The 56,727-nt window shown below is 62.3% G+C and carries 62 protein-coding genes and 1 pseudogene (1 of these 63 only partly in view); 54 read left to right on the top strand and 9 right to left on the bottom strand.

Annotation, left to right across the window (positions count from 1 at the left end):
- The first annotated feature begins 242 nt into the window (after positions 1–242).
- The 12 genes from AC27E8_RS12395 to AC27E8_RS12450 all read left to right on the top strand — a co-directional run bounded on the left by AC27E8_RS12395 (position 243) and on the right by AC27E8_RS12450 (position 11,462).
- Positions 243–1,223, top strand: a complete 981-nt coding sequence (locus tag AC27E8_RS12395) for a restriction endonuclease (protein ID WP_487099694.1) — start codon at positions 243–245, stop codon at positions 1,221–1,223.
- A gap of 484 nt (positions 1,224–1,707) precedes the next feature.
- Entirely contained in the window at positions 1,708–2,637 is a 930-nt protein-coding gene (locus AC27E8_RS12400; protein WP_487099695.1) for a DUF4850 domain-containing protein, read from the top strand.
- A gap of 61 nt (positions 2,638–2,698) precedes the next feature.
- Positions 2,699–4,135, top strand: a complete 1,437-nt coding sequence (locus AC27E8_RS12405) for a hypothetical protein (RefSeq protein WP_487099696.1) — start codon at positions 2,699–2,701, stop codon at positions 4,133–4,135.
- A gap of 109 nt (positions 4,136–4,244) precedes the next feature.
- Positions 4,245–5,576 (top strand): hypothetical protein, encoded by a 1,332-nt coding sequence (locus tag AC27E8_RS12410; RefSeq protein ID WP_487099698.1) that lies wholly within the window; start codon positions 4,245–4,247, stop codon positions 5,574–5,576.
- Positions 5,577–5,758: 182 nt separating this feature from the next.
- The gene (locus tag AC27E8_RS12415; protein WP_067849979.1) at positions 5,759–6,178 is read left to right on the top strand and encodes a GntR family transcriptional regulator; all 420 of its coding nucleotides are present in this window, start codon (positions 5,759–5,761) and stop codon (positions 6,176–6,178) included.
- The gene (locus tag AC27E8_RS12420) at positions 6,156–6,857 is read left to right on the top strand and encodes an ABC transporter ATP-binding protein (protein WP_487099700.1); all 702 of its coding nucleotides are present in this window, start codon (positions 6,156–6,158) and stop codon (positions 6,855–6,857) included. Before AC27E8_RS12415 ends, AC27E8_RS12420 begins: the two co-directional genes overlap by 23 nt.
- Positions 6,854–8,383: a hypothetical protein gene (locus tag AC27E8_RS12425; protein WP_487099701.1), complete on the top strand. Its 1,530-nt coding sequence runs from the start codon at positions 6,854–6,856 to the stop codon at positions 8,381–8,383. The genes AC27E8_RS12420 and AC27E8_RS12425 overlap by 4 nt, the downstream gene beginning before the upstream one ends.
- A 137-nt stretch (positions 8,384–8,520) precedes the next feature.
- Positions 8,521–8,907 carry a rhodanese-like domain-containing protein gene (locus AC27E8_RS12430; protein WP_487099702.1) on the top strand — a complete coding sequence of 129 codons (387 nt, stop codon included), beginning with the start codon at positions 8,521–8,523 and terminating at the stop codon, positions 8,905–8,907.
- Positions 8,908–8,943: 36 nt separating this feature from the next.
- A complete protein-coding gene (trxA, locus tag AC27E8_RS12435; protein ID WP_487099703.1) occupies positions 8,944–9,285 on the top strand; it encodes a thioredoxin in 342 nt (113 codons plus the stop codon).
- Positions 9,282–9,680, top strand: a complete 399-nt coding sequence (locus AC27E8_RS12440; protein ID WP_487099704.1) for a DUF302 domain-containing protein — start codon at positions 9,282–9,284, stop codon at positions 9,678–9,680. The genes trxA and AC27E8_RS12440 overlap by 4 nt, the downstream gene beginning before the upstream one ends.
- 91 nt (positions 9,681–9,771) lie before the next feature.
- Positions 9,772–10,527, top strand: coding sequence for a DUF3891 family protein (locus AC27E8_RS12445; protein WP_487099705.1), 756 nt, complete (start codon positions 9,772–9,774; stop codon positions 10,525–10,527).
- A 44-nt stretch (positions 10,528–10,571) separates the two neighbouring features.
- Entirely contained in the window at positions 10,572–11,462 is an 891-nt protein-coding gene (locus AC27E8_RS12450) for a 3-hydroxyacyl-CoA dehydrogenase (RefSeq protein ID WP_487099706.1), read from the top strand.
- Positions 11,463–11,506: 44 nt separating this feature from the next.
- Here AC27E8_RS12450 and wrbA read toward each other — a convergent pair whose 3' ends face one another.
- Positions 11,507–12,127 (bottom strand): NAD(P)H:quinone oxidoreductase type IV, encoded by a 621-nt coding sequence (gene wrbA, locus AC27E8_RS12455; protein ID WP_487099707.1) that lies wholly within the window; start codon positions 12,125–12,127, stop codon positions 11,507–11,509.
- Between the two features lie 128 nt (positions 12,128–12,255).
- Here wrbA and AC27E8_RS12460 point away from each other — a divergent pair, with 128 nt between their 5' ends.
- A complete protein-coding gene (locus AC27E8_RS12460) occupies positions 12,256–12,954 on the top strand; it encodes a GntR family transcriptional regulator (protein ID WP_487099708.1) in 699 nt (232 codons plus the stop codon).
- Positions 12,955–13,059: 105 nt separating this feature from the next.
- Here AC27E8_RS12460 and AC27E8_RS12465 read toward each other — a convergent pair whose 3' ends face one another.
- From AC27E8_RS12465 to AC27E8_RS12485, 5 genes are all read right to left on the bottom strand, one after another.
- The gene (locus AC27E8_RS12465; RefSeq protein WP_487099709.1) at positions 13,060–13,644 is read right to left on the bottom strand and encodes an acetate uptake transporter; all 585 of its coding nucleotides are present in this window, start codon (positions 13,642–13,644) and stop codon (positions 13,060–13,062) included.
- 128 nt (positions 13,645–13,772) lie between these two features.
- Entirely contained in the window at positions 13,773–15,722 is a 1,950-nt protein-coding gene (gene acs, locus AC27E8_RS12470) for an acetate--CoA ligase (RefSeq protein WP_487099710.1), read from the bottom strand.
- A 256-nt stretch (positions 15,723–15,978) separates the two neighbouring features.
- A complete protein-coding gene (locus AC27E8_RS12475; RefSeq protein ID WP_012810625.1) occupies positions 15,979–16,275 on the bottom strand; it encodes a DUF1292 domain-containing protein in 297 nt (98 codons plus the stop codon).
- A gap of 96 nt (positions 16,276–16,371) precedes the next feature.
- Positions 16,372–16,725, bottom strand: a complete 354-nt coding sequence (locus AC27E8_RS12480) for a YlbF/YmcA family competence regulator (protein ID WP_014464010.1) — start codon at positions 16,723–16,725, stop codon at positions 16,372–16,374.
- A gap of 50 nt (positions 16,726–16,775) precedes the next feature.
- Complete coding sequence (locus tag AC27E8_RS12485) at positions 16,776–17,264, bottom strand: IDEAL domain-containing protein (RefSeq protein WP_012810627.1); 489 nt, start codon at positions 17,262–17,264, stop codon at positions 16,776–16,778.
- Positions 17,265–17,538: 274 nt separating this feature from the next.
- Here AC27E8_RS12485 and AC27E8_RS12490 point away from each other — a divergent pair, with 274 nt between their 5' ends.
- On the top strand, positions 17,539–17,739 hold the full coding sequence (locus AC27E8_RS12490; RefSeq protein ID WP_012810628.1) for a hypothetical protein: 201 nt from the start codon (positions 17,539–17,541) through the stop codon (positions 17,737–17,739).
- Between the two features lie 82 nt (positions 17,740–17,821).
- Here AC27E8_RS12490 and AC27E8_RS12495 read toward each other — a convergent pair whose 3' ends face one another.
- The gene (locus AC27E8_RS12495; protein WP_487099711.1) at positions 17,822–18,232 is read right to left on the bottom strand and encodes a YgaP family membrane protein; all 411 of its coding nucleotides are present in this window, start codon (positions 18,230–18,232) and stop codon (positions 17,822–17,824) included.
- A gap of 173 nt (positions 18,233–18,405) precedes the next feature.
- Here AC27E8_RS12495 and clpP point away from each other — a divergent pair, with 173 nt between their 5' ends.
- The 6 genes from clpP (at position 18,406) to AC27E8_RS12525 (ending at position 23,855) form a co-directional block, all read left to right on the top strand.
- Complete coding sequence (clpP, locus tag AC27E8_RS12500; protein ID WP_008339574.1) at positions 18,406–18,984, top strand: ATP-dependent Clp endopeptidase proteolytic subunit ClpP; 579 nt, start codon at positions 18,406–18,408, stop codon at positions 18,982–18,984.
- 65 nt (positions 18,985–19,049) lie between these two features.
- On the top strand, positions 19,050–20,201 hold the full coding sequence (locus AC27E8_RS12505) for a cysteine desulfurase family protein (protein WP_487111495.1): 1,152 nt from the start codon (positions 19,050–19,052) through the stop codon (positions 20,199–20,201).
- 12 nt (positions 20,202–20,213) lie between these two features.
- Positions 20,214–21,416, top strand: coding sequence for a tRNA uracil 4-sulfurtransferase ThiI (gene thiI / locus AC27E8_RS12510; protein ID WP_487099585.1), 1,203 nt, complete (start codon positions 20,214–20,216; stop codon positions 21,414–21,416).
- Positions 21,417–21,441: 25 nt separating this feature from the next.
- Positions 21,442–21,687 carry a hypothetical protein gene (locus AC27E8_RS12515; RefSeq protein ID WP_487099586.1) on the top strand — a complete coding sequence of 82 codons (246 nt, stop codon included), beginning with the start codon at positions 21,442–21,444 and terminating at the stop codon, positions 21,685–21,687.
- Positions 21,688–21,829: 142 nt separating this feature from the next.
- Positions 21,830–22,465, top strand: a complete 636-nt coding sequence (locus AC27E8_RS12520; protein ID WP_008339582.1) for an RsfA family transcriptional regulator — start codon at positions 21,830–21,832, stop codon at positions 22,463–22,465.
- A gap of 100 nt (positions 22,466–22,565) precedes the next feature.
- Positions 22,566–23,855 (top strand): Ger(x)C family spore germination protein, encoded by a 1,290-nt coding sequence (locus AC27E8_RS12525; protein ID WP_487099587.1) that lies wholly within the window; start codon positions 22,566–22,568, stop codon positions 23,853–23,855.
- On the opposite strand, the gene ymfI is transcribed toward AC27E8_RS12525, so the two are convergent.
- Positions 23,827–24,576 carry an elongation factor P 5-aminopentanone reductase gene (ymfI, locus tag AC27E8_RS12530; RefSeq protein WP_487099588.1) on the bottom strand — a complete coding sequence of 250 codons (750 nt, stop codon included), beginning with the start codon at positions 24,574–24,576 and terminating at the stop codon, positions 23,827–23,829. The genes AC27E8_RS12525 and ymfI overlap by 29 nt on opposite strands.
- 94 nt (positions 24,577–24,670) lie before the next feature.
- Between ymfI and bshC the strand changes: the two genes are divergently transcribed.
- From bshC to AC27E8_RS12690, 32 genes and pseudogenes are all read left to right on the top strand, one after another.
- Positions 24,671–26,308 (top strand): bacillithiol biosynthesis cysteine-adding enzyme BshC, encoded by a 1,638-nt coding sequence (bshC, locus tag AC27E8_RS12535; RefSeq protein WP_487099589.1) that lies wholly within the window; start codon positions 24,671–24,673, stop codon positions 26,306–26,308.
- A 175-nt stretch (positions 26,309–26,483) separates the two neighbouring features.
- A complete protein-coding gene (gene mraZ / locus AC27E8_RS12540) occupies positions 26,484–26,915 on the top strand; it encodes a division/cell wall cluster transcriptional repressor MraZ (RefSeq protein WP_487099590.1) in 432 nt (143 codons plus the stop codon).
- A gap of 18 nt (positions 26,916–26,933) precedes the next feature.
- A complete protein-coding gene (rsmH, locus tag AC27E8_RS12545) occupies positions 26,934–27,884 on the top strand; it encodes a 16S rRNA (cytosine(1402)-N(4))-methyltransferase RsmH (protein ID WP_487099591.1) in 951 nt (316 codons plus the stop codon).
- Between the two features lie 5 nt (positions 27,885–27,889).
- Complete coding sequence (locus AC27E8_RS12550) at positions 27,890–28,273, top strand: septum formation initiator family protein (RefSeq protein ID WP_487099592.1); 384 nt, start codon at positions 27,890–27,892, stop codon at positions 28,271–28,273.
- Between the two features lie 4 nt (positions 28,274–28,277).
- Positions 28,278–30,470 carry a penicillin-binding transpeptidase domain-containing protein gene (locus AC27E8_RS12555; protein WP_487099593.1) on the top strand — a complete coding sequence of 731 codons (2,193 nt, stop codon included), beginning with the start codon at positions 28,278–28,280 and terminating at the stop codon, positions 30,468–30,470.
- 85 nt (positions 30,471–30,555) lie between these two features.
- Positions 30,556–32,532 (top strand): stage V sporulation protein D, encoded by a 1,977-nt coding sequence (locus AC27E8_RS12560; protein WP_487099594.1) that lies wholly within the window; start codon positions 30,556–30,558, stop codon positions 32,530–32,532.
- Positions 32,533–32,593: 61 nt separating this feature from the next.
- On the top strand, positions 32,594–34,090 hold the full coding sequence (locus AC27E8_RS12565; RefSeq protein ID WP_487099595.1) for a UDP-N-acetylmuramoyl-L-alanyl-D-glutamate--2,6-diaminopimelate ligase: 1,497 nt from the start codon (positions 32,594–32,596) through the stop codon (positions 34,088–34,090).
- A 12-nt stretch (positions 34,091–34,102) separates the two neighbouring features.
- Positions 34,103–35,068: a phospho-N-acetylmuramoyl-pentapeptide-transferase gene (gene mraY / locus AC27E8_RS12570; protein WP_487099596.1), complete on the top strand. Its 966-nt coding sequence runs from the start codon at positions 34,103–34,105 to the stop codon at positions 35,066–35,068.
- A gap of 13 nt (positions 35,069–35,081) precedes the next feature.
- Positions 35,082–36,458, top strand: coding sequence for a UDP-N-acetylmuramoyl-L-alanine--D-glutamate ligase (gene murD, locus AC27E8_RS12575; RefSeq protein ID WP_487099598.1), 1,377 nt, complete (start codon positions 35,082–35,084; stop codon positions 36,456–36,458).
- A 78-nt stretch (positions 36,459–36,536) separates the two neighbouring features.
- The gene (gene spoVE, locus AC27E8_RS12580) at positions 36,537–37,652 is read left to right on the top strand and encodes a stage V sporulation protein E (RefSeq protein ID WP_487099689.1); all 1,116 of its coding nucleotides are present in this window, start codon (positions 36,537–36,539) and stop codon (positions 37,650–37,652) included.
- Positions 37,649–38,755: an undecaprenyldiphospho-muramoylpentapeptide beta-N-acetylglucosaminyltransferase gene (gene murG / locus AC27E8_RS12585; RefSeq protein WP_487099599.1), complete on the top strand. Its 1,107-nt coding sequence runs from the start codon at positions 37,649–37,651 to the stop codon at positions 38,753–38,755. The genes spoVE and murG overlap by 4 nt, the downstream gene beginning before the upstream one ends.
- Before the next feature lie 85 nt (positions 38,756–38,840).
- A complete protein-coding gene (gene murB, locus AC27E8_RS12590; protein ID WP_487099600.1) occupies positions 38,841–39,791 on the top strand; it encodes a UDP-N-acetylmuramate dehydrogenase in 951 nt (316 codons plus the stop codon).
- Positions 39,772–40,086, top strand: coding sequence for a UDP-N-acetylglucosamine 1-carboxyvinyltransferase (locus tag AC27E8_RS12595; RefSeq protein ID WP_487099601.1), 315 nt, complete (start codon positions 39,772–39,774; stop codon positions 40,084–40,086). Before murB ends, AC27E8_RS12595 begins: the two co-directional genes overlap by 20 nt.
- A 112-nt stretch (positions 40,087–40,198) precedes the next feature.
- Positions 40,199–41,188 (top strand): YpdA family putative bacillithiol disulfide reductase, encoded by a 990-nt coding sequence (locus AC27E8_RS12600; RefSeq protein ID WP_487099603.1) that lies wholly within the window; start codon positions 40,199–40,201, stop codon positions 41,186–41,188.
- A 59-nt stretch (positions 41,189–41,247) separates the two neighbouring features.
- A complete protein-coding gene (locus tag AC27E8_RS12605; protein WP_487099605.1) occupies positions 41,248–41,406 on the top strand; it encodes a hypothetical protein in 159 nt (52 codons plus the stop codon).
- Positions 41,403–42,860 (top strand): recombinase family protein, encoded by a 1,458-nt coding sequence (locus tag AC27E8_RS12610; protein ID WP_487099607.1) that lies wholly within the window; start codon positions 41,403–41,405, stop codon positions 42,858–42,860. The genes AC27E8_RS12605 and AC27E8_RS12610 overlap by 4 nt, the downstream gene beginning before the upstream one ends.
- A gap of 18 nt (positions 42,861–42,878) precedes the next feature.
- Positions 42,879–43,868: pseudogene (murA, locus tag AC27E8_RS12615) on the top strand (UDP-N-acetylglucosamine 1-carboxyvinyltransferase); the annotation flags it as partial.
- Positions 43,869–43,907: 39 nt separating this feature from the next.
- Complete coding sequence (locus AC27E8_RS12620) at positions 43,908–44,738, top strand: cell division protein FtsQ/DivIB (protein ID WP_487099609.1); 831 nt, start codon at positions 43,908–43,910, stop codon at positions 44,736–44,738.
- Positions 44,739–44,752: 14 nt separating this feature from the next.
- Positions 44,753–45,457 carry a DUF881 domain-containing protein gene (locus AC27E8_RS12625; protein WP_487099611.1) on the top strand — a complete coding sequence of 235 codons (705 nt, stop codon included), beginning with the start codon at positions 44,753–44,755 and terminating at the stop codon, positions 45,455–45,457.
- 5 nt (positions 45,458–45,462) lie between these two features.
- Complete coding sequence (locus tag AC27E8_RS12630; protein WP_487099613.1) at positions 45,463–46,203, top strand: DUF881 domain-containing protein; 741 nt, start codon at positions 45,463–45,465, stop codon at positions 46,201–46,203.
- Positions 46,203–46,580 carry a small basic family protein gene (locus AC27E8_RS12635; protein ID WP_008339613.1) on the top strand — a complete coding sequence of 126 codons (378 nt, stop codon included), beginning with the start codon at positions 46,203–46,205 and terminating at the stop codon, positions 46,578–46,580. Before AC27E8_RS12630 ends, AC27E8_RS12635 begins: the two co-directional genes overlap by 1 nt.
- Positions 46,581–46,695: 115 nt before the next feature.
- Positions 46,696–47,931, top strand: coding sequence for a cell division protein FtsA (gene ftsA, locus AC27E8_RS12640; RefSeq protein WP_012810653.1), 1,236 nt, complete (start codon positions 46,696–46,698; stop codon positions 47,929–47,931).
- 87 nt (positions 47,932–48,018) lie between these two features.
- Entirely contained in the window at positions 48,019–49,161 is a 1,143-nt protein-coding gene (gene ftsZ / locus AC27E8_RS12645) for a cell division protein FtsZ (RefSeq protein WP_041695095.1), read from the top strand.
- Between the two features lie 289 nt (positions 49,162–49,450).
- Complete coding sequence (locus AC27E8_RS12650; RefSeq protein WP_487099616.1) at positions 49,451–50,470, top strand: sigma-E processing peptidase SpoIIGA; 1,020 nt, start codon at positions 49,451–49,453, stop codon at positions 50,468–50,470.
- Positions 50,367–51,116 (top strand): RNA polymerase sporulation sigma factor SigE, encoded by a 750-nt coding sequence (gene sigE / locus AC27E8_RS12655; RefSeq protein WP_049784339.1) that lies wholly within the window; start codon positions 50,367–50,369, stop codon positions 51,114–51,116. Before AC27E8_RS12650 ends, sigE begins: the two co-directional genes overlap by 104 nt.
- Positions 51,117–51,275: 159 nt before the next feature.
- A complete protein-coding gene (gene sigG / locus AC27E8_RS12660) occupies positions 51,276–52,055 on the top strand; it encodes an RNA polymerase sporulation sigma factor SigG (RefSeq protein WP_008339624.1) in 780 nt (259 codons plus the stop codon).
- A 54-nt stretch (positions 52,056–52,109) separates the two neighbouring features.
- Positions 52,110–52,406 (top strand): YlmC/YmxH family sporulation protein, encoded by a 297-nt coding sequence (locus tag AC27E8_RS12665; RefSeq protein WP_014464044.1) that lies wholly within the window; start codon positions 52,110–52,112, stop codon positions 52,404–52,406.
- A 47-nt stretch (positions 52,407–52,453) separates the two neighbouring features.
- Entirely contained in the window at positions 52,454–53,242 is a 789-nt protein-coding gene (pgeF, locus tag AC27E8_RS12670; RefSeq protein ID WP_487099619.1) for a peptidoglycan editing factor PgeF, read from the top strand.
- A gap of 3 nt (positions 53,243–53,245) precedes the next feature.
- Entirely contained in the window at positions 53,246–53,935 is a 690-nt protein-coding gene (locus tag AC27E8_RS12675) for a YggS family pyridoxal phosphate-dependent enzyme (RefSeq protein ID WP_487099621.1), read from the top strand.
- A gap of 12 nt (positions 53,936–53,947) precedes the next feature.
- Entirely contained in the window at positions 53,948–54,229 is a 282-nt protein-coding gene (locus tag AC27E8_RS12680; protein WP_487099623.1) for a YggT family protein, read from the top strand.
- A 13-nt stretch (positions 54,230–54,242) separates the two neighbouring features.
- Positions 54,243–55,010 (top strand): YlmH/Sll1252 family protein, encoded by a 768-nt coding sequence (locus AC27E8_RS12685; RefSeq protein ID WP_487099625.1) that lies wholly within the window; start codon positions 54,243–54,245, stop codon positions 55,008–55,010.
- Positions 55,011–55,119: 109 nt separating this feature from the next.
- Complete coding sequence (locus tag AC27E8_RS12690) at positions 55,120–55,626, top strand: DivIVA domain-containing protein (RefSeq protein ID WP_014464049.1); 507 nt, start codon at positions 55,120–55,122, stop codon at positions 55,624–55,626.
- Between the two features lie 48 nt (positions 55,627–55,674).
- On the opposite strand, the gene AC27E8_RS12695 is transcribed toward AC27E8_RS12690, so the two are convergent.
- Positions 55,675–55,869, bottom strand: coding sequence for a hypothetical protein (locus AC27E8_RS12695; RefSeq protein ID WP_487099626.1), 195 nt, complete (start codon positions 55,867–55,869; stop codon positions 55,675–55,677).
- A gap of 154 nt (positions 55,870–56,023) precedes the next feature.
- Here AC27E8_RS12695 and AC27E8_RS12700 point away from each other — a divergent pair, with 154 nt between their 5' ends.
- On the top strand, positions 56,024–56,338 hold the full coding sequence (locus AC27E8_RS12700) for a DUF5665 domain-containing protein (protein WP_014464050.1): 315 nt from the start codon (positions 56,024–56,026) through the stop codon (positions 56,336–56,338).
- Between the two features lie 12 nt (positions 56,339–56,350).
- On the top strand, positions 56,351–56,727 hold the 5' portion of the coding sequence (locus AC27E8_RS12705) for a TraR/DksA C4-type zinc finger protein (RefSeq protein WP_487099628.1). 265 nt of this gene lie beyond the right edge of the window; the window shows 377 of its 642 coding nt (coding positions 1–377); it begins with the start codon at positions 56,351–56,353; the stop codon falls past the right edge of the window.

The raw sequence follows: 56,727 nt of genomic DNA on the forward strand, positions 1-56,727 counted from the left end.
GTCAAGGGCGTCCAAGAGGGACGAGCGAAGCGCCCCTTGACGGAGCGTGACGGAGGTCGATAAAGTTCGCCAAGGGTCAAAGCCGACAATGTCACACATGAGACACGCACGGCGAAATTCCACCACTTGACGGGACACTACCGAGACATTTGGGTTTTCCAAGTATTTTATGATAGTAAAACGGTGAACAGCGAGACGTGGCACTCCCCGGTCGTATGTGAAGCTTGAGCGAGGACCATCCGTTGGCTGAGGTCTGGAATTTGCCGGTCTCGGTTGAACCAAGGGCTCTGATGGAAAGGAAGATTCCGGTGGCAATCCCCGATTATCAAAGTCTGATGCTCCCATTATTGAAATTGGCATCCGACGGCCAGGAACATCGGCTCAGCGAAGTGATGGAAGCCTTGGCAACCCAATTTGCCTTAACCAAAGAAGAGCGGCAGGAACGGTTGCCCAGAGGCACACAGTCACGATTTGATAACCGTGTAGGCTGGGCGAGGACTTATCTGGGGAAAGCAGGCTTGCTGGAGCGTACGGGTCGTGGCAAGTTCCGAATCACTCAGCGCGGTTTGAAGGTGCTGCAGGAAAATCCGAGTGATATAAATGTTCGATATCTTCGTCAGTTTCCGGAGTTCATCGAGTTTCAGAGCAGAACGATAGCACCGGACGTTGACGGTGTCGAACCCGTCGAGGAGCGCCATGAACGTACACCTGAAGAAGTATTGGAATCCAGTTATCTGGAATTGCGCAGATCGCTCGTGGATGAGTTGTTGGAACGGATCAAGCGATGCTCCCCCAAATTTTTTGAGCGGCTCGTTGTAGAATTGATTGTGGCCATGGGGTACGGAGGATCCGTGGAGGATGCGGGACGGGCCATCGGTCAATCGGGTGACGACGGAGTGGACGGAATCATCAAGGAAGACCGGCTTGGCCTAGACGTGATCTATCTTCAGGCGAAACGATGGGAGGGCACAGTCGGTCGTCCTGTCGTGCAAGCGTTCGCTGGCAGCCTGGAGGGACACCGAACGCGCAAAGGTATACTCATTACCACTTCTCGGTTTTCACCGGACGCGAGAGAGTACGTCACGAGAATCGAAAAGAAAATTGTGCTCATTGATGGCGAGCAACTAGCCAATCTGATGATTGACTTTGATGTTGGTGTCACCGAAGCGGCGAGATATGTGGTTAAGCGAATAGACCACGACTACTTTGAAGAAGATCCTTAAAGAATTGAGCGTTGGGACCACAGTCATTTGGGTGCAAAACGCACCTGCCGAAATCCCAGTCAGGATAAGGCTTTTCGGACCTAAGTACGATTGGCGATAGTTCGCAATATTGGGCAATCGTAATGAGCAGGTCGTCGGTTCGAATCCGACAGGTGGCTCCATGGGTTTCCTCGCGAGCAGGGCAGCTGACCCTCTTGGGTCAACTGCTCTGCTTGGCTTTGTGTGCCAAGTGGGCTTGGGTCTTCCAAAGTCGTGATCGCAAGCATTCATGCGGCATTCCTCTATCTTTCCACATCTGTGTCGCCCCATCTTCATCGCCGCGGAAACGACTCGTAACGTCGTCCACCGCACATCGTCCTCGGTTTCCATGGGCGTTGTTTCCTCGGGCGAGAGGATTTCTCGTGGCGTTGTCGAACCTTCTCTTATCTTCGGCGATTTTGGCGGACGCGCGAACGAACGCGTCCGCGCACGGGAGACGTTCCATGTGAATCGGCTACCACCTTCGAAGATCCCATCCGCGTGGAAACGCGCGCGGATGGCCGGCGTGCGACGCAATGCGCGCTTATTCGCGCTCGTGGGTGCGCTCGCCACCTCCCTCGCGGGATGCGGCGGTCCTCCGCAGTCATCCGTGGAGCACGTCGCGAACGCATCCAAGCCCGAGACTACGGCGCATCCGACGCATGCGGCGGAGCCCAAAAAATCATCCGCACCGGCCAACGCCACGGCCCAAGAGACCGGGAGGTCTTCGCAACCGGCGTCCGCTGCCCATGAGAGCCTCCTGAACGACGAAAATTCGGTGCTCTTCATCGGGCGCGACGGACAGCAGGTGCGCATCCCCGTCGTGCCCATTGTGAATGCGCAGTACGGGATCACGCCCACGCAGCCGCTCCTGCCGTATCCGCCGGGAGGATTTCGCCCGGTTCACTTCACCATCCCTTCGGACCAAACGGCAGACCTGTGCGTGTACTTCCTGAATGACGGCATGAATGACGGCGGGGTGGAACTGCTGGGACCGCGCGGCTGGTGGGTCACCCGCGCTGGCGTTGGCGCCGATGGGTCCGAGGCCATCGACCTCGAGAGCGAGGACGGCACGGGCGCGCTCACGTTCTTCATCGACACGGCTATGGGCAGCATCGACGAGGACGTCATGGCGTACTTCCCGAACTGGCAGCAGCTCTTGCCGCAGGACGCCCAGAACTTTGGCCCTGTGACGTCGCCGACCTTTGCCGCCCGCGTTCTTCTGAACCCCAATGTCCTAGCGTATGAGCTAGCAGACGGCACGAATGGCCTTGCCATCTTTGTGCATGGTCCGAACGTCAACTGGGCCTTCATCCAGGAGGAGATTCGGGGCGTCCCGCACGCCCTGGAGACCACCATCCTCAACTACGAGTTGTCCGTCGCGCATGCGTCTTAATTCGCTTCCCGCGCCAGCTCCTTTGCGGACATCCCGGCGCGTCGGCATGGAGGGTTGCTCCATGAAAAAGGTCGTAAGCACCGCCTCATGCGTAATGGCACTAAGCGCGCTCCTCGCGGGGTGCGGTTCATCTCCTGATGGCGAGCTGAGCGGGGCGGCGAGTGTCCAACATCGCGCCGTAAGCTTCACTGCGCAGCCAGCACCCGCGTCGACATCCAAATCCGCGCAAGCAGGTGACGCGGCGCAAACCGCAACCGCCGCCTCGGAATCGCAGCCCGCGAGAACTGGGGCCGCCGAGGTTTCGCCCGCGCCTGCCGTCGGCTGGTACGCGGTGCCCATCGGCCAGGTTTACGGCGATCTCGCCGTGATCGCGGGCATCGAGCCGGAGGGCGCACGCCTGCGCATCACGGTGCGCGTAGAAGTCCGCAACCGCGAGGGGTGGATCGCGAGTCACCGCTGGGCCGCCGCGTGGTTCACGCTGACCACCGGAGCGCTCCAACCCGCGGGCAGCCTGCCAGCGCAAACGCAGCGCACGTATGCGGGGCCCGTTCATCTCGAGTTCTCGAGCGGCTTCCCGAGCGGATTCGTGCCCGTGCCGGTGACGGTCCAGGTGGGCGGGAAGCCCGCGGCGAAGTGGCCTTCGAGCATTCCAACCTTTGGCTCGCTCGTCAATCCTGAGTCGCTGCCGCCGGGATCGTGGGACAATGTCATTCTAGGCCAGGTCGGGAACTGGATTTGGGTGGCGCTGAAGGGGCCGGAAGATCCGCCGTTTTCCCCGCACGCGTGGCCTATCACGTGGGGATTCCGCACGTGGGATCGGCTCGTCGCGTTTGACGTCGTGACAGGCCAGGCAGTCGAGTACGCCATTCCTCGGAGCTACGGTTACGGCAGTTGGGTGGATATGGTGACGCCGAACGACGTGTTGCCCTCGTTCGCCCGCGTGGGAAATCGCGTCTATGTCGCGATGGGCGAATGGGTGGGGTGCTTTCCGGCTGTGCCGGAAGCGGCAGGCGCACCGACGGTGGTGCGCGCCGCGAGCCCGATACGCGTGGCGGCGAGCGGTTCGTACGTGGCGCAGGAGGGCCGCGTCGCCCTGGCGGACCTTGCGGCGGATGAGCGGCAGGCGGCGGAATTCCTCGCGAGCTACTGGGATACGGAGATGGGGGCGCATGTGCCTGGCGTACCGCCGCTTTCGGCGTATCAGACCGGCAAAATGCGCGCGTGGAACCAGGAGCTGGCCATCCTCAATCACGGTGATCTGCCGCCCGATTTGCTCTGGAGCCTATGCTTCCCGTTCCCGGCCGGATCGCAAAGCGACGCGGAGCGCCAACAAATGGGCCGCGCCATCCTGAACATGCTGCAGAGCCGCCTGCAGGCGGACGCGTACGGCGTGCTGGCTCTGACGCCGAAGCAGGTCGTGGCGCAGTTTCACGGCAATCCTCCCATCGCGCTTCCCGGTTACGTGATCCGAAATCACCTGTACGTGCCGGCGTCTTAAACCGCGCTTGTGATCCGGAAGCTTCATGCGCGCGTGTGGACCAGGGGCCTGAGCCTTCGGCTGGAGACTGACTGGACGGTCGATCCGCCGCTGAATTGGAGGTCTCGGCGTGGGACGAACGAGTTGGACGATGGGCGTTGTCTTGGCGTGTGTCCTCTCTGTGTCGGGGTGTGGAACCGCGCCTTCGGAAACGACATCCATCTCGACGACGCCGTCGACGGGGCAGGAGGGTCAGGGGACGTCCGTCAGCCATGGTGAGATGGGATGGTACTTTGTGCCCATTGCGTCGATGTACGGCGACATGGCCGTGATCGCGGGGATTCGCCCGGGCAAGGGTCGGCTGAAACTGTGGATTCGGGACGATCGCTTCCAGGGCGAGGGCGTCACCTTTGCGAAGACGTGGGACGTGGCCTGGTTCACACCGGCCACCGGTGTGTTGACGCGCGCCGGCACGATGCCTTCGCGCGCCCAATCCCGCTACGATGGATCGGTACAGCTGGTCTTCCCCTACCAATGGCCGACGGGCGGGCATCCCGTGAAGGTCTCGGTGCGAATGGGCACCCGACCGGGACCCCCGTGGCCAGCGGCCATTCCCATGTATGGATCGGACATGACGCCAGCGTCTTTCGCACCAGGGGCGTGGGACAATCTTATTCTGGGCCAGGTGGGGGACTGGGTCTGGGTGGCTCTCAAGGGTCCCGAGTCGCCGCCACTCCCAGGGGGCACGTTCGCGACGCTGTGGGGTTATCGCACGTGGGACCGCCTCGTCGCGTTCAATACGAAAACGGGTCAGGCCGTCCAGTACGCCATTCCACGCAGCTACTCCATCGGATCGTTTGTCGAGATGGTCACCCCGAATCTCACGGTGCCCTCCTTTGCGGTCCAGGGCGACAGGGTGGATGTGGGGGTGGGTGAGTGGATCGGATCTTTTCCGGCCAAGCCCTCCATCCCCGCCTATGCGGATGTCCTCCGCATTCAGGCTCCCATCATTCAAGGGCCCGATTCGGCGTACGTTGCGTCCACTGGCCAAGCAGCGCTCGACGCGCTCAACCTGGATGTGGAGTTGGCAGCGCAGTCACTCGCCAGCTACTGGGACAGTTTGGTGGGCGTGAGCGTGCCGGGTGTACCGCCCTTTTCCGAGTATCGGACCGGCAAGCGATTTGCGTGGAACCTGTATCCGACCCTCGTGAATCACGGCAGCTTGCCCCCCGATCTGCTCTGGTCGCTCATGTTTCCCTATCCGGCAAAGAGCTGGGCGCACGCTGAGCGCAACGCGCTCGCAAAAGAAGTGGCGGCCATCATGCAGTCGCCGCTCGAATGGGATGCCGAAAACATGGGCGCCATCTCGGCACGGGACGTGATCGCCCGGTTTCACCACCATCCGCCCATGGCGCTGCCTGGGTATGTCGTCCGCGGAGATGCCTACTGGCCGAAGGGGTGACGCCCATTCGCCTTGTTCGCGCGAACAGGTCTGGCCGAGGTTCGGCTCGAAGCAGCTTGCGACGTGGCATGGCAGGGCCCCGGCCTTCGGCCGCCTTGTCGCAGGTCGCGGGGGATTGCGTTCTAAGTGTATCATGTGATTTAATACACTTAACACATTCGAGGCTGCGAGGGGGGACCGCCATGACGTTGGATCCGCCTTGGCAACCTCCCGCGTGGGAGCTCGATCCGTCGCAGCCGCTGTATGAGCAGATTGCGCATCGCATCCGGGTCGAAATCGCCGCCTCGCGCCTGCCAGGCGGGACGCGCCTGCCCTCTGTGCGCGATCTTGCCGCCAGTCTACGCGTGACGCCCAACACTGTCATGCGCGCGTACGCCGAGCTGGAGCAGGACGGGCTGCTCGAGACGTTTCGCGGCCAGGGCACATTCGTGGCGCGCAGTTCGGGGGTTGAGGCGCGGGCCCAGGCGCGCATTGCGCGGCAGGCGTTGGAACACGTGCGGCGCGTCGCGGCCGATCTCGGCATGCGCGTGGAAGATTTGCTTCGGCTGGGCGCCGAAGCGGGGGGAGGAGAGGACGACGATGCAGGCAGCCATCGAGTGTGACGGCGTGGGGTTCACGTTTGCCAGGCGCCCCATTCTTCGCGACGTGACCGTGCGCATCCCGGTCGGCGAAATGGTGGGACTTCTTGGGCCAAACGGCGCGGCGGGCAAGACGACGCTCTTGCGCATCCTTGCGGGCGTCCTAGCACCCGAAGCGGGCCGCATCCGGGTGCTCGGCGAGCCGCCCGGCTGGCGAACACTGCGGCACACCGCGCTCTTGCCCGAGCGGGGACATCTCCCCGGCTGGCTGACCATCGGCGAGTGGATCATCCATGCTCGCCGGCTCTATCCCGACTGGAGCGAGGAACGCGAGCGCCGCCTCGTGGACGATCTCGCCCTGCGCCTCGACCGCCCCATCGCCCGCCTCTCGCGCGGCGAGGGAGTGCGCGTAGGGCTCCTCACGTGCCTCGCGCGCGAGGCGCCCGTCGTGCTCCTCGACGAGCCATTCACGGGCATCGACCTGTTGTCGCGGGAGACCATCGCGTCCGCCATCGTCCGGGAGTGCGGTGACGGGAGCCGCACGGTCATCGTCGCCACGCACGACGTCCGCGAGTTTGAGCCGCTCTTCGATCGCGTCCTTTTCCTGAAAGACGGCTCCATTGCAGCGGACGAGACGGCCGAAGCCATCCGTGCGCGCGGCCTGTCGGTCGCCTCGCGCTACCGGGAGGTGTTTTCGCCGTGACGCACGTGGATCGATGGCTCGCCCTGTGGCGGTTCGAGTGGTCCAGGGAAAGGGGAGTCCAGCGTCCATGGAAGCGGCGACTCGTGTGGATCCTCGCCGCGGCGGGGGTATCGCTGGCCGCGGGCCTGACCATCTCGGCGAGCACCTCTGCTTCGCCGAACCGCGTCGGACTCGCGTCGTTCACCATCTGGCTCCTCTTCGGTTCTTTTTCTCTCGTGCGCGCTGGGTCGGGAGACGGACTCGGTGCGACGGCGATGCTTCCGTATTCGCGCTTCACGGTGGTGTGCGTTCGCGCCGCGGTGGCGTACGCGCGGCTTTGCGGCTGGTGCCTTCTTGGCGCAGCCCTCTCCGCCGCCATCAATGCCGCGAATGGGCTGATGCGCAATCCTCAGGTTCTCGGTACTTTGCTTTCACTCCTCGCAGCGGCAGCCCTGATATGCATGGGTCTCGCCTGTGTCTCGGCGGTTCTCTCCGCGCTGCGAAGCTCGGCCTATCGCTGGATGGGAACGTTAGGCGACATGATTGGGTCGGGCTTGATCATCTTCCTATGCGACGACGTGGTCAGGCGCGGTCCCCTGTCCGAAACGCACGAGAGTTGGCTGGTGTTTGGGGCGGTCTACGCGGCGTATGGCGTGGTCGCGGCCGCCGTTGGCATGCGTTGCCTCGTCCGCGGCATGTGGCTCCTTACAGCAGGGGACGAGGTGGAGCGCGTCCGCCCTGAAAAAGGGGAATCGTCGCGGCGCTTCATGCACCGGTTCGACGCCAATTCGAGCGCCCGCGGTTCGCGCCCGCAGGTCAAATCCATCAGCGCGAATCTCGTCCGCACCGTCATGTTCATCTTTCGGATGGGACTTGGGCGCGTGCTGTGGCCGGGCGGTGCCAGACCGGCTTGGAGGGCCGCAGTGGTTCTCCTCTTCGGCCCAGTCATCGTGTTTGTGGCGCTGGTGGCACTGGGTTGGACGTCTCGCGATGCTCATCTCCTGTTCGCCCGTCTCGAGGGCGGGATGCTCGGCGGCGCGTGGCTGTGGACGATGTTTTGCGGCTTCGCGGTGGCGAGTCTTCTCGAACACCTCGGCGACTGGATGCGGGGCTGGCCCGTGCGCAAGGACGGCGTGATCGCCGGATTTGCACTGGCGGAAAGCCTCGGCACTTGGCTGTGGCTCGCCGCGGGTGTGCTGGGCGGCGTGGTGCTTTGGGTTCATCTGGAAGTTGGCCGCCCGACTGGGGGCGCGGATCTGCGCGAGGTGCTTCTGGCGGGGCTCGTCAGCGTCCTCGTGGGCACATGGAACACCGTTTGGTCGGCGGCCTGGACGGTTAGCTCCGAGCGAGGCGATAGGTTCGCCTGGTTTTCGCTCGAGATCTTCTTGGCGGGCGTGTGGTTCGTCGAAGGCGGACGCGTCGTGTCCTGGCTCGACACCGCTGGTTGGCCGAAGGTCGCGGGGACGGCCGTGGCGTTTCTCGCCGTCGCGGCCATGGCACTTGCGCCTCGTCTCCACGCCGCCGCGCGGCGCCTGATTTCCCCTTAGAGGCGAGGCGCACATACTCGTGCCATCATGGCAAGGCGGCCGATGTGCTCCATGCGGCCGCTTGTCGTCTTGCATGTGTTGTCGTATACTATACCCAGTAAGGTATAAAGGTGAGCCTACAAGGAGTGGGATAGTCGATGTCGTGGATTTGGGTGATTGCGGTCGCGGTCCTCGCAGGTCTGTGGGTTTGGCGGTCGTTGCCGGCCAAGGGCGTTCGGCCGATCTCGGCAGAGGAGTTAAAAAATCTCCTGAGAGACAAAAGGTCAGGCGCGCAGCTCGTCGATGTGCGGGAGCCCTCGGAATTTCGGGGCGGTCACATTCAGGGATTCAAGAACATTCCACTCGGCGAGTTGCCGAATCGCAGCGGAGAATTGGACAAGGATAAGCCCGTGATCGTCATGTGCCGCTCCGGTGCGCGGAGCGCTCGCGCGGCCAAGTGGCTCGCACGCCACGGTTTTCGAGACGTGCGCAATCTCACGGGCGGGATCATGGCCTGGAATGCGGCGAAGCGGCGCTCGTCCTGACGAAGCAGCCGTTTCGGGAAAGGCGGGGATGTTGCCATGGCCACGTTGACACTGTCTGAGGCGTCCTTCACCGCGCTCCTTCGCGACGCCGCGAAACCCGTCCTCGTGGACTTCTGGGCGCCGTGGTGCGCACCATGTCGGCTCATGGTGCCCGTGATTGAGGCGGTGGCTCGCCAGTTCGAAGGAGCGTTGATTGTGGGCAAGCTGAACGTGGACGATCATCCGCGCGTCGCGCAGGCGTACGGGGTGATGAGCATCCCGACGCTGATAGGATTTCGCGAGGGACTGCCGGTGATGCGGCTTCAGGGGCTGGCGCCGAAACACGCTGTGCTTCAAGCTCTGGAGTCCGTATGGAACGACGGGAGGGATGGAGAATGACCGAAACCTGGGCTCGCGTTTATGATTCGCCGCATTCGGTGGACGAGACGGTCGAGCGGGTCACCGCGGCGCTGAAGGAGCGGCAGTTCGGCGTTCTGTGGCAAATGGACGTACCTGAGACACTTCGCGCCAAGGGCATGCCGTTTTCGACCCCGTACCGAATTCTCGAGGTGTGTAACCCCCAGGCCGCAAACGAGGTCTTGTCGCAAAACCTTCAGGTCGGGTATTTTCTCCCCTGCAAAGTCGTGGTGTACCAGGACGGTGAACGCACGAAGGTGGCGTTTCCAAGGCCGACGTCGCTCATCGGCTGGATTGGCGATCCCGCCCTGGATCCCGTTGCAGCGCGCGTCGAGGGTGCGCTGGAAAGCGCCATCGCTGAGGCTGTGAATTCGTGACACCGCGGCAGGAAAGTGAGCCGCTCTGGCGAAGCGATTCAACATCGCTTCCCAGAAGCGGCATTTTGTTAGGCGATGGAGGCGGTCGGACGTGATCGTCGTGGACGAGGGAGACGCGTTTCGGATGGTTGCGCAGTACGATCACAGCCTGCACGCGGGCGAAATGGGCGCGTGGTTGCGGGATGAAGCGTTTTCGACCCTCGATCGGCGGACCTCGGTCCTCACGGGTGTCGCGGAGCACGACTTGGCCTGGCAGGGGATGGACAAGGTGCCCATGTGGAATGACGCCGGCAGGAAGCCGTACACGTTTCTCGATCTACCTGATTCTTGGAAACTGGCTCATTATCACTGCGGGGTCGACGAACTCGAGGCTCGAGATCCGTACGCTGGTCTCCTCGCAAGTCGGCATTACACGGCCTTCTTCGAGCATGCCACGGATTCGGACGCGCTGACGTTCCTCGCGCGGGAGCGGTCGCGCCAATCACGCCTCATGGCGGATCTCGGCGTAGCGGAGCAAGATGTGAACCGCGATGTGCGCGTGGTCCAGTTTCTCGATAAACTATCCTTTTACGTGTGCCTGAGCGATCCGCGTTCCGGCCAGGGCCCTGATGTCCCATGGCTTCAGCGTCCCTTCCCAGAGCTGGAGCTGGCCGTGGGCGAACCCGTTGAGGTTCATTGGCAGGGGCCCGGCCGAGTCGGGTTGAAACCGTTTCCTTTTCGTGCCGCGTTCGCGTGCGACGTCCCGGTGCGACGAGTGGACAAACGCCGCATCGCGGCGGTCGGGATCGCCACGGCCTATCAGGAGGCACCTGTCGAGCGAGAGCGCGTGACCATGGCGCCCGCGTAAGGGAGACGGCAGGCGCCAGCCAAGGGAAGGGAAGGGTGGAGAAGATGCCATTTCGGAACATCACGGTCGCGGGCGGCGGCGTGCTGGGGAGCCAAATCGCGTACCAAACGGCGTTTCACGGTTTTCCGGTCGTCATCTACGACGTTTCGGACGAGGCCCTCGCCAAGGTGCGGGAACGCCTCGAGAAACTGAAACCGAACTACATGCGGGATTTGGGCGCGTCGAAGGAGCAGGTCGATGCGGCGATGGACAGGATACGCCTGACGGCCGATCTCGCCGACGCCGTGCGCGAGGCGGACTTGGTGATTGAGGCGGTGCCCGAGATCCCGGAGGTCAAGCGGGAGTTTTACGAACGGCTGGGCAAGGTCGCGCCGGCGCATGCGGTATTCGCTACCAATTCGTCGACGCTCCTTCCGAGCCAGTTTGCGGAGGCCACGGGGCGGCCCGAGAAGTTTCTCGCGCTGCACTTTGCGAATTCCATTTGGCGGCACAACACTGCGGAGGTCATGCGCCACCCGGGGACCGACGAGCAAGTGTTTCGGGACGTGATCGAGTTCGCGCGAGCCATCGGCATGGTGCCGCTGCCGCTGCACAAAGAGCAGCCAGGGTACATTCTCAATTCGCTGTTGGTGCCTTTTTTGGAGGCTGCTCAGATGTTGTGGGTGAACGAGGTCGCGGATCCGGAGACCATCGACAAGACGTGGATGATTGCGACGGGCGCGAAGGAAGGGCCGTTCGCCATTCTAGATACGGTTGGCATTCGGACGGCGTACAACATCGCGTCCGGCAAGGCGAAGGCGGGGAACGAAGCCTATGGCAAACTGGCCGAGAAGCTCAAAGCGATGATCGATGAGGGCAAGCTCGGCCGCGAGTCCGGGGAGGGTTTTTATCGCTATCCGCATCCGCGGTTCAAGCAGCCTGATTTTCTCCAATAGTCCTTGCGTACCATCAAGAGAGGCCCGCGCATGCGGGCCTCTCCTCAGACTGTCACAGCTTGGCCCTCTTTGATCCACGACGCGATGGTCACCGTGCGACGGGCCTGATGTCGAATCGCGTCCTGTGTTCCTTGGGGAATCTCGCCGTTTTCCGACACGGTCACGCTCGTACCATACGGGTTTCCGCCCGACGCGTACGCGGACGCGTCCGTGAAACCTGGTGCAGCGACGATGGCGCCCCAGTGGTACATCGAGGTATACAGGGAGAGAATGGTCGCTTCCTGACCTCCGTGTGGATTCTGCGCGCTCGACATGGCGCTCACGACCTTGTTTGCGGTCTGTCCTTTCGCCCAAAGGGGCCCAAGGGTATCCAGGAATTGTTTCATCTGAGACGGGATGTTGCCGAATCGACTCGGAACGCTGAAAATGATGGCGTCCGCCCATGCCACGTCATCCGGCGTCGCCACAGGAATGTGCGCCGTGGCTTCGACGTGCGCCTTCCATGCCGGAGACGACTCAATCACGTCTCTCGGGGCGAGCTCCGCAACTTTTCGCACCCGCACTTCGGCGCCCAGTTCGCGGGCGGCCTCCGCGGCGATTTGCGCCATTCGATAGTTGGTCCCCGTTGCACTATAGTAAAGGATAGTCAAACGGACGTTGCGCATTGCCTCTCCTCCACTCCATTCTTTGATTGATTCATACACTTACCATTCGTAAGTGCATGCGTGGTTCATCATAGGGTCTCGATGCGGCGGCTGTCAACTGTCTGAAGGGTTCGAAAGGAGGCGGTCCTTTGGAGCGGCTCAGCGGAAACGAACAGAAGCTCGGAGACGCTATCGCCGACGTGCTACGCAGGGAAATTGTGTGGGGCGAATGGCCCTCGGGGCACGTATTTAGCGAAAATGCGTTGGCGCGCCGCTTTGGGACCAGCCGCTCGCCTGTGCGCGAGGCCCTTCGGCAGTTGGCACACGAAGGACTGATTTCACTCGGTCGAAATGGCGCGCGCGTGTTGGGTCTGGACCTCAGGGACGCCTTGGAACTGTATGATGTCAGAAGTCTGATTGAGCAATTTATCGCGTCGCGGGTATGTGAACAGCCGCGCGCTGACCGGGAGTCGCTCGTCCATACCCTTTCGACGCTCGTGTGTGCCATGGAAGAGGCCGTCTCCCGAAGGGACTGGCAGGACTTTTCCGAACTCGACCTCGCCTACCACGACGCGATTGTGCGCACGGCAAATCATCGTCGCCTCCTGCGTATCTGGGAGGAGATGCGGAGCCTCGTTCAGCTCACGCTCGCGCTCGTCATGCGCAAGCGGATGCAGCGCGGACACGCAGACTTGCGAGGCGCGCTTGCGCAGCATCGAACTCTGGCCGAGGCTATCCTCGCTGGCGACGCAGCGTGGGTGCGATGTGTGATGCAATCGCATGTGGAAGAGACCCGCAAGTTGCTCGAGGAGGGATTGCGCGCGGATTCTGCCGGCGGAGAGCGCTGACTTCGAAAGGAAGGCGGCAACAAGCAAAGGCGGCCTGGCAAGGGCCGCCTTTGATGCAAGGAAGTCTTCGTCCACACGCAAACAAGCGTTTTCTCAAGAGGAGGATTAAGCGCTTACACCAGCCGACGAGGTGCGCTTTTGGGCAAAAGGCTGTCCCACGGGCATGAAGACGTGCCCCATGGTCTCGTTGAGCACAGTGGCAAACGACGTGTACAGCGCGCTCAGGCCGCAGATGAAGCCGACCCAGCCGCCGGCCGCACTGCTGCCAATGATGCCAAAGGCGTGCGCCGCGAGAAGGAAGAACGTGATCCACAGCGTCAGGAACACGAACCAGAGCGCCTTGTTCAGATAGAAGGTGCCGAACCACAAAAACAGCGTAAGGATGCCGAAAAACAGGAGGAAGAGTCCCAGGCCAGCCGTGGGCGCGAACTTGTTGATGAGGTAGAACGCCCACCAGAAGGCGCCATAGGAACAGAACGCAGTGGCGCCGAACGTGTTGCCCTTGCGGAATTCCCAGAGTCCGGCGATGAACTGCGCCGTGCCACCGTACGCGATGGCGAGCCCCAGGACGACGCCGAGCGCTCCGGCGCTCGCCACGCCCGCGTTGATGAGGCTCAAAATGCACGTGGTGATGCCAAATCCGGCGAGGCCAAGTGGTCCAGGATCTGCGATTTTGACCTGATCAGACATTCCTTTCACCCTCTTTTCCATCTCTTTTCACGGGTTGACAACGGCTCGGCAAATGATGAGTGGGCGTCCTGCGCCTGCCGGATCACCTCCTTCCAGGCGCAGGATTCCACGCACGCCACACATCGCCATCATTCCTGATCCTTGTACTGCGATTTCAGTTGCTCCACCACGGCCGGATCGGCAAGGGTGGTGGTGTCGCCGACGACGCGTCCCTCCGCGATGTCGCGCAACAAGCGCCGCATGATCTTGCCGCTTCGCGTCTTCGGCAGATCTGCGGTGAAGATGATTTCCTCGGGCCGCGCCATGGCGCCGATTTGCTCCACGACGAACTGCTTCAGCTCCGCGACGAGATCGTCCGAACCGGTATGACCCTCCTTGAGGATGACGAACGCAGTGATGGCCTGCCCCTTGACTTCGTGGGCGCGTCCGATCACGGCTGCCTCTGCCACGGCAGGATGTGCCACAAGGGCGCTCTCGACTTCCGCGGTGCCGATGCGGTGACCCGAGACATTGATGACGTCGTCCAACCGTCCGACAATCCAGTAGTAGCCATCCTGATCTCGATATGCGCCGTCCCCGGGCAGGTAGATACCTTCGAACTTCCCGAAGTACGTCTTCCGGAAGCGCTCGTCGTCACCCCAGACGGTGCGCAGCATCGACGGCCACGGCTTGGTGATGACGAGATTTCCGCCATGACCAGCTGGCACCGGATTGCCGTCGTCGTCGAGAATGTCCACGGAGATGCCAGGCACAGGCTTGGTGGCGGAGCCAGGCTTGGTGGTGATGATACCGGGTAGAGGCGCGATCATCGCACAGCCGGTCTCCGTCTGCCACCAGGTGTCCACGATGGGGCACCGCTCCTGCCCAACGTATTTGTGGTACCACATCCACGCCTCCGGATTGATGGGCTCGCCGACGGAACCGAGCAGCCGCAGCGTGCTGAGATCGTGCTTTTCGACGTACTGGGGACCCCACTTCATGAACATGCGAATGGACGTCGGCGCGGTGTACAAGATGGTCGCACCGTATTTCTCCACGATGGCCCAGTACCGATCGCGATCCGGATAATCGGGCGATCCTTCGTACATGACCACCGTCGCGCCAGCCGAAAGAGGCCCGTACACGATGTAGGTGTGGCCGGTGATCCAACCGATGTCGGCGGTGCAGAAGAACACGTCGTCGTCCTTGAGATCGAACACCGTTCGCATGGACGTATTGACGCCTACCAGGTATCCGCCTGTGCTGTGGACGATGCCCTTCGGCTTGCCCGTCGTGCCTGACGTGTAGAGCAGAAAGAGGTAGTCTTCCGCGTCCATGGGCTCAGCCGGGAAGGGCTTGGTCGGCGCGTTCTCCATGGCTTCATGCCACCAGATGTCCCGGGTCGGATTCATGCTCGCTTGCGCCGCGTCGCCAATCCGTTTGACAACCACCACTTTCTCAATGGGGGTTCCTTCGACGGCTTCGTCGGCGTTTTGCTTGAGCGGAATGACCTTGCCTCGGCGCCAGCCGCCATCCGCCGTGATGAGCACTTTGCTCCCTGCGTCCAGGATGCGATCCTTCAGCGCCTGCGCGGAGAATCCGCCGAACACGACGGAATGCATGGCACCGATCTTGGCGCACGCGAGCATCGCAATGGGAAGCTCGGGCACCATGGGCAGGTAGATGGTGACGCGGTCTCCCTTTTTGACCCCGAGCTGGCTGAGCATGTGCGCGGCCTTATCCACTTCACGGCGCAGCATGTCGTACGTGAGGACGCGGCTGTCGCCGGGTTCACCTTCCCAGATGATAGCCGCCTTATTTTTGCGGTGCGTGAGGGTGTGACGATCCACGCAGTTATACGCGGCGTTCAACTTGCCGCCGATGAACCATTGTGCGTGCGGCGGGTCCCACCTGCAAACGCTTTCAAATTCATGGAACCAAGTGATATGTTCGGCTTGTTTCGCCCAGTAACCTTCCGGATCACGAGCGGCTTCCTCGTAAATGCTTTCATCATGGTAATTCGCTTGGCGGCGAAATTCTTCAGGCGGGGCAAAGGTGCGCGTTTCACGGAGTAGTGCGTCGAGATCATTTGGGGTCATACTCTGGCTCCTTTCTCTGGCCGCGCCGATCACGGCGGCAGCTTGAATGGTTCGATTCCATGATAGAATAAGTTGCTCGAAAAGACAATCTCCAACCGGCGTCAATGCCTATATATTCGAAATTCGCCGCGATTTATGCCCCTGATTTCTTGGGAGAACCTCTGCGCAGTTCAGGCCGAATGGCTCGAAGGCGGGAAATGAAAAAAGCCGCTTCGCGGTGTTTCACACCACGAAACGGCATGCGGGAGGGAAAACCTCAATCTTCTTCTTCCTCTTCTTCGCTGTCGTCGAACAGTTCGTCGTTGTAGGCATCGACGACTCGCTGCCATTCTTCGTCGTCCTCAATCTCAGACAAAACCATTTGCTCGCCATCTTCCCCGTCGATGCGGAAAATGACGCCTTCTTCCATGGAGTCGTCGAGCGGCAACAACACTGCGTAGTCCTTGTTGTCGACGGTCAGGACTTCGCCCAGTACGAACTGATGCTCTTCGCCGTTTTCGTCCTCCAGGACGATGACCTCGTCCTCGTGATCGAGAAACTCGTCATGAGCCATTCCGTCTCATTCCCATCCGCAATCCAGATTTGGCCTGCGCCATGCTTGCAACAACATAACACCATGTGTCCACGGTGTCAACGCGTCCGACGGCGCTCACGGATTCGGCGGCGACGACAACCCTCGCTGCAGTCGGCTGGAGATATCGTCGAGCAACTGGTTGAGGTCTCGCTCGGCCTCTTCGAATGACGCAATCTCCGGGATTTGCCGCATGTCCGCCAGCAGACGATCCGCCTCTTCGATCACGTGCCGATAATGCATCGGCGGAACGCGGCGCGCCTGAAATTCGGCAACCGCCTCCTGGAGTTCTCGGAAACGGCGGAGCAACGACTGAGCTTCCAGCGAGTCGTCGAGTCGGGCCTTCGCGTCCCGGTAGCGCCGCGCCTGCTCGGAATCGGCGATGAGACGGGCGAGTTCCGTCGCTTTTTCCCAGAGCGCTCCTCGGTCCATCTCATCACCTCTCATCCGCAGCGTTACCGGGGCGAAGCTCCTCTATACGCCTACGTGGCGCTCGGCGCCGGACCTACGGTCGAATCCTCTTCGCGCATCAGCTCTTCGAGTTCCTTGACTGCGCGGTCAAAGGCTTCCCGATTCCGCTCGTCGAGCGCGCGGTCGATCTTCATTCGGATCTCTTCGCGGCGCATCGCTCGCGCCTCGACTTCGGACAGGACTTGTTGCACTTCCGGCGGAATCGGAAGTTCCGGTAGATTGATGAAGACAAACAGCTTGTCGGTCGAGGACGCGCTGTTGAAGTACGCCTGGAGAGCGGGCAGGATCTCTTCCGCCTGGCTCACCTTTTTAATGCGGCCATTCAGCGGCAATCGGGCGATCATGCCGTGGCGCCCAATGATGAGAAGCGGCACGTTCTCCAAGACGATGTTCGTCGACTCCAGTTGGCTATGGCGAGCAGCGAGAAAGTCGATGACGGCCTCTGCTCCGGGCGGGAGCAGCTTGGTCTTGAGCAACAGGATGTCATCCTTCGTCATCATCGCGCGTTCACTCCTTTGCCGGAGTTTCCTCCTGACGGATCATACGCCTGGTATCACGCGACCGCGCTCGTTATGATGGACAAGTTTCAACGCAAAGGCGATCCGTAGGTCGTACACCGACCGGCGCTTCGCCACCACCGAAGTGGTGCAAATATTGTAGCAAATGACCCGGCGAAAGAAAATGCGGTGAACGCCATTTTCCCATGCGTCACATCGATTCCCTGCGTCTAGGGATCGGCTAAGCCTCATACTACGTGCAGGGGAGGGAAGGCGCATGGGCGATTGGGTGTACTTCGCGGGCGTATATGATACCAAATTCGAAGCGTATTGTGCCGTCATGTGGGTTGAAGCGGACGAGCGAATTCGACGCTCCGCCCGTCCGACCCAGGTTGAGGTGTATCGTCTGCGCAATGGAAAGTACGGCGTCCGGTTCCTTCCTCAACGAGATGTGGCGCAGCGGGCGCGCGCGGAATGAAGAAGAACGCTCGTATGCACGGACCAGAAGACAGCCATCCTGCGCGATGGCTGTCTTCTCCCATGTGAGGCATGTTCGGCGGTCAGGCGTTATCCTCATCGCTCGGCTCCCGCTTGCTTTCTTCCACAAGGAATTCCGCCACTTCGTCCGGGATCGGGGTGTCCGACTTTGCGCGGACGCGATCGGCCGCTTGAGCTGCCATATCCTTCGCTTTTTGGGCAACCTGCTTCGAAGTGTTCTCTGCAGTCGTCGAGATCTTTCCCATCCATCTGCGAGTCGCCTCGGCCGGATTCGAGGGCTTGACTACGCGTTCCACCGATGCCTTCATCGGACAGAAGCCCGTGATGGCTTCCGCAATTTTCATCGCGCCGAACCCTGCGAGCAGGGCTCGCGTGAGTGCGGATTGGCGGCGGCCATAGACGGCTGAAGACAAACTCGCGACCCCGGCGGCCAGGCGCAGGTAGCGATCCGCAGGATGTAGATTGCGCTGCATGACCATCCTCCTCTCACGGGAATACCCACAGTATCCCGCGCATGGTGGCTTGGCATGCCGAAAGCGAACGCCTGCGCTGGAAATGGTGTTGACTTTGACTAACCTTGATGAAATGGCAAGGGCGTGTCATAATGGTTATTGTAGTACCGTAGACGAAAAGGAGGCTTGAGCGCATGAGTCTCATCCCGTACGTGATCGAGCAGACGTCGCGAGGAGAGCGCAGCTATGACATTTACTCGCGCCTGCTGAAGGATCGGATCATCTTCTTAGGTACGCCTATCGACGACGACGTCGCGAACGCGGTCGTGGCGCAACTGCTGTTTTTGGCCGCGGATGATCCAGACAAAGACATCCAGATGTACATCAATAGTCCGGGAGGATCGGTGTCGGCAGGCCTCGCGATATATGACACCATGCAGCACATTAAGCCCGACGTGAGCACCATGTGTGTGGGCATGGCCGCGAGCATGGCGGCGGTGCTCCTGGCAGCGGGTGCAAAGGGCAAGCGGTATGCCCTTCCGAATTCTGAAGTGATGATCCATCAACCGCTCGGGGGCGCGCGGGGTCAGGCTTCGGATATCGAAATCCATGCTCGGCACATCCTGAAGACGCGGGAACGTCTCAACCGTATTCTGGCAGAGCGAACGGGACAACCGCTCGAGCGGGTCGCGCAGGATACAGACCGCGACAATTTCATGTCGGCGGAGGAAGCAAAGGCGTACGGATTGATTGACGAAGTCATTTACCGCTGACACGAAATCCGCTCACGGCCGAGGCGCGTCGGTGCCTCGGCCGTCTGACTTCGGGGGGAGTGAAGGTGGCGGAGGAGTTGTACTTCGATTACGCGGCGACGGCGCCGGTGCGCCCCGAGGTGCGGGAACGGATCACTGAATGGTTGGACATCTTTGGGAATCCGTCCTCGCTTCACCGCATGGGCATGCGCGCAGAGCGCGCCCTTCGGCGCGCGCGGGACCAAGTCATGCAGAGCCTCGGTGCACGAGACGGCCGCCTTGTCTTTACAGGCGGGGGCACGGAGGCCAACAACCTCGCTATCTACGGAGTCGCGCGCGCTTACGCCCAGCGCGGACGCCACGTCGTAACTACGGCTATCGAACATCCGGCGGTCCGCGAGGCGATGGCGGAGCTTGAGCGAGAGGGTTTTGAAGTGTCCTACGTGCATCCAGATCATCACGGCGATGTGTCCGCGGAAGACGTGTTGCGCCACGTTCGGGACGACACGATTCTGGTCTCCGTGATGCATGTGAACAACGAGACAGGGGCTGTGTTGCCCGTGGAGCGGATTGCCGAGGGGCTGAAGGCGCATCCCAAAGCGGTGTTTCACGTCGACGGAACCCAGGCGCTTGGGAAAATTCCCGTTTCGCTCGCTCGCGCTTGCATCCACCTGTACGCCGCTTCGGGGCACAAACTAGGGGCGTTGAAAGGCATCGGCGCGCTCTATGTCCATCCAAGCCTTCGGCTGAAGCCACATGTGGTGGGCGGCGGCCAGGAATTCGGCCTGCGGTCGGGCACGGAAAACGTGCTCGGGGCGCTGTCATTCGGGGAAGCTGCCTCTCATGCGGTACGCGACATGGACAACGATGTGAACGCAGAGGAGAAGAGGGCGCGCCTTGCGCGTGGCCTCGAGGAGCTCGGCTACGTGGTCATCCAGCCCGCACACCACTCGCCGTACATCTTGTGCGCGGCGTTGCCCGGCGCTCGGGGTGAAATCCTGGTCCATGCCTTCGAGGAAAAAGGCCTGTACATCTCCGCGGGAAGCGCCTGTTCGAGCGGTAAACACGGGCGCGAGCCCAGCCGCGTTTTGACAGCCATGGGCATCCCACCTGAGTTGGCACTTGCGGCAATTCGGTTCTCGTGGCATCCTGGCACTCGAATGTCGGAGATTGAACAAGCCATCGAAGTCGTCCGCGAGCGGACGGCCTGGGTCAAACAAGCGCTAGGCATTCGGTAGGAGGAACGGATCTTGTTATACGATCATCTCTTGATTCGGTACGGCGAATTGACCACGAAAGGTGCAAACCGTGCCGAGATGGAACAGCTTTTGGAGCGCAACGTGCGGCGCGCGCTGTCCCCATGGCCGGACGTAAAGGTGACGCGCAGCCAGCAGCGCATCGTGGTTCAGCTCAACGGGGCCCCCGTCGATGCGACGCTGCAAAAGCTGCAGCAGGTGTTCGGCATCTCGTCCATCTCGCCCGTCGCTGTCGCGCCGCTCGATCTGGCGGCCATTCAGCAGACCGCCGTCGAGGTGGCCAAGCGCGAGCTCATGGACAAGTCGACGTTCAAGGTGGAGGCTCGCCGGGGATTCAAGGGGTTTCCACTCGACAGCCCGGCGCTTCAAAAGGCCGTCGGGGCTGCTATCCTGCGCGCCTTGCCGCACATTCGCGTGGATGTTCACCATCCGGACGTGGTGATCGAAGTCGACATTCGCAAGTCCGCCGCGTACCTGTATCCCAGCCGCGTGCCTGGGCTTGGCGGTTTTCCGGTCGGCATGAGTGGCAAGGGACTGGTATTGCTCTCCGGCGGCATCGACAGCCCCGTCGCGGCTTGGAAGGCCATGAAACGAGGTCTGGCGCTCGAGCTCGTTCACTTTCACAGTTTCCCCTTTACCAGCGAGCGAGCTCAGCAAAAGGTGGAGGATCTCGCTTCCATCCTCACGAGGTGGGGCGGGCCCATGAAGCTCCATCTGGTGTCGGTCACGGCGATTCAGTCGGAAATCCAGCGTTCCGCGCCCGAGGGACTCAGGACCATCCTTCTTCGACGCATGATGGTGCGCGCGGCATCGCGAATCGCGGACGAAGTCGGGGCTGGCGCGCTGGTGACGGGCGACAGCCTCGGACAAGTCGCCAGCCAAACGCTTTCCGCGCTGAACGCGGTCGATCGCGCCACGGATCACACCATCCTACGGCCACTCATCGCGGAGGACAAGCTCGAGATCATTGAACTCGCCAAGCGGATGGGGACGTATGACATCTCGATTCTCCCGTTTGACGACTGCTGTTCGCTTTTTGCGCCGAAGCATCCGAAGACGAATCCGAAGCTGCGCGACCTGGAGCGAGCGGAGGCTCGTATGGACGTGGAGCGTCTCATTGCGGAAGCGGTCGCTTCGCGCGAGGAGAAGCTGGTGAAGGCGGATGAAGCATGGGACGCGGGCGCAACCTATCGGTGAATCGTTGGATCGTGGAGGGGTTTCGATGCGATGGCTTCGGCTCGCGTTTCGACTGTTCCGAGTGGTGTCCACCGCCTACGCGTTGTGGAACGCGTCCCGCCTTACGCGGGCGCTGTATCTAGGTCGTCTGGCCTGGCGGGCTGTCCGCCGCAAGCCGCTCTTCGATCATCCGCCGCGCGTCGTGATCGAATACGTAGGTGCGAAATCGCCATACATCTACCGGCGTCGCGGGTGGCGCAGGATTCGCTCGGCCCATCGAGCCGAACCGTAGCGGTTTCATGTCCTGCCTTTGGTTTAAGTCTCCTCACCGGTGGGAATAACAAATGGTAGCGTCGGAATAATCCCGACTGACGACCATCGTTTTGAAAGGCCGGTGAGACGCGATGAGCGAGACGAGACAGAAGGACAGGGCGATGCGCCAAGACGCGTGGACGACCGAGGACGACGAGATTCTAGCGGAGATCGTCCTGAAACACATCAAGCAAGGTAGCACACAGCTGGCGGGGTTCAACGAAGCGGCGAGGCGGCTCGGGAGAACGGCGGCCGCGTGCGGGTTCCGCTGGAACGCCTGTGTGCGCAAGCAACAGCGTTACCGCATTGAACTCGCCAAGGAGGAGCGCAAGAAAAACAAGTCGCAGCGCGTGCAGGCGCAACTGGAGGGTGGCGATGCCGATCACCCGACAGCGACGCTCATGACGTGGGCGCAGGTGCTTCGGTTCTTGCGCCAGGAGAAGAACACCGCGCAGGAGTGGGCATCGCGATGGCGCAGCGCGGAACGGCAACTGAATGAGTGGAAGGCGAAATACGAGGCGCTCGAGGCGGACTACAAGCGGGTCTGCGAGGAATTGCGCGAACTGAAGTCCACGCACGATGCCATCACCCGCGATTACAAGGCGCTCATGGAAATCATGGAGCGGGCGCGCAAAGCGGCTCTCCTGGATGATGATCTCATTGGTCCGAAGTTCGCCGAAGGGTTTATGTACCGAATTGATGAATACGGCAACCTGGAGCGGATTACGACCGGTGAGCGCATGGAGCAGGCTGAGTAGGCTTGCTCCTTTTTGGATCCCTGACGAGCCGTCACATGGCCTTAGGTGCGCATGGCATGTCCATCCACGAGCCATCCTACGAGCGAGGATGGTGAGAGGCATGCGGTTTACGTTCCGGTGGCCACGCGCCGCGTCCCGGTGGCTCACGCTCGCCGTGGCACTCTTTGCGCCGTTGGCCACGACGGGCTGTTATGATCGCCAGGAATTAGAGCAACAGGCGTTCGTGAGCGTGCTTGGCATCGACAAAGCCCCCGGTGGCCTCATCGACTGCACGTTTCGGATTGCGCAGCCGGTCAATCCGACTGGGGCAAGTTCGCGTTCGGGTGCTCAGCCGCTGGCGGGCAAGGAGCCCATCACGGTGCGCGCGCGGAGCATTCCCGAAGCGATGATGATTGCCAACGGGTCCGTGGAGCGTTCCATCACGTTCTCGCACCTGTCGCTCATCGTGTTCGGGGAAGACCTGGCGAAAGAGGGCGTGGAGCCTTACATCGAGGCGCTGACGCGCTATCGAGAGTTCCGGCGGACCGTACCGGTGTCCGTGTCCAAGGGCAAGGCCAGCGAGTCGATGAAAGCCTTCCAACCCATGCTCGATTCAGCCATCACCCGCATTGCAGACGGCGTAGCCCTGGTCTCTCAGCGGACTGGGATTGCACCGGTGTGCCCTATCCAATATCTGATTGACGGCATGGAGAATCCGCACGAGGACGCCATGGCGCCGATATTCGCCGTCAATCCGAACGTCGAAAAGGGCGAAATGCCTGATACGCCCGGGTTGTCGTATCGCGCCGGCGAGGTGCGCCGAGAAGGTGGCAATCCCGTCGACTGGATGGGCGCGGCGATCTTCCGCGAGGACCGCATGGTGGACGAGGTGACGGGAAAGGACTGCCTCTACCTGCGCCTTCTGCAGGGCGGGGTGCACCACGCGACGCTGACGCTGCAAGATCCCGAGGACCCGTCGCGCGACATCGGTTTGGAACTGCACAAGGAGCGGCCGGCAGAATACCAGGTGAAGCTCTCCAATCCGATGATCATCACCGCGCACGTGCCGGTGGACGCGGACGTGATCAACATCTCGTCGACGCGCAATTACGCCGATCCGGCCGCACGGCAGAAGCTCGAGTCGGAGCTCGACCAGCAGGTGTCGGAGCGCATGGAAAAGTTGTTGAAGCGGCTCCTCGTCGACGACCAGGCGGATGTCATACCCGTCTCGAAGGCCATCCGCAGTCAGTTCATGACCTACCAACAATTCGCGGCATTTCCTTGGGAGGAAAGGCTCAAAACCGCCAAGATTCAGGTTGACGTTCAGATACATGTGCGCCGCTTTGGCGTACAGCTTGAGCCTATTCAAAAACGGCCTGAGCCTAGCTCATCCAGCCTCCGTCGACCCTGAGAATCTGACCCGTGATGTAGGAGGCCCGCGGGCTCAAGAGAAACAAGGCGGCCGCGGCCACGTCTTCGGGTCGCCCGATTCGCCCAAGCGGAATTTCTCCTCGGAGCGCTTCGTGCTCCTCGGCGTCCAGGTGATGGAGCATCCTCGTTTCAATGGGGCCCGGCGCGACCGCGTTGACGCGCACGGGAATGGACGCCCACTCGCGCGCCAGTGACTTCATCCAGGCGATCACGCCGCCCTTGGCAGCTGCATACGCCGCTTCCATGGCTGCGCCGTGGAGCGCGTAGACGGACGACACGAAGACGCACGCCGCCTGTCGAGACCGCCGCAGATGCGGGAATGCGGCTCGCGCAAGGTAGAACGCGGAAGAGAGGTGCTCATCGATGACTTGGCGCCACGCCGCGGAAGACATCTCGTGCGCCAGTGACCGCAGGTCCCTGCCCGCGGCGTGAACGACCAGCGTCGGTGTGCCGAGTTGCGTCGCTGCAGTCACAAGCACTTCGGCGCCCGCTTCGTTCGACAGATCGGCTTGAACCGCGAGCGCCTCCGCGCCAAGCGCCGCGCACTGCGCCACGGTTCGTTCCGCGCGTTCCTTTCCCCTGAAATATCCGCAAACCACCTTCGCGCCTTGGGTTGCCAGCTCGACCGCGATGGCGCGCCCAATCCCACCCGAAGCGCCCGACACGATGGCTACTCGTTCCGAAAGCTCCCTTCTCGCCATGAGGTTTCCTCAACTCCTTACGGTTTTACATCCCTAGCCCCGGTTGTTATGATGAGTGTGGCCATTTTGGGTGGAGCAAAGGGGCGAGTTCTCCTTGAAGTGTACGGTATACGAGGCGCCGACCGGAAATCCACTAGCCGACGCCCATTTGTTCTCCTTTGATCGCGTCCATCATCTCTACGACGACCAAGATCCCCGCGATCTCGCGACCTATCGCGCGCGCGCCGAGGACGTCCTGCGGACCTACGCGGATGACACGCGCGCGTCACTGGTCAAGGCGTTGCGCTCGTTTCACCATCAGATTGGGGCATCCGCGGCCCAGAACCGAGCGCTGGATCGCCTGGCACAGGCCGAGGCGGTGGCCGTGGTCACGGGGCAGCAAGCGGGCTTGTTCACCGGCCCCATTTACAGCCTCGCCAAAGCGCTGACTGCCATCGGCGTCGCACGCGAGCTCGAACGCCGCCTCGAGCGCCCCGTGGTGCCGGTGTTCTGGATTGCCTCGGAGGACCACGACGCCGAGGAGGTCAACCACGCCCATGTGGTGGATCGGCTGGGCGAAGTGGCGCGCATTCAGCTTCCGCACCGATTCGAGCCGCACCAAATGATGTACTGCGAGGCGCTGACGGCTCGCGATGTGCGAAGCGCGCTGAACCAGGCCGACGCACGGCTCGCGGAAGCGAGTCACAAGCTCGAGGCGCTTCACGCCGTCTGGTCCGCGTGGCACGACGGGGATTCCCTCGCGATGTGGTTTGCGAGGATTATGGCGAAGCTTCTTGCCGAACACGGCCTCGTGTTCTTCGATCCGTGTCTGCCCCCCATCCGCCGCCTCGCCTGGCCCGTGTTCCGCCGCACGCTGGAGGGCGTAGACGAGGTGCAGCGGCGTCTCGACGAGGTGTACGCGGAAGTCGAGCGGGCAGGCTTCGTTCCCGAGGTCATTCGGGACCCACGGCATTCGACTGTGTTCGCCGTGATCGACGGCAAGCGGTTCGTGCTGGAAACCGGCGGCCCGGGATTCGTCGCGCGCGGCCACGGCGAAGCCGGCGCGCTGTCGGCATGGCTTGAGCGAGGAAATCTCGATCCCACCGGGTTCTCTGCCAACGTCCTCCTGAGGCCCGTGGTGCAGGATGTGGTGCTGCCGACTTTGGCGTACGTCGGGGGTCCGAGCGAGATCGCGTACTATCCGCTTTCGCGGGGCGTCTTCCGCGCGCACGGGCGGCGCTTGCCGCCGCTCATCCTGCGACAGCGCATGCGCCTCGTGCCCCCGAGCGTGGCCCGGCTGATCCGCAAGCATGAACTGTCGCTCGACGAACTGCGCGAACCCTGCGATCTCGTCGGAAGCCGGATGCGCGCCGACGTCTCGGAGCCGCTTCGGCGCGAGATCGACGGCTGGATAGAAGGCGTGCGCGCGAAGCTCGGTACCCTTCAGGCTTCGTATGCCGAACTGGGCCCGGACGTGCGCGCCATCCTCGAACGGCACGCGCGGATGGAGGAGCGCGCGTGGCGGGACCTGGAGCGGCGCATGGTGCGCGCGTGGAAGCGGCGGCACCAGGACGAGATCCGGCAGATGCGCCAGATTGAGCGATGTCTGTTCCCAGACGGATATCCACAGGAGCGGCGCCTTTGCCCGCTCAACTTCTGGAGCGAGGTCGGGACGCAAGCTTTCGGCGAGTTGCCGACCTGGAGCTCCATCTCCCAGATGGGTCCTGTGCTCGACGTCGTCATCGACAACTGAACTCGAGTATGAGGCATGAGGCGATCGCGCCATGCGCGCGGTCGCCTCTTTATGCGCATTTGCGTGAAAAAATCCAGAGAGGTAGCAGGAGATCCGCAATCGACCTCGAACAGGTATGATTGTGGTGGAAAGTGGGGCAAAGTGGGGGACACGCGCGAGCGGGTGGTGAAGGCCGTTGTTCATGGGTGAGTACGAACATTCCCTCGACAGCAAAGGGCGGCTGACCATTCCGGCAAAGTTTCGGGATGGATTGGGGGATTCGTTCATCGTCACCCGCGGCCTGGATCAGTGCCTGTTCGCCTATCCGCTCGACGAGTGGCGCGCGCTCGAAGTGAAGCTCAAGTCTCTCCCCATGACGCGATCGGACGCGAGAGCCTTCGTGCGCTTCTTCTTTTCGGGCGCGTCCGAGTGCGAGGTCGACAAGCAAGGCCGCATTCTCCTGCCTCCGAAGCTGCGCGAGTACGCGAAGCTTGAGAAGGAGTGCACGCTGATCGGGGTGTCGAATCGAGTTGAAATTTGGAACACAGAGGTCTGGGAACACTATTCGAGCGACGCGGAGCGGTCGTTTGCGGAGATTGCGGAGAACCTCGTCGACTTTTCGTTCTGAATCGCGGGGGATGAGGGATTGGAATTTGCCCACGAGACGGTGTTGTTGGAAGAGGCTGTTGAAGCGCTGCGGCCACGGTCCGGCGGCGTCTACGTGGATGCCACGCTGGGAGGAGGCGGCCATACTGCCCGCCTTCTCGAGCGTTCCGCACCCGACGGCATCGTGATGGCGTTTGATCAAGACGAAACGGCCATCGAGCACGCCAAATCGCTGAAGCAAAAGTTTCCCGGTCGCCTCACAGTGGTCAAGGCGAATTTTGCCGAGATGGAGGAACACCTTCGGGCGCTTGGCGTGACGGCGGTCGACGGCGTCCTGTTCGATCTCGGCGTATCGTCACCTCAGTTTGATGTCCCGGAGCGAGGGTTCAGCTACTGGCATGAAGGCCCGCTCGACATGCGCATGGATCGGCGTCAGCCTCTCACTGCGCGCGAGGTCGTCAACGAGTGGGATGAGCGGGAACTAGCGCGCATCATCCGGGAGTACGGCGAGGAGAGGTTTGCGACGGCCATTGCGCGCGCCATCGCGCGGGCGAGGGCGAAAAAGCCTATCGAGACGACGACGGAACTGGCCGAGATTGTCAAGGGTGCCATTCCGGCTGCCGCGCGGCGCGCCGGCCCGCATCCCGCGCGTCGCACATTCCAAGCCATCCGCATCGCGGTGAACGATGAACTTGGCGTCTTGGAGCGCGGCGTAGAGGCGGCTTTTCGCATCTTGAGGCCCGGGGGACGGCTTTCGGTCATCACCTTCCATTCGCTTGAGGACCGAGCCGTCAAGCGGCTGTTTCAGACGTGGGCGCAGGGGTGCGTTTGTCCGCCGGAATTCCCGGTGTGTCAATGTGGCCGCAAACCTTTAGGACGTATGGTGTTGCGAAAGCCCGTGACGCCTTCGAGCGAGGAGTTGGAACGCAATCCGCGCGCGCGATCGGCGAAGCTGCGCGCTTTCGAAAAGCTGGATCATGGGGAGCGATGAATGCCATGTCTGCCGTACAACAGGAACTTCGCACGCGTCGCGAGGCGTGGGGGCACACGACGCCGGGGCGTGAACGGGATGCGCGAGAGGCGGAGCGGCGCGCCGCTCGCCGGCGTCTCTGGAACCGGGTGAGCTTCGCGTTGTGCTGTATCGTCAGCTTCGGAGCCGTATGGTGGGTCGCTGCCAAGGGGGCCGAGATCTACGAGCTGAACGACAAGCACGCGAAGCTCCAGGCGGCCATTGCTGCGCAGCAAGCGGTCAACGCCAACCTTCAAATGCAGGTGTCGGAGCTCGAGCAGCCCGCGCACATTCTGGATGTCGCCATCAACAAGTTGCACATGGTCTACAAAAATCCGGTGATGATTCCGACGCAGGGGAACGGCGAGTGATGGCATGAACCGAGGAAGCAGGCGAACGGGCAGGCAAAGCAGCTGGAAACGCCCGAAACGGCGGCTCTGGGCGCTCCAGTTGGCGATGGTGGCGACGCTTGGCGCCGTGGTCTGGCGCATTTACGACGTGCAGCGGGTGTATGGCGGAACCTTGAAGCACGATGCGGACAAGGTCATCGACGTGACGGAACCTCTTCTGGCGCCTCGTGGAGCCATCTTAGATGCAGAGGGCAATCGCCTCGCCTACGATGTCCCGGCCTATTACGTCGACATCGAACTCCAGCCCATTCGCCCGTATGCAGACCAAGCCGCGCGGATTCTCGCGCCCATCTTGGGGACCAACGCGTCCGATCTCGCCGCGCTCTTGTCGAAGCAAGCCGCCTGGATTCAGTTGCCGACGCCCGTGGAAGCCATCGTGAGGTCGAAGCTCGAGGCGGCGTTTGCCGCGCATGCCTGGGCACCAGATGACCGGCGCACAGCCTGGTCGAACTGCGTGACGTTCACTCCAACGGAACTGCGCGTGTATCCGTACGGCGATTTCGCGTCGAACGCCATCGGATATGTGGTCAAGGGCGTGGGCGAAAGCGGCGTGGAACTCGAGATGAATGCGTACTTGGCCGGCCAGAACGGCCTCATTTCGTACGAGCAGGATCCGACCGGCGTGCCCATTCCGGGCAGCGTGAAAATCGTCAAAGCCCCTAGGGCCGGAGACAACATTCAGTTGACCATCGACGACACCATCCAGGGCTACGTCGAAGACCAGATGGACGCGCTCGTGCAGAAATATCATCCGCAGCATGCCGCCATCGTGGTGTCCAATCCGCAGACCGGCGCCATTCTCGCCATGTCCAGTTGGCCCAACTTCAATCCCAACCAATACTGGAAGGCGAGTCTCGAGGCGCTTTCTTCCAATTGGGCGGTATCCAGCGCGTTCGAGCCCGGATCCACGTTCAAGCCGTTTGTGCTTGCGGCTGCGCTGGCAACGCATTCCATCAACCTCTACGACACGTTTCAGTCGGGGCAAATCACCATCGACGGCCGCACGATTCATGACTGGAACTACGTGGGGTTCGGCGTGCTGACCTACCAGCAGGCGCTCGAAGAATCGTCGAACGTGGGCTTTGCGCGGATTGCGATGGCCCTGGGATGGCCGAACCTGAACAAATACCTACAGCTATTTGGCTTCACGCAGCCTACCGGAATCGACCTTCCCAACGAGGCAAACTCTATCCTGTTTCCGCCGTCTGAACAGGGAGAACTCGAGCTCGCGACGGCGGGATTTGGACAAGGAATCGCGGTGACGCCGATGCAGCAGATTATGGCCATGGACGCGATTGCGAACGGTGGGCGGCTGATGCGGCCGTACATCATCAGCAAGGTGATCTCGCCCTCGGGCAAGGTGATTCGGGAGAATCGCCCGACGGTGATTCGGCAGGGATTTCTGCCGGAGAGCGTCATCGAAGCGGTTCGGGACACGATGGTGCTCGACGTTTCCGATCCAAAGCACGGCATCGATACGGGGGCCGCGATTCCAGGCTATGAGGTAGCGGGCAAGACGGGCACAGCCCAAATTGTGAATCCGGCGACCGGCGCGTACTACCAAAACAAGTTCGAGACCTCCTTCATCGGGTTCGTGCCCGCACAGGACCCCAAGGTTGTGGTGTACGTCACGGTGTACGATCCGCAGGTGGCGCCGGACGAAGCGTGGGGAAGCACGGTGGCCATTCCGATTGCGCGGGCCATCATGCAGGAGTGCCTGAACTACTATCACATTCCGCCGACGGGTGCCGTGAAATCCCTTCAGTCCGAGCCTGGGCAGGGCCAGGTGTCGTACGTGGAGACGCCGAATCTGGTCGGAATGTCGCAGACGGAGGCAGAGGCTGCGCTCGCACAGGATGGGCTGCAAGGAATGTTCGCCGGGTCGAGCGGCGTGATCGAGCGGCAATGGCCAGCGCCCGGCGTGGAGGTGCCGCGGGGCTCGAAGCTCTATGCGCTCCTTGCCAATCACGAGTCGGCCACCTTGACCATGCCGGATTTGACGGGCCTGACGCTTCGGGACGCGGCCAACTTGCTCGCCGCGATGGGTTTGGACGTCTCGACGGCGGGGTCGGGCTACGTGGTGAGTCAGTCCGTTCCTCCGGGGGCACGCGTGAAGGCGGGCGAGACCGTCGAGATTCGGTTATCTCCCAAGGGCTGACCGAAGTGTCGGCCCTTCTATTTCCGGGTGAGCGCGCATAGGCTAGTCTCAGCGAACAAGCTGTGCGACGTTGGGGGCGAGGTCTGTGCGCGTGACTCCGGGACTGATGAGGCGGCGGCTGGTGATGCTTCTCTTTGGGCTCTTTGCGGCCATCGGCGCGCTCATAGGCCGGCTCGCCTACGTGCAGGGCTGGCAGGCGACGTGGCTCTCGAACCTGGCCAAGCAGTCGTGGGATCGCACTGTGCCGCTGTCCGGCATCCGCGGGAGCATCTTGGCGAGCAACGGGCAGCCGCTGACGTACACGGCGAGTGCGCCCACCATCGTGGCCGTGCCAAGCCAGATCAAGGACAAAGCGGGCACGGCCGCGAAGCTGGCACCTATCCTTCATATGAGCGTGGACAGCGTGCTGCGGCAGATTTCCCAGCGGGAGCTCATGGTCTACATCCGCCCGGGAGGGCGCCAGATGTCGGAGGAGCAGGCGAACGCCGTCCGCAAATTGGAGTTGCCGGGCATCTACCTGACGGAGGACGGCAAGCGGGCGTACCCGTACGGATCGCTCGCGGCGCAGGTGCTCGGCATCACCGGCTATGACAACGTCGGACTCACAGGGCTCGAAAAGCAGTACAACGGTGTCCTGAGCGGCAAAAAGGGAGGCATCACGTTTTACGCGAAGGCGAACGGTGAACTGATTCCGGGCGAGGGTCAGTCGGTGGTCGAGCCGACGGACGGCGACGACATCAAGACCACCCTGAACCTCCAGATTCAGCAGTTCGTTGAGCGAGAGATCGAGCAGGCGGTGGCGGAGTATCATCCGGATTCTGTCACCGCGATTGTCGAGAACCCAAAGACGGGCGCCATCCTCGCCATGGCGAACTATCCCACGTTCAATCCCGCGGACTGGCGTTCGGCCGATCCGTCGACCTACAACCGCAACCTGGCCATCTGGCAGACCTTCGAGCCGGGATCCACCTTCAAGATTGTGACGTTGGCCGCGGCGCTACAGGAAGACAAGGTGAACTTGAACGATCGATTCTACGATCCCGGCTACTACGAAGTCGCCGGGCACCGCATTCGCTGCTGGAAGGCGGGCGGTCATGGCTCCGAGTCGTTTTTAAACGTGGTGGAAAACTCGTGCAACCCTGGGTTCATCGCCCTCGGCGAGCGTTTAGGCAAGGAAGCACTGTTCTCGTACATCCGCGCATTTGGATTTGGGCAAAAGACCGGGATTGATCTTCCCGGGGAAGGAAACGGGATCCTGTTCAAGCTGAATCAAGTTGGCCCGTTGGAGTTGGCCACCACCGCCTTCGGCCAGGGCGTGTCGGTCACGCCCATTCAGCAGGTGATGGCTGTGGGCGCCGTGGCGAACGGCGGCAAGCTGATGAAGCCTTATCTCGTGTCCGAAATCATCGACCCGGATACGGGCCGCGTGCTCTCCGTGACGAAGCCGACCGTGGTGCGCCAGGTCATTTCCCCCCAGGTGGCCGCGGAGGTGCGCGCTGCCCTGGAGAGCGTGGTGGCGAACGGGAGCGGTACCCGGGCGTACCGCGACGGTTACCGGATCGCCGGGAAAACCGGCACGGCACAAGTGGCGAAGAACGGGCGGTACGAGCCGGGGCACTACATCGTTTCCTTCATAGGGATGGCGCCAGCCAACGATCCAGCCCTGGTCGCTTACGTCGCCATTGACAACCCGCATCCGGAGCACGGGATCGTGTTTGGCGGCGTCATTGCCGCGCCGATTGTCGGAAACATTTTGGACGATGGGCTGCGCGAGCTCGGCGTGCCCCCGCAGACACAGGGACTCAAGAAGAAGTACCGGTACCCCGAGGTGCCGCCGGTGACGGTCCCGAACTTTGTGGGGCTCACCATGAAGGAGGCCCAGAACCTGGCGTTGCAGAATTCCGCGAACCTGAGGGTGCAGGTGCTTGGGCAGGGGGACGTGATCATCGCGCAGGCGCCGGCAGGGGGCGCGCAGGTGGAACCGGGATCGACCATCCGCCTCTACCGCGGTCAGAAGGCGCCATCCGGGAACCAGGTGGCGACCTTCGCGCTCGGAGGTTGACATCGGGTGACGGCTGACCTAGATTTGCGAATGGCACGCCGGAGGTTGGGAGGAAGGCGCTTTGCGACTGAGACAGCTGTTTCAGCCTTTCGTGAATTTTCAAGTCACCAACGGGGAGAACCCTGACGTCGTGAACATCACCACCGACTCGCGGGACGTCGAGCCCGGCAGCCTGTTTGTGGCGGTGCGCGGCCACACGGTGGACGGACACCGGTTTGCCCGGCAGGCTGTGGAGCGCGGTGCCGTGGCGGTGATGGTGGAAGAGCCCGTGGCCGATTTGCCTGCATCCATTCCTCAGGTGGTGGTGCCGGATACGCGCCATTGGAGCGCGCTGGTCGCGGACAGGCTGTTTGGAAGCCCGTCGCGCGAGCTCCGGGTGATTGGAGTCACGGGCACCAACGGCAAAACCACCGTGACGCACATCGTGCGTCACTTGCTCGATACCTCAGGGAGAAGAGCTGGACTCATTGGGACGGTCGGTGCCAAACTGGGTCAAGCCTCTTGGCCGCTTCCCAATACGACGCCTGAGGCCGTGGAGGTCCATCGATGGCTTCGTCGGTTCGCGGACGAAGGCGCGACACACGCAGTGATGGAGGTGTCGTCGCACGCGCTCGTGGAGCGGCGGGCGGCGGGGGTGTCGTTCGCCTGCGCCGCGTTCACGAACTTGACACAAGATCACCTCGATTTTCACGGTACCATGGAACGGTATGCAGCGGCGAAGGCGCTCCTGTTCTCTCGGCTCGGCAATGGCGCGGGGGATGATCCGGCCCGTTCCGTCTACGCGGTCCTCAATGCGGACGATCCCTGGTCTTGGGTGATGGCGGAGGCCTCCGCTGCGCCGATCCTCACCTACGGGATGGAGCGCTCTGCGGACGTCAAGGCTCGGGACGTGCGGCTTTCGGCAAGCGGCGCGCGCTTCTGGGTAGATTCCCCCGCAGGCGCGTTCGAGATTGAAACGCCGCTCATCGGCCGATTTAACGTCTACAACACGCTGGCGGCGGTCGCCATCGCCCTCGTGGAAGGGCTCACGCCGACAGAAATCCGGGACGGCATTCACTCGTATCCGAGCGTGCCCGGCCGGATGGAGCGTATCGACGAGGGCCAGCCGTTCTCGGTGTTTGTGGATTACGCGCACACGCCGGACGGGCTCGAGAACGTGCTCGCGGCGGTTCGCGAGTTCGCGCCTGCGCGCGTCCTCGTGGTGGTGGGCTGTGGCGGCGATCGCGACCGCACCAAGCGCCCCAAGATGGCGGAGGTGGCGGTGAGACTGGCGGACCGGGCCATCTTCACGAGTGACAACCCGCGGAGCGAGGATCCCTTCGCCATCCTCGCGGACATGCGCGCTGGCGTCCATGCGGCGCAAGCGCACAAGGTGCGGGAAGAGGTGGATCGCCGGCGCGCCATTGAGATGGCCATCTCGGAAGCGGAGCCTGGAGACGTCGTCGTGATCGCGGGTAAGGGACACGAGGACTACCAGATCATCGGCGCGGAGAAGCGCCATTTTGACGATCGCGAAGAAGCCCGCCGAGCCATACGCGCGCGGTACGGGCGGAACTAGGGGGCGTTTCCGTTGGACATTCAGGCGCTGTTGCTGACGGCGCTCGCGGCATTCGTGATCGGCGTGCTCTTGGGGCCCATCGCCATTCCGCTCTTGCACCGCCTCAAGTTTGGCCAGTCGATTCGCGAAGAGGGGCCCAAGCACCATCAGTCGAAGGCCGGCACGCCCACGATGGGCGGCGTGATCATCCTCGCTGCGGTGGTGCTGACGACCCTCCGATTTGCGTTCGGCAGCCTGGACACGGTCATGATGCTTGTCGCCACGGTGGGGTTCGGGCTGATTGGTTTCGCGGACGATCTGATTAAAATTGTAAAGAAGCGAAACCTGGGGCTTACAGCCAAGCAGAAAGTGGTGTTTCAGTCCCTGTTGACAGTCATGTTGTTCCTTCTCTTGTATCGGGAGCAGGGGCAGGAGGCGCTGTCCGTGCACATCCCCTTCACGGACGCCGCGATTCGCCTCGGCTTCTTGTACATCCTGTTTCTGATGCTGGTGTTGGTGGGCACGACCAACGCGGTCAACCTCACGGACGGACTGGACGGGCTGTTGTCGGGCTCGGCCATCATGGTGTTTGCGGCGTATGCGGTGTACGCCTATTGGCACACGAGCTACGATGTAGCCCTGTACTGTGCAGCCATGGTAGGGGCGCTCGCCGCGTTTCTCGTGTTCAACCGACATCCGGCGAAAGTGTTCATGGGCGACACGGGGTCGCTTGCCATCGGCGGGGGGCTCGCCATGGCCGCCGTCCTGACGCACAGCGAATTGACACTCATCCTGTTCGGCCTTGTGTTCGTTATCGAGGCTCTGTCCGTCATCATTCAGGTGTTTTCGTATCAGATGTTTGGACGGCGCGTCTTTCGCATGAGCCCGCTGCATCACCATTTCGAGCTCGGCGGCTGGTCGGAGTGGGAGGTCGTCATCCTCTTCTGGTTCGCGTCGTTCATCTGCGCCTTTGGCACGCTCGCGATGGTGTCGCATTGAGGGGGCGGACGAAGTGAAGCTTGTTACACCGGAAACCTGGTTGAATGCGCCGGGCGAGGTGCTCGTGGTGGGGCTGGGCAAAAGCGGAACCGCCGTCGCCGCGTTCCTCGCTCGGCGCGGCTTTCGCGTGACCGCGACGGACGAGCGGGCGCTCGACCTATCCGATCCGGCCATCGCGCCACTCGCCGCGCTTGGCGTGGATCTCGTGCTCGGCGGGCATCCGGATACGCTGGTCACGCGTCCGTGGCAGTTCGTGGCGAAAAGCCCTGGCATTCCGTATCATCAGCCCTTCATTGCCGAGCTGCTCAAGGCTTCGCACGTGATGGTGACGGACGTCGAGATTGCCTCATGGTTCGAGACTAGACCCATCTACGCCATCACGGGCTCCAACGGCAAGACCACCACTACGACGCTGGTGGGCGCGATGCTTGAGGCGTCGGGATATCGGCCGGTGGTCGCGGGCAACATCGGCACGCCGGTTTGCGACGTGGTGGATCAGCCGGGCGATCTGTTGGTCCTCGAGGTGTCGAGCTTTCAGCTGGAGGGCACGCACACGTTCCACCCGCGGGGCGGTGCGCTGCTGAATTTCTATCCCGCTCACCTGGACTATCACGGCACCTATGAGGCGTACCAGCAGGCGAAGTGGAAGCTGTTTGCGAATCAGACCCCAGACGATGTCGCCATTCTCAACTGGGATCAAGCGCTCGTGCGGGATGGAGCGGGCAATCTGGCGGCCCGCGTGCGTGGATTCAGCCTAGAGGGCGCACCCTTTGACGAAGGCGTGGGCGTGATCGACGGGACGTTGGTCGCCGTGACCGGACAGGAGCGAAGCCCCATTCTGCCGGTAGAGCAAGTGGCCTTACCGGGCCGGCACAATCTGCAAAACGCGGCGGCGGCAGCGGCGATGGCGCTCGCGGCCGGAGCGTCCGTGGAAGCTGTCGCCCGCGTGCTTGCGACGTTCCAGGGTGTCGAGCACCGGCTCGAGTTTGTGCGCGAGGTATCGGGTGTGCGATATTACAACGATTCGAAGGCGACGAATCCGGACGCCGCGCGACAGGCGCTCCGGTCGTTTGAGCGGGGCATCGTGTGGATTGCGGGCGGCCTCGACCGCGGAATTTCGTTCGATCCGCTGTTGCCGGATATCTCGGGGCGCGTCCGAGCCGCAGTCTTGCTCGGAGAGACCAAGGAGAAGCTGAGGGATGTGCTTGCCCGAGCGGGCGTGTCGACGTGCGTATTCGCTGCGTCCATGGAGGAGGCCGTGCGCGAGGCCAGCCGAATGGCGGAGCCGGGCGACGTGGTTCTGCTTTCGCCGGCCTGTGCCAGCTGGGATATGTTCCCGTCTTATGAGGTGCGGGGCAGCATGTTCAAAGAGGCCGTGCATAGACTGTAGCAGCGTGTCCAAAGGCCCGCCTTTGGACCATACCGCGCCACGAAGCGCGGGAGGGGAGGGAACGCGGTGTTGCGGTCTATGTCGGCGTCTTCGAAACAGGAGCCCGGTTCGTCGCCCGACTTCACGCTCGTAGGCGTCATCTTGCTCCTGCTCGCGTTTGGCGTGACCATGGTGCACAGCGCTTCGTCGGTCATCTCCGCGACGCGATTCCAGGACGCCTTCTACTTTTCCAAGCGGCAGTTCCTCTGGGCCCTGATGGGTGTCGGCCTGATGATCTGGCTCTCGCGCATCGACTACCACGTGTGGCGCAAGCACGCGCCCAAGATTGCGCTGGCGAGCTATGCGCTTCTGGTGCTTGTGCTTGTGGTAGGCGTGAACCGCGGAGGATCGAAGGCGTGGCTCGGCATCGGCTCGCTCGGCATTCAGCCATCCGAGTTCGCGAAATTGGGGCTCGTCATGTTTCTCGCGCACTTGCTCGCCGAGTCGAAGGACCGGATGCACTCGTTCTGGCGCGGATTCGTCCCGCCGATGGGACTCGCCCTGGTTGCGGTGGGACTCATCATGCTGGAGCCCGATCTCGGCCAGAGCGTCGTGATCATGGGGACCACGCTCATCATGCTGTTTGTCGCGGGCACGCGCTGGTCGCATTTGGCGGCCCTCTTTGGCGCGGGCGCCGTCGGATTCGCGGGTCTCGTCGCCATGGCGCCCTACCGGATGGACCGCATTTACGCCTTTTTAGACCCGTGGAAATACCCGCTTGGGAAGGGGTATCAGATCATCCAATCCCTCTATGCCCTCGGATCCGGTGGCATTCTGGGGCTCGGCCTCGGGCACAGTCGGCAGAAGTTTCTCTACCTTCCTGAGCCTCAGACCGACTTCATCTTTTCGATTGTCGGAGAGGAATTGGGCCTGCTCGGGACCGTCTCGGTGCTGCTGTTGTTTGCCGTGCTCATCTGGCGAGGCATCCGCACGGCGCTGTATGCGCCAGATGATTTCGGGACGCTTTTGGCGACGGGTATCACCGGAATGATTGCGGTGCAGGTGCTGATCAATATCGGCGTGGTGACCGGGTCCATTCCGGCGACGGGCATCACGTTGCCGTTTATCAGCTATGGCGGATCGTCGTTGACGCTGTTGCTGAGCGGCGTCGGCATTCTGCTCAACATTTCAAAGCAGGCGGGGATGGTAGAATGAAGGTGTTGCTGACGGGTGGGGGCACAGGCGGCCACATCTTCCCCGCCCTTTCGCTTTGGCGCCACTTGAAGGCCCGTGTCGAGCGCGCTGAATTTCTGTACGTGGGTACAGAGCAAGGGCTGGAACGCCGTCTCGTCCCCGAGGCCGGTCTCGCCTTCGCCTCCGTTCCCGCGGCGGGACTTCGGCGAGAACTGTCTCTGGACGCCGTGCGCACCCTGGCCATCACGTACCGCGGCTATCGGGAAGCGCTCCGCATTCTGCGCCACTTTCGGCCCGATGTCGCTGTTGGAACGGGGGGCTTTGTGTCGCTGCCGGTGATCTACGCCGCCACCAGGCTCGGCGTTCCGTCCGTGATCTGGGAAGGCAATGCGCGCCCCGGGCTCACCAATCAGCTCTTGATGCGGCGCGTGGACGCGGTGGCGGTGTGCTTTCCCGAGAGCGAGGCGCTCTTCCCGCGCGCCAAGCGCGTGGTATTCACGGGCAATCCGCGCGCGAGCGAGGTGGTGGAGGTCTCCGCGGAGGACAAGCGGAGGGCGCGCGATCACTATCGAATTCTGCGGGGACAGCGCGTCATTCTGATTGTGTTTGGCAGCAGGGGCTCGGAGACCGCGAATCGGGTGGTGGCGGAAATGCTTCCGCGCTTTGCGGACCGTCCCGAGTGGCGTGTGTTGTTCGTCACGGGCGAGCGCCATTTTGAGACCCTTCGCACAGAGGTGGGACCGCTCCCCCGGAATGTCACGCTCCACGCCTTCATTTCGGACATGCCTTCGCTTTTGCCTCACGTCGACCTCATGGTGAGCCGGGCCGGATCGAGCACGCTCGCGGAGATCTGCGCGCTCGGGGTCGCGTCCATCCTGGTTCCGAGCCCGTACGTGACGGCGAATCACCAGGAGGAAAACGCGATGCAGCTTGCCCGCGCGGGCGCCGCCCGAGTGGTCCGAGAAGCGGATCTCACGCCGGAAGTCCTTTGGAACGAGATCTGCGGCCTGCTCGAGGGCGATCTCGCTGAAGTTCGGGAGCGGGCGCGGAGCTTCGGCCGGCCGGACGCCGTCAGGCGGCTGGGCGATCTCGTCCTCGAAGTGGCGGAAAAGCGTCGCACCTAGGCACTCACCCTTTGCCTAGGGCGGCATATGATGCGGTTGCGGCGGTGAGGTAGGTGACCCAGTGAAAGCTCATGGAGGACCTGACATGCAAGACGATCCGTTGGTGAACATCCTGATGGAGCAAGGGGTGAAGGTGATCCGGGGCGAACCGATGAAGCGGCATACGACGTGGCGGATCGGCGGACCTGCCGATTACTTTGTCGAGCCGGACTCGGTGGACGCCCTGCGCGCGTGCGTTTGCGCCGCGCGAGACCACGGCCTACCTATCACCGTCATCGGCCGCGGCTCCAACACCCTGGTGTTGGACGGCGGGATTCGCGGCCTCGTCATCAAGCTGCACGACGCCTTCGCTTCGTGCGAGGTGAGAGAGGACGAGTGCGCGGTCTACGCAATGGCGGGCCGTTCGTACGTCGCGCTGGCGAATTTGGCCATCCGCCACGGTCTCTCAGGCCTCGAATTTGCGACCGGCATTCCCGGTTCCGTCGGCGGCGCGGTCATGATGAACGCAGGCGCTTACGGCCGCGAGACATGCGAGGTGCTCGCGTGGGCCGAGGTGATGGACGAGACCGGAGCCATCGCGCGGCTGTCGAACGAAGAGCTGCGCTTTGGCTACCGCTACAGCGTGCTCAAGGATCGCTTCGGGATTGTGACACGGGCCAAGTTTCAGCTGGAGCCAGGCAATCGCGACGAGATGCGGCGCCTCGTTCGCGAATGGTCCCAGCGGCGCATTGCGACTCAGCCACTCAGCTTTCCGAACTGCGGTTCCGTGTTTCGAAATCCCGAGGGCACCCACGCGGCCCGACTTATCGAGGAAGCGGGGCTCAAGGGACTGCGCCGCGGCCAGGCGATGATCAGCGACAAGCACGCGAACTTCATCATCAACCTGGGGAACGCTTCGGCAAGCGATGTGCTGTGGCTGATTCGGCACGCGCAGTCGGTGGTTCGAGAGCGGTTCGGCATCGCCCTTGAAACCGAGGTCCGCGTGCTTGGCGAACCCTTGTCGGGAGGTGCGGACGATGGAATTGCTGCGGATTGAGGGCGGCGTACCGCTGACCGGCGAAGTGCGGGTGGCCGGCGCGAAGAACGCGGCCCTTCCCATCCTCGCCGCCACTGTCATGGTGGCAGGTCGTTCCGTGATCAAAAACGTCCCCGATCTTGAGGATGTCCGCGTCATGTTGGAAATCCTGAAGAGTCTCGGTGCAAAGGTGTCCATGTCGGCCGGAACGGTGACGGTCGACGCCACCACGCTCTCTGCGACGCAGGTTCCTTCACACCTCATGCAGAAGATGAGGTCCCCCATGAGGCGCGAATTGCTCATCGCGACCGCCTGACGAAATCGCCGTGGGTGTCACGCCCGATGCACGCCGAGCTGGCCACATCTCCGTGGTATAATGACGGAGACCAGAGATTCACAGATGGAGATTTCCGCTAGGAGCGAGGGCCATGTTCGAAGCGTGTGTCATTGGTGCCGGCCCGTGTGGCTTGGCTGTGTCGGTCGAGCTGAAGCGGCGCGGCATTTCCCACGTCGTGATCGAAAAATCCTGCATCGTGTCGACCATCTACCGTTTCCCCACGCAAATGGTGTTCAACTCCACACCTGAACGCCTCGAGATTGGCGATATCCCGTTTTACACCGAACGGGCCAAACCCACCCGGATGGAGGCGCTGACGTACTACCGGACTGTCGTTCAGCGGCTCGAGCTGCCGGTCCGCCAGTACGAAGAGGTGAAAGCCGTCGAGCGGGACGGAAGCGGAGGATTTCGCATCCACTCGCGCACCCTTTCCGGGAGGCCGCTTGTGACGGAAACGAGAGCCGTGGTGGTGGCCACGGGTTACTTCGATCATCCCAACATGCTCGGCGTGCCCGGCGAAAACCTGCCCCATGTCACGCACTACTATCGGGACGCTCATCCCTATTACGGGCAGCGCGTGGTCATCATCGGTGGCACCAACTCCGCGGCTGAGGCCGCCATCGATCTGCACCGGGTCGGCGCGTACGTCACGCTCGTCCATCGGGGCCCGGCCATGTCCGACAAAATCAAGCCGTGGGTCAAGCCCGATATCCAGAGCCTCCTTGACAAACGGGCGATTGCCTTCCACTTTCGCTCGCGCGTCACCGAGATCTGCGCGGATCACGTTCGCGTCGAGACGCCCGAGGGTCGGCTCGACATTCCGTGCGATCACGTCCTGGCGCTTACGGGTTACCACCCGGATACTTCGTTTCTCGAAAAGCTTGGTGTCCAAATCGATCCAGAGACGGGGATCCCGGCGCACGACGAGGCGACCTATGAAACCAACGTGCCAGGCATCTACGTGGCGGGCGTGGTGGTGTCCGGATTTGACGCCAACCGCATCTTCATCGAAAACGGCCGCCTCCAAGCTCCCCGCATTGCCGATGCCATCGCCTCCAGGATGACCGCTCGCGTCGGCTAGCCTCGTCCGGCAAGATGGTCAAACCCTCCCGCATATCGGTCTGTCGGGAGGGGATTGAGATGCGAATTCGCGCCGTCTACGTCTGGGACGCAAGGCGTGAGGCACTGGTACCTGAGCGCGAGATGGAAGCGCAGGTGGCGCATCGCGTGATGGCCGTCGCCCGTCCCCTTTTGGAGCGCATGCTCGCGCACCGCGGCAGGCGGGTGAACGAGCCGTGACCGAGCGGCACCTGGCGCTCTACGTGCGGGTTTCGACGGAGGAGCAGGCCATATCCGGTCACAGCTTGAGGGAGCAAGAGGAGCAGCTCGTGGAATATGCTCGCTCGCACGGGTTTTCCCGGTACGAACTGTATTGCGACGACGGGTATTCCGGCAAGTCCTTGAACCGTCCGGCGATGGAGCGCTTGCGCGCCAACATCCGGGCGGGATGCGTGCTCGGCGTGGTGACCACGCGCATTGATCGGCTGACGCGGAGCGTCGCGGACTTCGCGCGCCTTGTCGACGAGATGAACCTGCATGGGGTTTTTTACCGCTCCACGAGGCAGAATTTCGAGATCTCGACGGCCATGGGGCGATTGGTGGCGCAGATGTTGTCCGTGATCGCCGAGTTCGAGCGGGAGATGATCGCGGAGCGCGTGCATGAAAATCTGCTGGCGATGGCCCAGCGCGGCGAGCTCGCCACGAAGCCGCCGTTCGGTTATCGGCTGGTCAACGGTCGCTTGACGCCGGATCCGCGCGAGGCCCGATGGGTGCGCGAGGGGGCGCGCCTTCTGTTGACGGGGGCGAGCCCGAGGGACGTCGCCATGGAGTTCAACGCCCTCGGCGTGCGGACGAAGACGGGGCGGCTGTGGACGGATCGCACGGTTCGGACGCTCTTTTCCAACCCGGCGCTGGCCGGTGTCTCCGTGTGGAACCGGCGCAAGACGCAAGGCAACCGGCGAACCGAGCGCGAGCCTGCCGAGTGGGTGTGCGTCGAAGGAGCGCACGAGGCGATTTTGAGCCCTGAGGAATTCGAAGTCCTGCGCAACATCCTCAAGCGGCGCCATGCGTTGTCGCCGAGATCGCAGGGTTCGAAGCGACCGCTCGCTGGCATCGCGCGGTGCGGCTTCTGTGGAAGCGCCATGTACGCAGGCTGGCAGGTGACCCAACGGGACCATGAGCGCGAAAAGAGGCCCATCTATCGCTGCGGGCGATACGTCACGGGTGGGGGGTGCACGCCCAATCAGGTGGACGCCAGAGCGCTGGAGACGCTGGTCGTGGAAGAACTCCTTCGGCGCGTTCGGCCTGACCTCGAAGCGATGGCCTCCGCTTATCAGGCGGATGCAGCGTCGAACGAGTTGCGCACGGTTCGGCGGAAGCGCCGCGTCGCCGTGGCACGCCTGAGCAGGCTCGCGGAGGCCTACGCGTCCGGTGTCGTGTCCGAGGAGGTGTTTGTCCGCGAGCAGGCTCGCCTTCTGCGCGCGCTTGAGGTATGTCGGGAGGCGGAGGCGCAATCGGCTGACCTATCGACTCCCGAGGGGTGGGAAGCATGGGTGAGCGCACTGTGCGCACGATTGGCTGACGATCCCCATCTGGAGCGCGCGCTGATCCTCTCCGTCGTGCGAGAGGTGCGCGTGTTTCGCCCAAAGCGGTCTCGCGAGGTGGACGTCGATCTCGTCCTGCGCCTCGAGTGACGCCAGGAACATCTATCGCGGAGCATGGGGTCTTCCATCTTCTTGATGGGGCCCCTCATGGCACGATGCGGTGAAGTGACCGTGTCCAAGCCGGGCGGGTGTGTCATTGGCCAGCGGCCCATTGATTTTCATCTTCGGGGACTCAGGGCGCTTGGGGCGCGGATTGAGGAATCCCATGGGCTGATTCGTTGTCAAGCTAAGCGCCTCGTCGGCACCCACATCGTGCTCGATTTTCCGTCGGTCGGCGCGACCGAGAACCTGCTGATGGCGGCGGTGTTGGCGGATGGCACCACGGTGATTGAAAACGCGGCGCGTGAGCCGGAAGTGGAGGACCTGGCGAACTTCTTGACGGCCGCAGGCGCGGAGATCCACGGGGCCGGATCGGCGCGCATTGAGGTGCGCGGGCGGTCGGAGCTCAGAGAGGCGTCGTACACGGTCATCCCGGACCGCATCGTCGCGGGCACGGTGATGGCCATGGTAGCCGCGGCGGGCGGCGAGGTGCGGCTTGTGGGTGCTCGGGCGGATCACCTGGGGGTTGTGCTTCAGAAACTGCGAGATGCAGGTATTCGCGCCGAGGTCGAACATGATATAATCACTATTATCTGTGAGGAGACCCCATCTCCCATTGACATCCGCACTGCGCCTTACCCAGGGTTTCCGACGGACCTTCAGGCGCCGTTTATGGCGTTTTTGACCATAGCCAGAGGCACGAGCATTGTGCAGGAAAGCGTGTTTGAAGCCCGTTTCAAGCACGTCGACGAATTGGTCCGCATGGGCGCCAACGTGTCGGTCGATCTGCGCACGGCCATCGTGCGAGGAGTGCCGCACTTGTCCGGCGCGCGTGTGACGGCGGCGGATCTCCGCGGTGGTGCGGCGCTCGTCGTGGCCGGCCTCGCGGCCCAGGGTGTGACCGAGGTCGAAGGACTCCAGCATATCGACCGCGGCTATGAGGACATGGCTGCGCTGCTTCGAATGCTCGGGGCACGCGCGTCGCGTACGAAGCAGTGAGTCAAGAGGGGGCGCACAGGCGGCGAAAGGCGTGAAAGCATGCCACGACAAGAAACGGCAGAAGAGCGCGAACGTCGAAAGGCGAGAAACCGGCGGATTGTCGTGAGCTTCTTCGCGTTCATCGGGCTTGTCGCGGTGCTGGAGTCGCCGCTCGCCCGCGTGCGCCACATTGAGGTGAGCGGCAACACGACCATTCCGATGGCGCAGATTGTGGCAGCGAGCGGTGTTGGGTACGGCGAGAGTCTCTGGGAAGTCAACCGAAAGCGGGCCGCTTCGGAGATCGTGGCGAAGTTGCCCATGGTGGATCGCGCCGCCATCTCCGTGTCGTGGCCGTCTGGGACCGTGTCCATCCGCGTTCACGAGCGAGACGTCGTCGCCGTGTACGCAGATCCCAGCGGGTTCTATGAGCTCATGTCAAACGGTTTTGTATACCAAAAGATCCCTTCCACCGCAGGGCTACCCTATCCCATCGTGACTGGCCAGGACTCGAACCTCACCGTGCACCAGATGGCTTCAGCCGCCGTCTCAGCGGTCTGTCATCAACTCGCTTCGGTTCCCGCGAGCGAGTTGACCGGCGTGTCGGAAATCCACGTCAACGGAGACGGCACGGTCACGCTCTATCTCGACAACGACTTCGAAGTGTTGGCGGACGTAGCGAATCTGCGAGGTTCGTTGGCCGCCATCCAGCCGACGATCCGCTATTTTGAGGGCAAGGGATATCGCCCGGGCGTGATTGACCTGACTGGGTCGCCGCCTTACCGATACACTCCGTTTTCGTCGGCGCCCAGTTCGAACGAAGATGCCTCATCGGCTTCTGGCCGAGGCGAGCCCGTCGAGGGGACAAGCTCCAAAACCGCCTCGCACCCCTAAAAAGGAGGGAGCCTGTGAACGCGCAAGGACGCGTCATCGCATCGCTCACGGTGGTCGCGGTGGCATTGGGCTACATGCTGACGGTGAGTTACCGGCAAAATCATGCGGCGGCCGCCCTCGGCGTGCTCTTTAGCGGCAATTCGGCGGTGAACCGTCAACTGGCAGAGCGGCTCAGCGAGTTGAAGCAGTCGAACCAGGAGGCTCAGCAACAGCTCGCCTCGCTGACGCAAGAGATTGCGCAATATGAGCAAATCTCCGCCGGATCGACCGACTCCGTTCAAGCGCTCCAGCAGCGAATGACGGGCGAACGCATCCTGGCGGGGCTCACGCCGGTTCACGGGCCGGGCATCCAGGTCACGCTGAACGACGGCAGCGCGGGCGGCAGCGACGTGGAGCAGATCCTCGCGCACGATTGGACGCTTCGCAATCTGGTCAACGAGTTGTTCACGGCCGGGGCGGAGGCTGTGGCCATCAACGATTATCGGGTTCTCGCCACATCCTCCATCGAATGCCAAGGGCCCGTGGTCTCCGTCAACGGCCATCGCCTCGGTGCCCCGTTCACGGTGGTGGCGATTGGGGATCCGGCGGTGCTCTCTTCTGCCCTCGAAATTCAGGGCGGCATTCTCGATGCGATGCGGCAGGAAGGTCTCCAGGTTTCAACGCCCGAGGTCGAGAACGATATCCACATCCCGGCCTACACCAATTCGCTGCAGGGGTGACGCAGATGCCCGCTCGCTCCAACCGAAGTCTCATCTGGGTGGCGACGGCCACGGTAGCCGCCCTGGGCTTCATGGTGACGGTCGATCTGACGGCGGAGGGGCCCGTTGGCTCGGGCAACACGAGTTATATCGATCTTCGCACGCAGGTCTCCGAACAGGCGCAGGAACACATCCTTCTCGAACAACAGATTTCGAAGCTCGAGGCTCAGCTCGCGGAGTACAGGGCCGCGAGCGGCAGTCAGAAGGAGCTCCGACAAGTGTTGGCGCGGGATGAGCGCCAGTTGGCGGTAGAGGCCGGGCTCACGGCCGTCACGGGCCCGGGAATCACCATCACCATCCAGCCTGATGCGAAGCTGGGCGCGAGCCCAGCTCAGATGGCGCTGTTTCCTCAACAAGCGGATCAGTGGTTGGACGAGGTCGTCAACGTCCTGTTTGCCAATGGTGCCACGGCCATCGCCATGAATGGCCAACGCCTGGTCGGCACCTCGTCCATTCGGCTCGTCGAGGTGAACGGGATCGGCAGCGTGCACGTGAATGGAAAGCCTATCGAGGAGCCTTACGTGATTCAGGCGGTGGGCAACGTGCAACAGATGGAAACCGGGCTCTCGGTGAACGTCTTGCAGGGCTATTTTGAGGCGATGGGCGAAGATTTCATCATTCGGGCCTACCCCTCGTCCAACGGTGTGACCGTGCCTGCGTACACGGGACCGTTGCCTGGGCAATACGCGAAGGAGGGGAATGGCTGATGTACTGGCTGCCGGTTTTAGGCTTGGCCGTTGGCATTGGGCTCGGTTTGGTGACCAACGTCGTCATTCCTGTCGCGTTCACGAGCTATCTTTCCATTGCCATCCTTGCCGCGCTCGACACCGTCGTGGGCGGCATTCGAGCGAGTTTGGACAAGACATTCGACAGCGCCGTGTTTCTATCTGGTTTCTTTACCAACACCTTGGTTGCCGCCCTGTTGGCTTACATCGGTAACCAGCTTGGTGTGGACCTCTATTTGGCGGCCGTTGTGGCGTTTGGCGTCCGCCTGTTTCAAAACATCGCCGTCATCCGTCGGCACGTGTTCACCCTCATTCGGCAGCGACGCGTGGCCCGGCGCATGGCTTCCACGAAGGATTGATGGAAGCGGCTCCTGGAAATCAAAGATTTTTCGCCCGCGCTAGAGGATTGTCGAAATCCGTGTGGAAGTAGATAGAGAATCGCAGTCTCGGGCGCTCTAGGGAGGTGCCACTCGGTTGGCCAAGGAGGACTACATTGTCAGTCTCGACATCGGCACTTCGAAGGTGCGAGTCATCATCGGAGAGTCGACCGGAAACAACTTGAACATCATTGGAGTGGGCTCCGCCTCGAGTCAAGGACTGCGCCACGGTGCGATTGTCGATATTGACAAAACGGTTGATTCAATCCGCGAAGCGGTCGATCACGCCGAGCGCATGGTGGGGATTCGCATCCCATCCGCATACGTCGGCATCTCGGGGGAGCACATTCAGCTGCACAGCTCTCACGGGGTGGTCGCCGTGTCCTCGGCGGACCGCGAGATCACGGATGAAGATATTGAACGCGTTTTGCAGCAAGCGCGAGTCGTGGCGCTGCCTCCGGAACGCGAGGTCATTGACGTGGTTGCGAAAGAGTTTGTCGTCGACGGCCTGCGCGGCATCATGGATCCGCGCGGGATGCTCGGCGTGCGGCTGGAGGTGGATGCGTACCTCATCACCGGAAGCCGCACCGCCATTCACAACATTGTCCGATGCGTGGAGCGCGCGGGACTGGAAGTGGCGAATCTCGTGCTCGCGCCCATGGCCGCGAGCCAAATCGCGCTCACCCAGGACGAGCGGAAGTTGGGCGTCGCCTTGGTGGACGTGGGCGCGGGCGTGACGTCGGTCAGCGTGTTCGCGAACGGCGTGCTGATGGGGACAAGCATCATTCCCATTGGCGGCGACTATGTGACGCAAGACATCGCCATCGGGCTGCGCACCAACACGGTCGCGGCCGAACAAGTCAAGCTCCGCCACGCCTGCGCGATGGTGGAGCAGGCATCTGAGCATGAGACCTTTCGGGTGCCCCGCATGGGGAGCAACAAGGAGGCCGAGTTCACGCAGTACGATCTCGCCACGATTATCGAGCCTCGCATGCAGGAGATATTCGGCTTAGTGCGAAAAGAAGTAGAAAAGATGGGTTACGCCGACGAGCTGCCGGCGGGTTACGTGTTTCACGGCGGCGTCATGTCGACGCCTTCCGCGGCCGAGTTGGCGGGGGAGGAACTGCAGGCGCCTGTGCGCATCGCCGTTCCAGAGTTCCTCGGGGTGCGCGATCCGTCCTTCGTCAACGGGGTCGGCATGATTGTGTATGCTGCGCGCACGGGGCTTCGCCCAAGCTCGGCGGATTACAACGCTGGCGCTCGTCAGGTTCGTTCGTCCAATCACGTCGGCGTATTTGCACGAATCAAAGATTGGCTGCGCGATTTCGTGTGATGTCGGCCGGTGTGTGCGCGCACGTGCGCGCTGACACCATACTGTCGCAGGGGAAGTGCGGAGCCAAATAGATTAGGAGGACCCACAGTGCTGGAATTCGATTTTGAAACTGATTCCCTTGCCAATATTAAGGTGATCGGCGTCGGCGGCGGCGGGTGCAATGCGGTGAACCGGATGATCGAATCGGGCGTCAAGGGCGTGGAGTTTATCGTCGTGAACACGGATGCCCAGGCGCTCAAGCTGTCGAAGGCCGAAACGAAGCTCCAGATTGGCGAAAAGTTGACCCGCGGTTTGGGCGCAGGCGCGAATCCCGAGATTGGGAAGAAGGCAGCGGAAGAGAGCCGTGAAATGCTGGCCAACGCGCTGAAAGGCGCGGACATGGTGTTTGTCACGGCGGGGATGGGCGGCGGCACAGGGACGGGCGCCGCACCGGTCATCGCCGAGATTGCGAAGGAGCTCGGCGCCCTCACGGTGGGTGTCGTGACGAAGCCATTCCGGTTTGAGCAGCGTCGCCGCATGATTCAGGCCGAGCAGGGCGTCAACGAGCTGAAGCAGAAGGTCGACACGCTCATCGTCATTCCGAACGACCGCCTGCTCGAGATTGTGGATCGCAATACACCTGTCCTGGAAGCATTCCGAGAGGCGGACAACGTTCTGCGGCAAGGCGTGTCGGGCATCTCGGATCTCATCGCGACGCCCGCTCTCATCAACGTGGACTTCGCGGACGTGAAGGCCATTATGACGGAGCGCGGCTCGGCCCTTATGGGTATCGGCATCGCCTCTGGCGAAAATCGGGCCGCGGAGGCGGCGAAGAAAGCCATCTCGTCGCCGCTTTTGGAAACGTCCATCGACGGCGCGCGCGGCATCCTCATGCACGTCGCGGGCGGGACGAATCTCAGCCTCTGGGAGGTCAACGAAGCTGCGGATATCGTGTCGATGACTGCGGATCCAGATGTCAACATGATCTTCGGTGCGGCCATCGATCCGAATCTCGAAGACGAGATTGTCGTCACCGTGATTGCGACGGGATTTGATGGTTCCAATCAGCAGCAACAACAAGCGCGGCAGAATCAACTGCACCACGAGCCGCACGACAACGTCGTGCGAGGGACGGTACAGCGCCATCCGTCGGCGCAGGACCCGGTCATCCATGTGCCGAACACGGGGAATCCGTGGGAAATTCCGGCGTTCATGCGCCGCCAGAACAGCAGGTTTGGGCGCGATCGCTGAGCCTGCCGAATCAGTTTCCTCGCACAGAACCAAATCTCTTGCCCCGGCCAGGGGTCTGCCCTCCATGGGCAGACCCCTGGCCGGCGTGTGGATGCCCTCGCATTCAGTTCTGGGACTGCCCCTTACATGCCTCGACCGACTTCTCCAAAAAAGTCTACGACTCACCCGTCAAGTTCCGACAGGCTTCGTAATAGAAATCTACTATACTTGCCTCCAAACGATGCGGTGTGATCTCGCGGACATCCCGCCCGTCGGATGGGACACGCCGTGCTCCACCTGAGGTGATGGTGTGCAGGCCCTGCCGGTGGTCTACATCGACATCGTCTGGATGGTCAACTTCATCATGGACTTCGCGTTGCTCTGGACGACCGGCTGGTTGATGAAGCGCCGGGCGCGCTGGACGCGGCTTTTGGCAGGCGCCTTGGTAGGCGCGACGTACGCCCTCGCGCTGTTTGTCCCTGCCCTGTCCCTTGTCACCACCTGGCCCGGCAAGGCGCTTGTATCTGTGCTCATGGTGTGGCTCGCCCTGCCTCACCGAAACGCGTTCGATCTCGCCCGCCTCATCGGGGTCTACTACCTCGTGTCGTTCGTCGTGGCCGGGGCAAGCGTGGCCGCTCGGTTCGCTTTGCCGGGCACGACGCTCAACCACGCCCTGTGGAGCAACCGCGGCGTGGCCTTTGCCACCTCGGGCGAGACGCTCGGCCTGATGATAGGCTTGCCGCTCGCCGTGGGTGGGCTCAAGCGCCTGGCCGCGCGCCTGCGAAAGGATGCGCGCGTCGAGACATCCTTGGTCGATCTCGAGGTGCAATTCGACGAGATGGTGATTCGCTGCCGCGCCCTCGTCGACACGGGCAACGCACTGGTCGATCCCGTCTCGAAGCGCCCCGTGTCGCTGGTCGACGCCGCTGTCCTCATGCCGGCGTTTCCCGAGCCGGTCCGCGAGAAGGTGGCCGCCGGCGCGGATCTGCTGGATGCCCTGACCGAGGCGTTGCCGGGCACACCGTTTTCCATCGTGCCTTTTCAAGGGGCGTCCGGCCGCGGGCTGACCGTCGCGCTCCGACCAAAGGCCGTGTACCTGGTGCAGGCGGATGGATCGCGCACCCGCGGCGCGGACAGCCTGTTTGCGGTATTTCCCGGCGTGCTCTGCGCGGAGGGGACGTTTCAAGCCATCTTGCACCCAGAAGTCATGAATGGAGTGGATGACGATGTACGCGTTCCAGTTTCTCGAGACCAAGCGCCGCCTCGCGCTCCTTCGGCTTCGCCTCCTGTACATCCGCCTGCGAGTTCGCCTCCTGGGTCAGCCGGATGAGGTTTATTACGTCGGCGGAAGCGAGGCGCTTCCACCGCCGCTCACGAAGGAAGAGGAGCAATATCTTCTCGAACGGCTTCCTTCGGGCGATCCGTCCGTGCGGTCGATGCTCATCGAGCGAAACTTGCGCCTCGTCGTGTACATCGCCCGCAAGTTCGAGAACACCGGCGTCAACATCGAAGACCTGGTGTCCATCGGCACGATTGGGCTCATCAAGGCCGTGAACACGTTCGACCCATCCAAGAAGATCAAACTCGCGACGTACGCGTCTCGCTGCATCGAGAACGAGATCCTGATGTACCTTCGCCGCAACAACAAACTTCGCGCCGAGGTGTCACTGGACGAGCCGCTGAACGTGGACTGGGACGGAAACGAGTTGCTGTTGTCCGATGTGCTTGGCACCGATTCCGACACGATCTACCGCAATCTCGAAGACGAGGTCGACCGCGAATTGCTCTACGACGCGCTCGACAAATTGAGCGAACGGGAGCGCACCATCATGGAGCTCCGATTTGGCCTGGGGACCGGTCAGGAAATGACGCAAAAAGACGTCGCGGACCTTCTAGGAATTTCTCAATCCTACATATCGCGTTTGGAGAAGCGCATTCTGAAGCGGCTTCAGCGGGAGTTTAACAAGATGATGTGAGGGCCAGAGCCGCATCTTCGCCCTGTCTCCGCGGCGGCGCCAGGAAGCGCCGCCTTTTGCGCGTCGACCCTGCATAACCCGCCCAAGTCCGGACATACTTAAGACGAATTTTGGAATTCTGTTCACACGTGTATGACGGGCAGACTTGGGGGGACTTCTTTGAAGCGCAACAAGGTGGAGATCTGCGGCGTCAACACATCTCAACTCCCTGTTCTCACGAATGCTCAAATGCGCGAACTGTTTGAACAGCTTCGAGCCGGAGACCTCTCGGCGCGCGAGAAACTGGTCAACGGCAACCTGCGTTTGGTCTTATCCGTCATTCAGCGGTTTAACAATCGCGGCGAATATGTGGACGACTTGTTCCAAGTTGGATGCATCGGACTGATGAAAGCCATTGACAATTTTGACCTCAATCAGAATGTGCGCTTTTCCACCTACGCAGTCCCCATGATCGTCGGCGAAATTCGCAGGTATCTGAGGGACAACAATCCCATCCGGGTCAGCCGGTCTCTTCGCGACATCGCCTACAAGGCGCTCCAGGTCCGCGACATGCTGGCATCCAAAAACCTCCGCGAGCCTTCCATCGTCGAGATCGCCAACGAAATGAACCTGCCCAAGGAGGAGGTCGTCTTCGCGCTCGACGCGATTCAGGATCCCGTCTCCATGTTCGAGCCCATCTATCACGATGGGGGAGATCCGATCTACGTGATGGATCAGATTCACGACGAGCGAGAAAAGGATTCGGCGTGGGTCGAGGGGATTGCGCTGCGAGAGGCGATGCGAAAGCTGTCGGATAGGGAGAAGAAAATCCTCGCGAAGCGATTTTACGAGGGCAAGACACAGATGGAGGTGGCGGACGAGATCGGCATCTCGCAGGCGCAGGTCTCCCGCCTCGAGAAGGCCGCCATTCATCGCATGTACAAGCACATTCAGTCGTAACCGATCCGCCATCGGTCATATGATGAGCGTAGGACCGATGGGAGGCGGATAGGCGTGGTGCGCATTTCGGAGCTTCAGTCGAAGGACGTGGTCAACGTCGAGGACGGCAAGCGGCTCGGGACCATCGGCGATTTGGAGATTGACCTCGACAGCGGGCTGATCCGCGCCATTGTCATTCCCGGCCAGTCGAAATTCTTCGGCATGGTGGGCGGATCGCAGGACTACATCATTCCGTGGAACCAGATTGTGAAAATTGGCGCGGACGTGATCCTCGTGGATCTGCGCCCGCCTGGGGAACCGGGCTACTATCTCCCTCCGCAGTCCGGCAAACGCGGCACGGGCGGCTACTGATGCGTGGCGCTGCGAAGCCGGATGGATGTATGATAGAAGGCGGAGGGATGCGCTTGCTGAAGGACGTGATAGGGCAACATGGCGGCCTCGGGATTCGCCCGCCGTTTGCGGGCCCGGGCGTGCGTGCCATGTTTTTCTTTCGCCATTTGGACACGTGGCCGCTGACGGATGCGGATCTGTCGCCGCGCCTCGCGGGCCCGGAAGCAGCCCGCGCCAACCGCGCAAGGATGCTCAGCAGTGCGGGTATGCAAGCGGAGGCGCTGTGCCTGGTGCGGCAGGTGCACGGCCATCGCGTCATTCGCGTCGATGTGCCGACGGACTCCGCCTTCGAGGCAGACGGGATGGTCACGGATGTTCCCGGCCTCGCGCTTGCCATCCTCGTCGCCGACTGCGCGCCCGTCCTCTTGTACGATCCCGTCCGCCGCGCGGTGGGCGCGTGCCACTCGGGATGGCGGGGCACCGTGCAACAGATTGTCGCCTGCGCCATTGAGCGCATGCGGGACGAATACGGGACAAACCCGGGGGATCTGCATGTCGCCATTGGCCCGTGCATTCGGCGGTGCTGTTACGAAGTAGACGACGTGGTGGCCGACCACGTCCGAAACACGCCGCTTGAGCGAGCGCTGTTGCCCAGATTTCGGCGCCCTGGGAAGTATGTCTTCAGTCTGCCTCATGCCATCCGCCTGACGGCTGAAGCTTGCGGGGTCCAGCCAGATCACGTCTATGACGCCGGCGTCTGCACGTCCTGCCGAAACGGCCACCTGTTCTCGCACCGCCGCGAGGGCGAGCGCGCAGGGCGACAGATGGCGGTCATCGCGCTTGAGATGGGGGACTGACCGGTGGATTACGGATTTGTGCGCCAGCGGGTCGAGGATGTGCGGGCGCGGGTCGAGGACGCCTGCCGCCGCGCGGGCCGCGATCCGGCGGGCGTTCGCATTGTGGCGGTCACCAAGACGGCGTCTCCAGACGTCTTGCCCGCGCTGCACGACGCAGGCATCCGAGATGCGGCCGAGAACCGCTGGCAGATCGCGAGGGACAAGCTCGCGCATCCTGCTGCCTCTCGCTTTGAATGGCATTTCATCGGCACGCTTCAAACCAACAAGGTCAAGTATGTCGTCCCGCGCTTTGCATGGATTCACTCGCTGGATCGGCCCGAACTCGCGCACGCGCTGTCTCAGGAGGCGGTGCGGCGGGGAGTCGGCGTGAACGTGCTGGTCCAGGTCAATATCAGCGGCGAGTCGCAAAAGCATGGCGTCGCGCCGGAGGAGGCAGCGCATCTCGTCCGCCTCGCCCACGAGCTTCCAGGGCTTGCGGTCCGAGGGCTCATGACCATGGCGCCCATCGCCGAGTGTCCCGAGGATGTGCGTGACGTCTTCGCGGGCCTTCGCGATCTGCTGCACGAACTGAGGACACGCCTGTCGCTCGAAGCGCTGGATCAACTTTCGATGGGGATGTCCGACGACTTCGAGGTGGCCGTCGAGGAAGGAGCCACGATGATCCGCATCGGACGAAGGCTGGTCAATCCATGAGGGGGTGAACACATGGACGGCTTGGCGGACGCCGTGGAGTGGATGTTCGCCGTCTATTTCGTGGTGCTTTTGGCCGGCGCGTTGATTCAGATGGTGCCTGATTGGACCGAATACCGGGTGGGCCGGTGGATTCGCGCCTGTTGCGAGCCCTATCTGTGGGTGTTTCGGCGTCACCTTCGCCCCTTGCGCGTGGGCCAGACGTCCGTCGATGTATCGTGGCTCGTGGCCGTTGTGGTGTTTTTGGTCGTCGAGGCGGGTGTGGATACCACATTGACGCAGTTGACCACGAGCTGAGGAGGCGCACGCCATGGAGCTCGGATGGGTACGCGCGTCGGAGCAGCCTTGGGTCCGCCGCGCCTCGGATTGGGTCCGGCAGGTTCAGGACAGTTACGCGCCCTATTTGACCGACTTTCTGACGCCTCGCGAACGCTACCTCGCCGAAAGCGTGGCCCGAGGTGCGGGCATCCACGTCGAGGCGTTCGGGGGATACGACGCCGCGGAGCGCGTCCGGCTCCTGCTTTTGCCGGAGCCGTGGCCGGTGCGTCCCGAAGACTTCGAAATCCAAGCGCTCAAGGTGGTCGCAGTGCAAGGAACCTTTGCGCATGGAGACGTGCTGGGTTCGCTCCTGGGCCTCGGACTCAAGCGCGCGTCGTTGGGCGACATCGCAATCTCCACGCCCGCACAAGCGTATGTGTTCGTCGCCCGACCCCTCGTGCGCTATCTACAAGAGACTTGGGCTCGCGTCGGCAGCGTGCCGGTGGTCGCGGAGGTCGTCCATGACATCCCGAATCTACCCCCTCCGCCATACGAGCCCAGGGAGATTTTCGTCATGTCACCGCGTATGGATGCCGTCGTGGCGCAGGCTTGTCGGATGTCGCGCAAGGATGCGCAGTCCCTTGTCGCGAGTGGCCGCGTGGAACTGAATCACGCGGAGGCGCCGGCTGACGCGGAGGTGCGTCCCGGCGACGTGTTGTCTGTCAGGGGATTCGGTCGCGTGCGGGTGTTGGAGACCGTCGGCCAGTCCAAAAGCGGCAGATGGATCGTTCGGGTCGGTGTCCTGCGATCTCGCCCCTAGCTGCGGCGGTGGTGAAGGATTTTGCCGCTTGCTGTCGAATAGCAGGGTGACGAACCTTCGCCCAAACAAGGGCTTCACAAGCCTGTGGTCGAGATGAGGGGGATTCGCCATGCCGTTGTCGCCCATCGACATTCACAATAAAGAGTTCCGGCGCTCGCTGCGCGGGTACAACGAGGATGAAGTCGATGATTTCCTGGAACGCGTGATTCAGGATTACGAAGCGTTGATTCGACAGAACAAACAGCTCGAAGAGGAGATTGCGCGGCTCAACGAGAAATTGGCCCATTACCAGAACATTGAAGAAAGCCTGAGCAAGTCCATTCTCGTCGCGCAGGAGACCGCGGAAGAGCTGAAGAACAACGCCAAGAAGGAAGCGCAGCTCATCATTCGGGAGGCGGAAAAGAACGCGGACCGGATCATCAGCGAAGCCCTCAACAAGGCGCGAAAAGTGGCACTCGAGGTGGAGGAGATGCAGAAGCAAGCCGCCATTTTCCGCGCGCGTTTTCGCTCGCTCATCCAGTCGCAACTGGAGATGATGGAGTCAGGCGACTGGGAATCGTTCGAGCGGGAGCTCGCACGGCGCGAGGTCGCGGCGGCTGAACCCGACTTCGCGTAATCCAAGGACGAAAAGGTGCGCCTCGACAGGCCGATCCGCGTGGTCGGCTTATTTTTTTTCGCTTCGCGCGGCGTACCAGAGGAGCGCGAGGCCGAAAGCCACGAGCGAGGAGTCGATCACGACATAGGTGGTGTAGGGAAGCGCCAGTTGCAGCCAAACGCGGGCGAGGATGCACGCGGCGAACAACGTGATGCCAATCCACAGAATGGCCCAGGAAGCGGCGAGCAGCCATGTTCTGCGCATGATTCATCTCTCCAGTCGAAACAACCCTGCCAATCTCCATCATACACACACCCGCCGGAGATACCAATGACAGTCTGGTGAACATGTCCGACATGGATCCACTGAGGCCGGGCACACTATCGGCAGATCATCCACAGCCGGGACGGTGAGAAAGATGCGGCATCGGCGCAAACGACGTCACTCGCTCACGCACCTCGGACTGCTCAGACTGACGGAATACCTCGAAGGGGCGAACTTCGCGGCGTACGTCGATCTGCTGCAGACGCCGTGGCGGCTCGCGCTGCTCAATCTCATCGGCGGCATCTTTCGCGGCCTAGGCATCGGCCTCGGCTTCACCGTCATCGCAGGGTTGGTCGTGCTCATCTTGCAACAGCTCGAGCTTCTCAATCTCCCAGTCATCGGGAAGTGGATTGCGGATTTGGTTCAAATCGTGGACGGGCAGCTCAGGGCTCGAGCGTTCACGTACTGAAGGGGGACGAGCATGGACACGGATGTCATTCGCGCCCGCCTGGAGAAAGCGCGGGAGCGCCTGATCGATCGCCTGAACGGAGCCGAGACGTCTGCCTCCATCCGCAGCGCGATGCGTGACGAGTTCTCGGAACTCGCCATGTATGACAATCACCCGGCGGACGTCGCCAGCGAACTCGCGCTCCGCAGTCAGGCGGTCGGAGAACGGCTGCGGGACGAGCGAGCGCTTGCCGACGTGGAGGATGCGCTCTCGCGGATCCGACACGGAACGTATGGCCAGTGCGAGTCCTGCGGGCGCCCCATTCCGCCGGATCGGCTTGAGGCGGTTCCGACCGCTCGCCGATGCGTGGACTGCGAACGGGAGGTGGAGGCCAAGCAGGCGTCAGCACA

The organism is Alicyclobacillus sp. CIJ1, from assembly GCF_057538885.1.

Coding starts and splice junctions, on each gene's coding strand:
- AC27E8_RS12495 (WP_487099711.1), bottom strand. CDS start 18,232: ATGCAGCGCAATCTACATCCTGCGGATCGCTACCTGCGCCTGGCCGCC.
- AC27E8_RS12515 (WP_487099586.1), top strand. CDS start 21,442: ATGCGATGGCTTCGGCTCGCGTTTCGACTGTTCCGAGTGGTGTCCACC.
- acs (WP_487099710.1), bottom strand. CDS start 15,722: ATGACCCCAAATGATCTCGACGCACTACTCCGTGAAACGCGCACCTTT.
- AC27E8_RS12550 (WP_487099592.1), top strand. CDS start 27,890: ATGTCTGCCGTACAACAGGAACTTCGCACGCGTCGCGAGGCGTGGGGG.
- AC27E8_RS12620 (WP_487099609.1), top strand. CDS start 43,908: ATGCCACGACAAGAAACGGCAGAAGAGCGCGAACGTCGAAAGGCGAGA.
- trxA (WP_487099703.1), top strand. CDS start 8,944: ATGGCCACGTTGACACTGTCTGAGGCGTCCTTCACCGCGCTCCTTCGC.
- AC27E8_RS12430 (WP_487099702.1), top strand. CDS start 8,521: ATGTCGTGGATTTGGGTGATTGCGGTCGCGGTCCTCGCAGGTCTGTGG.
- murG (WP_487099599.1), top strand. CDS start 37,649: ATGAAGGTGTTGCTGACGGGTGGGGGCACAGGCGGCCACATCTTCCCC.
- AC27E8_RS12695 (WP_487099626.1), bottom strand. CDS start 55,869: ATGCGCAGAACATGGCTGCTCGCCGCTTCCTGGGCCATTCTGTGGATT.
- AC27E8_RS12595 (WP_487099601.1), top strand. CDS start 39,772: ATGGAATTGCTGCGGATTGAGGGCGGCGTACCGCTGACCGGCGAAGTG.
- AC27E8_RS12475 (WP_012810625.1), bottom strand. CDS start 16,275: ATGGCTCATGACGAGTTTCTCGATCACGAGGACGAGGTCATCGTCCTG.
- AC27E8_RS12690 (WP_014464049.1), top strand. CDS start 55,120: ATGCCGTTGTCGCCCATCGACATTCACAATAAAGAGTTCCGGCGCTCG.
- AC27E8_RS12605 (WP_487099605.1), top strand. CDS start 41,248: ATGCGAATTCGCGCCGTCTACGTCTGGGACGCAAGGCGTGAGGCACTG.
- pgeF (WP_487099619.1), top strand. CDS start 52,454: ATGCGCTTGCTGAAGGACGTGATAGGGCAACATGGCGGCCTCGGGATT.
- AC27E8_RS12420 (WP_487099700.1), top strand. CDS start 6,156: ATGCAGGCAGCCATCGAGTGTGACGGCGTGGGGTTCACGTTTGCCAGG.
- AC27E8_RS12700 (WP_014464050.1), top strand. CDS start 56,024: ATGCGGCATCGGCGCAAACGACGTCACTCGCTCACGCACCTCGGACTG.
- AC27E8_RS12415 (WP_067849979.1), top strand. CDS start 5,759: ATGACGTTGGATCCGCCTTGGCAACCTCCCGCGTGGGAGCTCGATCCG.
- AC27E8_RS12485 (WP_012810627.1), bottom strand. CDS start 17,264: ATGATGACGAAGGATGACATCCTGTTGCTCAAGACCAAGCTGCTCCCG.
- spoVE (WP_487099689.1), top strand. CDS start 36,537: ATGTCGGCGTCTTCGAAACAGGAGCCCGGTTCGTCGCCCGACTTCACG.
- AC27E8_RS12440 (WP_487099704.1), top strand. CDS start 9,282: ATGACCGAAACCTGGGCTCGCGTTTATGATTCGCCGCATTCGGTGGAC.
- ymfI (WP_487099588.1), bottom strand. CDS start 24,576: ATGGCGAGAAGGGAGCTTTCGGAACGAGTAGCCATCGTGTCGGGCGCT.
- AC27E8_RS12465 (WP_487099709.1), bottom strand. CDS start 13,644: ATGTCTGATCAGGTCAAAATCGCAGATCCTGGACCACTTGGCCTCGCC.
- AC27E8_RS12555 (WP_487099593.1), top strand. CDS start 28,278: ATGAACCGAGGAAGCAGGCGAACGGGCAGGCAAAGCAGCTGGAAACGC.
- AC27E8_RS12630 (WP_487099613.1), top strand. CDS start 45,463: ATGCCCGCTCGCTCCAACCGAAGTCTCATCTGGGTGGCGACGGCCACG.
- AC27E8_RS12600 (WP_487099603.1), top strand. CDS start 40,199: ATGTTCGAAGCGTGTGTCATTGGTGCCGGCCCGTGTGGCTTGGCTGTG.
- murB (WP_487099600.1), top strand. CDS start 38,841: ATGCAAGACGATCCGTTGGTGAACATCCTGATGGAGCAAGGGGTGAAG.
- AC27E8_RS12450 (WP_487099706.1), top strand. CDS start 10,572: ATGCCATTTCGGAACATCACGGTCGCGGGCGGCGGCGTGCTGGGGAGC.
- AC27E8_RS12685 (WP_487099625.1), top strand. CDS start 54,243: ATGGAGCTCGGATGGGTACGCGCGTCGGAGCAGCCTTGGGTCCGCCGC.
- clpP (WP_008339574.1), top strand. CDS start 18,406: ATGAGTCTCATCCCGTACGTGATCGAGCAGACGTCGCGAGGAGAGCGC.
- sigE (WP_049784339.1), top strand. CDS start 50,367: ATGTACGCGTTCCAGTTTCTCGAGACCAAGCGCCGCCTCGCGCTCCTT.
- AC27E8_RS12680 (WP_487099623.1), top strand. CDS start 53,948: ATGGACGGCTTGGCGGACGCCGTGGAGTGGATGTTCGCCGTCTATTTC.
- AC27E8_RS12480 (WP_014464010.1), bottom strand. CDS start 16,725: ATGGACCGAGGAGCGCTCTGGGAAAAAGCGACGGAACTCGCCCGTCTC.
- wrbA (WP_487099707.1), bottom strand. CDS start 12,127: ATGCGCAACGTCCGTTTGACTATCCTTTACTATAGTGCAACGGGGACC.
- AC27E8_RS12520 (WP_008339582.1), top strand. CDS start 21,830: ATGCGCCAAGACGCGTGGACGACCGAGGACGACGAGATTCTAGCGGAG.
- AC27E8_RS12490 (WP_012810628.1), top strand. CDS start 17,539: ATGGGCGATTGGGTGTACTTCGCGGGCGTATATGATACCAAATTCGAA.
- AC27E8_RS12525 (WP_487099587.1), top strand. CDS start 22,566: ATGCGGTTTACGTTCCGGTGGCCACGCGCCGCGTCCCGGTGGCTCACG.
- AC27E8_RS12405 (WP_487099696.1), top strand. CDS start 2,699: ATGAAAAAGGTCGTAAGCACCGCCTCATGCGTAATGGCACTAAGCGCG.
- AC27E8_RS12635 (WP_008339613.1), top strand. CDS start 46,203: ATGTACTGGCTGCCGGTTTTAGGCTTGGCCGTTGGCATTGGGCTCGGT.